This is a genomic window from Halorubrum sp. T3 (assembly GCF_000296615.1).
In the GTDB taxonomy this organism is placed as follows: Archaea; Halobacteriota; Halobacteria; order Halobacteriales; family Haloferacaceae; genus Halorubrum; species Halorubrum ruber.
On sequence record NZ_JH815329.1, the window covers coordinates 1 to 57671 of the forward strand.

A 57671-nucleotide genomic window follows, 5' to 3' on the forward strand; every position below is an offset into this window, starting at 1 on the left:
GCGGGCGACTACGACGTCGAACTCACCGTCACCGACGACGACGGCGCCACCGACACGGCGACCCAGACGGTCTCCGTCAGCGACGCGCCCGACCCGGCGAGCTTCCAGGTCTCGGCCCTGAACGTCGAGTCGTCGGTCACGCAGGGCGACGACGCCGCCGTGACCGCGACCGTCGAGAACGCGGGCGACGAGTCCGACACGCAGACCGTCACGCTCGCCGTCGACGGGGGCGAGGTCGACAGCGAGTCGGTCACGCTCGACGGCGACGCGAGCCAGCAGGTGAACTTCACCGCCGCCACCGCCGGTCTCACGGTGGGCGATCACGACGTGACCGTCTCGACCGACGACGACAGCGCGTCGACGGCGTTCGAAGTGACGGCGGACGAGCCGGAGAATCAGCCGCCGACGGCCGACGCCGGTGACGACCAGACGGTCGCCGAGGGCGACTCGGTCACGCTCGACGCGAGCGGGTCGAGCGACGCCGACGGCGACGGTCTGTCGTACGACTGGACGCAGACCGGCGGCACGGACGTCACGCTGAGCGACGCCTCCTCGGCGACGCCGTCGTTCGCGGCGCCCGACGTCGACGGCGACGAGACGCTCGCCTTCGAGGTCGAGGTCTCCGACGGCGCGGCGACCGATGCCGACGCCGTGGCCGTCACGGTCGAGGACGCAGACGACGCGGCGCCGCCGACCGACGGGGCGTCCACCGCGGTCAGCCTCTCGCCCGAGAGCGAGCTCGTCGCCGTCGGCGACGCCGCCGAGTACGACGTCGTGGTCGAGAGCGCCGACGGCGGCGTCGGCGCGTACTCGATGACGGTCACCGTCGACGACCCGAGCGTGGCGTCGATCACGGGCGCCAACCTCTCGGGCGTCGAAAACGGGGGGCTCACCGATGTCCAGATCGCCGCGGACGGCTCCTCGGTGACGGTCGAGGCGGTTCTGATCGACACCGACGACAGCGGGAACGTGAGCCTCGGTACGGTCACCGTCGAGTCCGCGACCGAGGGGTCCACGAACGTCTCGCTCGACGTCTCCGAGCTCGGCGACGAGGCCGGGAGTACGTACGAGGTGACCGGCACGTCCGGCGCCACGCTCGAGGCGTCCACTCTCGTCGTCGGCGACTCCGAGAATCCGGCGCAGGACCTGGACGGTGACGGTGACTTCGAGGACGTCAACGGCGACGGCACCGTCGACGTGCTCGACGTCCAGACGCTGTTCGCCGACCGGGACGGCGCGGCCGTCCAGAACGCCCCGCAGGCGTTCGACTTCAACGGGGACGGCGAGTTCACACTCGTCGACATCCAGCTGCTGTTCGCACAGGAGACGGAGTGAACACACCGATGACGAGCATCGACACCCCGACGGCGCCCGCGACGGCGGCCCTGCTCGGGCTGCTGCTGCTGACCGCGGCGACGGCCCCGGCCGCCGCGGCGACGGACACCTCGGTGCGACTCGCCGCGGCCGAGGAGCCGACGGCCGTCGGCGAGACGACGACGGTCGCCGTCGTGGTCGAGAGCGCCGACGGCGGTGTCGGCGCGTACGACCTGACGGTCGCCGTCGAGGGCCCGGACGTGGCGTCGGTCGTCGACGTTGCGGTCGCCGGAGGTCCCGGAGCCCGCGACGTCGAGATCGCCCCGGACGGCTCGAACGCGTCCGTCCGCGCGGCGCTGATGGACACGGACGACGCGGGCGAGGTGACGGTCGCGACCGTGACCGTCAGGGGCGAGTCGGTCGGCTCCGCCGACCTCGCCGTCTCCGTCGAGACGCTCGGCGACGAGCGGGGCCGGGCGTACGCGGTGACCGGCGACGGCGGACGACTCGGATCCCGGTGACGACGCCTCCGATGCGACGGCGGACGGCCCGGAGCCCGGCGACGGCGGAGCGGACGCGTCCGGCGACGACGGCGAGTCGGGGGCGTCCGACTCGGGAACCGGATCGAAGTCCGACTCGGACGGTAATGCTGAGAGCGGTTCCGGGTCCGGTGCCGGGACGACCGAGACGGATCCGGGGTCCGACGCGGACGCCAGCGCGGGCGGCTCGACGTCCCCGGTCCGGCCGGTAGAGCCCGGCGCCGTCTCGGCGCCCGCCGCGTCGCTGCTGCTCGCGGCCTTGGCGCTGATCGTCGGCACCATCTACCTACGACGGCGGCGTTAACGGTCCGAATCGGTCGCCGGACCGCTTTCCGTTCCTTCGCCCCGACGAAGCCGCGTTCGGTCCGGCTCGTCGCCCGATCGGACGCGGCCGGAGCCCCGTCGCTCGCCGTCTCCTATTATCGCGCGGACGTTTCAGCGGTGAGAAACGAAGTCGATGACTGGGTGGGATCGATGCGGAAATCCCGATGATAATTCGTTCAAATTATCAGAGATATAACTCATTTATCCACCTCTCCGTTACCGGTTTTTCACCACTCAATGAGCACGTCACTGTCGAGCGGCGTCCAGCGCGCCTTTCTGCGCTATCAGCACGTCTTCGTGTTCCTCGCTCCGCTCCTGTTCGTCGCAGGGGTGTACGCCTTCGCGCCGACCCCGGCCGACGCCGGGGCTGGCTACTGGACCGAGTACTGGTGGCTGTTCATCGCGTTCGCCACCGGCGCCACCGTCGTCAACACCGTCGGGATCAGCGGGTCGGCGCTGTTCGTGCCGTTCCTCATCTTCGTGTTCCCGCTCGTCGCGTATCCCTTAGAGCCGACGACGCTGATGAAGATCGGGCTCATCAGCGAGTCGTTCGGCCTGTCGAGCTCATCGCTCGCCTTCATCCAGTACGGGCTCGTCGACCGGCGGCTCTCGCTGTCGCTCGTGTTGGGGGGTATCCCCTTCGTGGTCGGCGGAGCGCTCCTCTCCTTCGTCATCCCCGAACCGCTGTTCCACGCCCTGTTGGGGATCGCGCTGCTGGCGGCCGCGTATCTGCTTTTCAAGGCTAACCTGGGTCACGACGAGCCGACCGGGGGCGGAGACGGCGAGGAGATCGCGACGGACGGCGGATCGTCCCGAGACCTCCCCGACGACGACAACAAGCTCGGGCCCGCGGGCGTCGACACCGACGAGTCCGGCACCGTCACCCGCGTCGACCGCGACGGCGACGACTACACCTACTCCCGGGGCGGCTACCTCGAACGGTTCCTCAACTACAGTGTCGGCGGCGTGTTCCAGGGGCTCGCCGGCTTCGGCATCGGCGAACTCGGGATCATCTCGATGCTCCGCACGCAGGTGCCGGTCCGCGTCGCCATCGGCACGAACCATATTGTCGTCGCGACGACGGCCGTGCTGGCCTCGGTGGTTCACGTGTTCGGCGGCGGCCTCGTCGGCGGTCACACGATGGACTTGGCGACGACGCCGTGGAACATGGTCGTCTGGACCGTCCCGGCGACGACGCTCGGCGGCCAGATCGCGCCGTACGTCTCGACGGCGCTGAACACCCAGACGATCAAGGCGGGCGTGGGCGGACTGTTCGCGGTCATCGCCGTCGCGCTGTTCGCGATGGCCGGCGGCGGGATCTGACGCCGCGACGGTCCGTCCCGGCCGACCGCCTCGCCGCCGGCGTCAGGTTCTTTCCCGTGTCGCCCGGACCGTAACTCGATGACGAATACCATGCGAGCCGCGGTCGTGCCGGAGCCCGGTGCCGAGTTCGAACTCGTCGAGCGCGAGGTCCCGGAGCCCGGCCCCGGCGAGGTCCGGGTCGCGGTCGAGGCGTGCGGGATCTGCCGCAGCGACGAGTTCGTCGTCGAGGGGTCGTACCCCGGCGTGAGCTACCCGCGCGTCCCCGGCCACGAGATCGCCGGGACGGTCGACGCGGTCGGCGACGACGTCGACGCGTGGGCGGCGGGCGAGCGCGTCGGCGCCGGCTGGCACGGCGGCCACTGTTTCACCTGTGACCCGTGTCGCCGCGGCCAGTTCCTCCAGTGCGAGAACGCCGAGATTACCGGTCTGACCTTCGACGGCGGGTACGCCGAGTACGCGACGGTCCCCGCCGAGGCGCTGGCGGCGATCCCGGACGACCTCGACGCGGTCGACGCCGCGCCGCTGCTTTGCGCCGGGATCACCACCTACAACGCCCTGCGAAACTCCGACGCCCGCGCCGGCGACCTCGTCGCGGTCGTCGGCGTCGGCGGCCTCGGCCACCTCGGGGTCCAGTACGCCCACGCGGCCGGCTACGAGACGGTCGCGGTCTCGCGCAGCCCCGACAAGGAGCCGCTCGCGAAAGAGCTCGGGGCCGACCACTTCGTGAACGCCGCCGAGGCGGACCCGGCCGAACGGCTCCGAGAGCTCGGCGGCGCGAGCGTCGTCCTCACGACCGCGCCCGCGAGCGACGCCATCGAGTCGGTCGTGGGCGGGCTGGGCGTCGACGGCTCCGTGATAATCGCCGGCATCCCCGGCGAGCCGGTGTCGGTCGACGCGCAGCAGCTCGTCGGGGCCCGCGGCGCGGTCGAGGGGTGGGGGTCGGGCCACGCCCGCGACTCGCAGGACACGCTGGAGTTCAGCGCGCTCCGTGACATCACGCCCGAGATAGAGACGTTCGCGCTCGATGACGTCGCCGCGGCGTACGACCGCATGGCCGAGAACGAGGCCCGGTTCCGGGTCGTCTTGGAGCCGTAGGCGCCGTCTCCGTGCGGTCGGTTCGGTCCCCGCGGATCGCCGGACCCGCCGCGCTTTTGTGCGAGCCGCTCGCAGCCGCGGTATGCGCGCAGCCGTATTCAACGCCCCCGGCGAGATCGACGTGGAAGAGCGACCGCGCCCCGAGATCGAGGCTCCGACGGACGCGATCGTCCGCGTGACCCACACCGCGGTCTGCGGCTCGGACCTCTGGTTCTACCGCGGCGACAGCGACCGCGACGCGGGCTCGCCCGTCGGCCACGAACCGATGGGGATCGTCGAGGAAGTCGGCGACGACGTGACCTCCGTCGATCCCGGCGACCGCGTGCTCGCGCCCTTCGCCATCTCCTGCGGCGAGTGCGAGTTCTGCCGGAAGGGGCTCCACACCTCCTGCGAGAACGGCGATTCGTGGGGCGGCGACAACGGCGGCGGGCAGGGGGAGTACGTCCGCTCGACCCACGCTGACGGTACGCTCGTCCGCGTCCCCGACCGCCACGCCGACGACGAGGACACGCTCCGCTCGCTGCTCCCGCTGACCGACGTCATGGGCACCGGCCACCACGCGGCCGTCAGCGCGGGCGTCGAAGAGGGGTCGACCGTGGCCGTCATCGGGGACGGCGCGGTCGGGCTCTGCGGCGTCCTCGCGGCCCGCCGCCTCGGTGCGGAGCGCATTATCGCCGTCGGCCACCACGAGGACCGTCTCGAACTCGCCGAAGAGTTCGGCGCCACGGAAACCGTCTCCGAACGCGGCGAGGCCGCCGTCGAGCGGATTCGAGAGCTGACCTACGGCGGCCCGAACCACGTGATGGAGTGCGTCGGCGCCGCGAGCGCGATGAACACCGCCATCGACGCCGTCCGCCCCGGCGGCACGATCGGCTACGTCGGCGTCCCGTACGGCGTCGAGGAGGAGGGGCTCGACGTGTTCGGCATGTTCGGTCAGAACGTGACGCTCGCGGGCGGAGCCGCCCCCGTCCGCGCCTACGCCGAGGAGCTGATGGCCGACGTGCTTCAGGGGACGCTCGACCCCGCGCCCATCTTCACCGAAACGGTCGGCCTCGACGAGGTCGCTGAAGGGTACCGCATGATGGACGAGCGCGAGGCGATCAAGGTGCTGGTGAAGCCCCACGGCGACGCGTAGGCGGCCGCGAAACCGGATTTCCGATCTACGTCTGCCCGACTCGGTTTTTAAGCGGTGGCGCGTGCCTGCGAGCGGCCGCCCCCGGCGGCCGCGAGACAGCACGCGCGAGGGAGTCGGTGGTCCGGAGCGAAGCGGAGGACCACCGACGAGGCTGGGGAGGCGTGAGGTGCTGTGCTGTCGCGGTCGGGTGGGACTCAAAGGGGCAGTCGCGAGGCGACCGTAGGCGACGCAAGCACCGCAAGGAGTGAGCGGAGCGAACGACTGAGGAGCGCAGCGAGCGTACGGTCGCCTCGCGGCTGGGGCTTTGGAGGTGTTGGTCGCCGATCCACAGTCGCTCATTCTCAAGTAAAAGACTGGGGCTTTGGCGGTGTTGGCCGTCGATCCACAATCACCTATTTATAAGCGAATGGCTGAGGTTCGGCCGTGTTCATCGCCGAGGTGTAGTCGCTCATTTATAAGCGAGCGGTCGTGGATTCCGCAGCCGTCGCCGGGCGGGTAGCCGCCGATGGGTATTCGGACGCACCGCATACAGAACCGCTCAAACGTTCGTTTCCGGGGGTATCGGCGTAACCTTTAGTACGCTTAAATCCTTGTTATCTGTTGTCATGTGCCACCATTACGACGAGGCGCGCACGTGGACGGAGGTCAAGGCGCGTCACCGGTCCGAGGAGGCGGACGAACTCGACGAGGCACCCGATGTCGACGCGGTCGACGAGCCGGTAGTCGACGAACCGACGGGCGAGACGGAGGAGCCCGAGCCCCCGGCGGAGCCGCGCGCCCCGGCCGACGACTGACGCGGTCGGGCACGACCCCGCCTCGAACCCCGACGTTTCTTTCGCCCGCTCCGCGCCGAAGAGCGGCGCCGCCTTGCGCTCTCGTCCCGCAGACCACACCTTTACAACCGCATTTCATCAACGCCAGTCCGTGCCTCCCTCCGCTCGAACGCTCGCGATCCTCGCCCTCCTCGTCGTCGGCCTCGGACTCAGCTTCGCCTTCCACGCGACGGCGGGCGACACGCAGATCACTTACGAGGCCACAGCCGTCGAACCCGGCGAAGACCCGGCCCCGGTCGCGGACGCGTCGCGCAACGTCACCGACCTCAACGAGCGGCTCTCGGACACCGCCGACCAGTACCGGGAGCCGGTCCGGACCGCCGCCGCGACCGGGTCCTTCGAGGGGTCGCTCTCGCCGGAGTTGGACATCGCGCTCGACGACGCCGACTCGCCGTACGTCGCGTACGACGGGAGCTACTACGAGTGGTCGCTGTCGACGCGCGGCGACACGACGAACGCGACGATCGAGATGCGTGAGACCGACCCCGAGACGGTGTTCGACGCCGTCGCGCGCCCCGCGGCCGAGGCGTCGCCCGGCGTGCGGACCGCCATCGACGAGGGGGCTGCGACGAACGCGACCATCCGGTCGGGACTGTACCGGCAGGACGGGGCGTACTACGCCGTCGCGGTCGAAAGCGAGGCGGCCGTCTTCGCGCAGGTCGCTGGCGCCGCCCTCGGCTTTGCCCTCACGCCGGTCGGGCGCGGGTACACGGCGGTCGCGCTCGGACTGCTCGCGTACCGCTACCGAGAGCCGACGCGCGACCGCCTCCTCACCCCGCGCCGGGCCGCCGTGGTCGCCGCGCTCGCGCTCCCGGTCGCGCTCGTCGGCACCGCCGTGTTCGAGAGCGGGTCGCCCTCCCGGTTCGTCACCGGGCCCGCGAGCGCGGCCGTCGTCGCCACCGGCGTCGTCGCCGGCGCGCTCGTCGCCCGGCAGCGGTGGCTCGTGCTCGCCGGCGTGACGGTTGGGGTCGGACTGCTCGCCACGGCGGCGATCGCGGGCGCGCTCGGGGTCGTCGGGCTGGTCTTCGGGCCGTTCGCGGTGCTTTTCGGCGTCGTCACCGGTCTCGTGCCGTTCGGCTACGGCTACTGGTTCGCGCGGCCCGCCCCGAACGCGTAGGCTCGGGCAGCCCGCGGTGCCGGTCTCGTGATAGATCGCGGGGGCGACTCATCTATCGCGGCTCGACTTAGTCGCGGAGCAGGTAGCGGAACGCGCGCAGGTGGTTCGACCCGCTCTCGGTGACGGAAAGGTACTGGTACTTGGAGTGTTCCTCGACCTCGACGAACCCGCGGCTCACGAGCGGCTCGACGACGTGCGTGTTGAGTCGCCGGTAGTACCCGCGGTCCGGGTTCTGAACCCCCTCGGTGTCGTAGCGCTCGACGAAGGGGAGGCTTTCCTGGCGGCCGTAGTCGATGAGGTCTCTCTTGGTGACTGGCTGGTTCCGTTCGACGTACGCGAGGACGGCGACGCGTTCGGCATTCGGCTCCTCGATCGGGTACTTCGGGAGTGTCTTCGGTGGCTTCGCGCCCGAGGCCACCGGCCGCTCCTCGCCGCCCGCGTACTCCTCCGCGTGGACGTAGTACGGGATCGCGCCGGTGACCATACAGGCGATCATCCCGCCGATCGCGGTCACCTTCGACCCCGACGCGAGGTTCACGTAGACGTTGTGATCACGGAGGCGGTTCGAGATTTCGGCGATCGTCCCGAGCGAACTGAAGAGGTTGAAGATGTCGCACTCGACGGTCTCGGTCCGGATCCCCCCGTCTTGGATTCGTTGGCGGGCCGTCTCGTGGTACGACGGTCGGTCGACACCCTCCTGATCGGCGTCGGGTTCGAGGAGGATGACCTCGTCGGCGTTCCCGTCGACGACCGGACGGACGATCCGGTCCAACTCGTATCCCAGCGGAACAATGTGAACGCGTTTCGGGACGTCGAGATCGCTCATGTATCAGCTAATTATCGGGACGATATTGACGATTATGATCACATTGTCGTTTATTTTGTCTGTGTTAACGTAATATCTATCCGATCGAGGGCGTTGTTTCCGATCGCCGACGGGGCTCCCCGCAGACGTGTGTTCTCCCCTCCACCCGACTGACACAGGTCGGCGTTCCGTCGGTCTCCCCCTTCGGCCCTCCCCCTGTCCGATCATAGCCGGTTTCATCGCTTGAGACCTCGTCGGCGAACGCAGTATTGCTCTCACGGTCACCCGACCCCCATCCGACCGCAACGACCCAATCGAGACCGCCGAGGCGGCCGGACCCTCTGAGCCGGCAGGTGCCCGGTCTCGATCGCATCGGACTCTTCGTTTTCGAACCCGCCGCCGAACCGCCCGCGCCCGCTCAGAGCGGCTCGATCAGCTCGACGACGTGTCCGTCGGGGTCCTTCACGAAGGCGACCCGCGCGCCGGCCTCCGGGTGGTCGGTCGGCGCCTCCCTGACGCCGTGGTGATCGATCTCCTCGAACGCCGCGTCCACGTCGTCGACGCCGACGGCGACGTGGTCGTAGCGGTCGCCGTCCGCGCTCGGCGCCTCGCCGGCCGTGTCCGACAGCTGGAACTCGACGCCGCCCTCGTCGGCGACGTACACGTTGCGGGTGTCGCCGTCCGCGGTCGTGAACTCCCACGACCGCTCGAACCCGAGCTCGTCGACGTACCAGTCAGCGGTCCGGTCCGCGTCCGCCACGTTCAGGCAGGTGTGGAGAATCTCCATGTGTCGGCGTCGCGCGGTAGCGGCATAAATCCCGACCGGCGACTCCCGCGCGCCCGACGACTGGCGGCTCGCCCGAGCAATGATGTCGCTGGCGCCCCTCGCGTCCGTATGGACCGCAACGCGGTGCGCCGCGCGTGGGACGCGGTCGCCGAGACGTACGCCGCTCGCCGCGACCCCGACGGCTCGGACGCGGCGCTGATCGACGACCTGTGCGACGCGCTGGCCACCGACCCCGCAACCGGCGACCGCGACCCGCTCGTCCTCGACGTGGGCTGCGGCGACGGCGCCCGCACGCTTGCGAACCTCCCGCCGAGCAGCGTCGGGCTCGACGTCTCCCGCCGCGGGCTGGAGCTCGCGGCCGACACCGTCCCGGACGCGCGACTCGTCCACGGCGAGATGTCGGCGCTCCCGTTCGCGGCCGACCGCTTCGACGCGGTCACGGCGTACCACGCGGTGTTTCACGTCGAGCGCGAGCGCCACCCCGCGGTGTACGCCGAGTTCACGCGCGTCCTCCGGCCCGGCGGTCGGCTCCTGATGACCCTGCCGAGCGGCCGCTTCGAGACGGTCCGCCGCGGCTGGATGGGCGGCGAGATGTTCTTCTCCGCGCCCGGCCGCGAGCGCACCCTCGACCAGCTCCGCGCGGCGGGGTTCGCCGACGTCGAGACGCGGACCGCCACCGACCCGCTCGGGAGCAGCACGGAGTTCGCGTTCGCGAGGCTGGCTGGCGAGGGCGAAGAGGGCCGAACGCGGCCGTGACCGACCCCGACGAGGTCCCCCACGACGTGCGGGCGAGCCTCGACCAGCTGCTCGCGGAGGCGCGGGCGGCCGCCGAGCGCGGCGACGCCGACACCGCGCGCGCCCTGCTCGACACGGCCGAGACGGTGGCGACCAAAAAGCTCCCGTCCGGCGAGCGGCGCGACCGGGTCCGGTGGGGCTGCGCGGCCGCGCTCGACGCCCTCCCGAACGGCGACCTCGCGGCCGCGTACGCGACGGCGACCGCGGACGCCGTCGCCGAGCCGAACCCCTGACTCCTTCGCCGAGCCGAACCCCTGACTTTTGTCTCCGGAGCGCCTCTCTTGGCGCATGCGCGTCGCCTCCCTCCTCCCCTCCGCCACGGAGACGCTGTTCGCGCTCGGCGTCGAGCCGGTCGGCGTCTCCCACAGCTGCGACCACCCGCCGGCGGCCCGCGACCTGCCGACGCTGACGGGGACGGTCGTCGACCACGCGGACCGCTCGGCGGCCGACATCGACGAGCAGATGCGCGAGGTCGACGGTGCCGTCTACGACCTCGACGAGGCGCGGCTCGCGGACCTGGAGCCGGACCTGCTCGTCACGCAGGCCACCTGCGACATCTGCGCGGTCGACGCGAGCGAGGTCCGCGCGGCCGCCGCGCGGCTCGACCCCGAGCCCGAGGTGCTCGCCTTGGATCCTCACTCCTTCGCGGACGCGCTCGACGATGTGGAACGGATCGGCGAGGCGGTCGGCGCGGAGGCGGCGGCGAGCGACCTCCGGGCCGATCTCCGTGAGCGCGTCGACGCGGTCCGCGAGCGCGCCGAGCGAGCGGTCGCCGCCGAAGGGCGTCCCCGGGTCGCCGTCCTCGACTGGACCGAGCCGCCGATCCGCGCGGGCCACTGGGTGCGGGACATGGTCGAGATCGCCGGCGGCGACCCCTCGTTCCAGCCGGACGGCCCCTCCGAGCCGGTGGCGTGGGCGGACGTGCGCGAGTGCGACCCCGAAGCGCTCGTCGTCGCGCCCTGTGGGTTCGACCGGGACCGCGCCGTCGACGCGGTCGACGATCTCTCCGCTCGTCCGGGGTTCGAAGACCTCTCCGCCGTCGCGGCCGACCGCGCCTACGCGGTCGACGGCAACGGGCTGTTCAACCGGCCGAGCCACCGGCTCGTCGACTCGCTGGAGGCGCTTTTCGCCTGCCTCCATCCAGACCACGCCGCGACGACGCCCGCCGCGCACGACCGGGTCGCGCGCGTCGAGCGCGCGTCGGGGACCTCAGTGCGCGCCGACGGCGGGTGACGCCGACCGCGGGCCGACGGTTCGGGTTCCGTCGACGCCCTTCGCGGTCATCGCTACCGAGGCCGCTCCTCCTCGTCGGCGAGCTGTATTCCCCGCGCAACGACGTACATCAACACGATACCGGTGCCGACGGCGAGAATAAACTGCGTTACGACGACGAGGAACCCGCCGAGTATCGAGTTTCCGGCGACCAGCAGCGTGAGCAGGAACACGAGCAGCGCCAGCCCCCCGAACAACACGATGAGTCCGGCGAGCGGGAAGACCTCTGCTCGGATCCGTCGCAGATCCAGTTCCCCCGATTCTTGGTCGACAAACGGCGGTAACGACATGTAAATGATGTCTACACGCGAGGTTATCAACTCCCGGATCGCTCACATGGACAGCGAGCCCACGGAGGCCCGCTCTCCCGTGTTTGCGCCCCGATGCGGCACGCGCCGGGCGAACCCGCGGAGCCGTCGGTCTCGGCGCGGACGGTCAGTTCTCGGCGCGGTCGCGCAGCCCCGACAGCGTCGTCGCCTCCCCGAGGTCCGCGACCGTACAGTACCACGCGCCGCGCACGCCGTTCAGGTCGTTCTCGACCGGGCGCTCCAGCGGGACGAGGTCGTCGAACTCGAAGACGACGACGACACGCTCCTCGGAGAACGGGTCGATGAGCGCCGCCCAGTCGGCCTCGTCCATCGGTCCCGATTCGCCCCGCGTCTGCTCGGTCCGAGCGGTGATGCGGGCGTAGTGTGTGACTGCGGACACCGGCGCGGTGCGGTAGAAGGCCATGTAGTCGAACTCGGCGCGGGTGCGGTCGTACGAGCGCGGCGCGGGATAAAAGCCCGCGCGGCAGCGCTCGAACGTCTCTTCCTGCGTCGCGACGACGCAGACGCGGGCGTCTCCGGGCGCGTCGTCCTCGGGGACGTCCGCCGCGAACCGATCGAGGTCCACACGCGGGATCGCCGCCGAGCGCGGATATATCCGCCGGCAGCCCGTACGACGGGGCGATGGCACGGAGCGCGACGAGCGCGCGCGGTGGTCCCCGCGAGCGCGACGAGACGGACGCGGCACGCGACGCGGCGGCGCCCGACGACCAGTCCGGCCCGCCGGCCCTCGCGGTCGAGGGGCTCACGAAGCGGTTCGGCGAGGGCGACGACGCGGTCGTCGCGGTCGACGACGTGAGCCTCACCGTCGAGCGCGGGTCGGTTGTCGGCCTGCTCGGCCCGAACGGCGCGGGCAAGACGACGCTGATCAAGTGCGCCTTAGGGATCGTGGTTCCCGACGCGGGGTCGGTCCGAGTGTTCGGAAACGACGTGCGCGACGGCCGGCGAGCCGCCTACGCCGACGTGGACGCGATGCTGGAGGGCGCGCGCAACGACTACTGGCGGCTCACGGTCCGCGAGAACCTGCGCTACTTCGCGACGATCAGCGGGGTCGACCCCGACTCGGTGGCGGCGCGCCACGACCGGCTGCTCGACCGCCTCGATCTGGCCGACAAGGCGGACACGCCGGTCCGCGACCTCTCGCGGGGGATGAAACAGAAGGTGTCGCTGGCGAGCGTGCTCGCGGGCGGCGCCGAACTCGTGTTCCTCGACGAGCCCACGCTCGGGCTCGACGTCGAGAGCGCGCGGACGCTCCGGGCGGAGCTCCGCCGGCTCGCGGCCGAGGAGGGGCTCACCATCGTCGTCAGCAGTCACGACATGACGACGATCGAGGCGGTGTGCGACCGCGTCGTGATGCTGTCGAACGGGCGGATCGTCGCCGACGACACGGTCGAGGCGCTGCTCGGCGCGGCCGCGAGCGACGCGGTTCGCGTGGCGAGCCCGGACCTCACGCCGGCGGTTGTCGACGGGCTGCGCGAGGAATTCGAGGTCGCCGGAGTCGACCGCGACGCGACCCCGCCCGCGGTGACGGTCGCGGCGGGCGGCGACCGGATCTACGACCTGACCGACGCGCTGCGGACCGCGGGGGTCACCGTCTCGGACATCCGGACGGTCGAGCCCGACCTCGAAGAGGTGTTCTTAGAACGCACCGGCACCGGGTTCGGTGCTGCCGGCCCAGAGTCCGGGGGTGAGGGTTCGTGAGTGGCGACGCGTCCGCGGGATCGGCGTCGACGGCGGAATCGACCGCCGACGGCGCGCCCGGTGACGCGACGCCCGTCGACGACGAGGGCGCGTCCGACACCCCCTCGGCCGTCGACGGCGAGCCGCGCCCGGCCACCTATTACCACCTCGCGCGGGCGGTGCTGTACCGGGAGTTCCTCATCTTCGTGCGGTACCCGGCCAACGCGATCGGGGGGATCGTCGTGTCGCTGTTCTTCTTCGCCGCGCTGTTCCTCGGCGGCCAGCTGCTCGCGGGGCAGGCGCTGGCGGACTCGATCGAGGGGATCGTCGTCGGCTACTTCCTGTGGACGCTGTCGGTGGGCGCGTACTCGTCGGTGTCGAACGACATCGGCAGCGAGGTGCAGTGGGGCACCCTCGAACGCCACATCACCACCCCGTTCGGCTTCGCGCCCGTCGCGCTGCTGAAGGGTGTCGCGAAGGTGGTTCGGACGTTCATCACCAGCGCGGTGATCCTCGCGGTGATGCTCCTCGCGACCGGCACGCGGCTCAGCCTCGCGCCGGTGACGGTGGTCGTCGTCGCCGGCCTGTCGATCGTCTCGGTGCTCGGACTCGGCTTCGCCGCGGGCGGCGTGACGGTGCTGTACAAGCGGATCGGCAACTGGCTCAACCTGCTCCAGTTCGGGTTCGTCGGGCTGATCTCGGCGCCCGTCTTCGACCTCCCGTGGACGCGCGTGCTCCCCTTAGCGCACGGCAGCGCCATGCTCCAGCGCGTGATGGTCGACGGCGTGCGGCTGTGGGAGTTCCCGCTCGCCGACCTGGCGCTGCTCGTCGCGGTCGCGGTCGGCTACCTGGTCAGCGGCTACCTCGTCTTCCAGCTGGCGACCCGGCGGGCGCGGCGGCTCGGCGTGCTCGGCGACTACTGACTCACGGGTCGCATCGCCGCGCTCGGCGGCCTCAGCGGAATTCCGACGCGGCGTGCGTCACGCGGACGCGGTCGACTCCGACTCGTCGCCGCGGGGCAGCCCGAACTCGACTTCGATCCGAACCGTCTCGTAGGGCACATACGGCCGCTTCGCGCGGCCGTCCGCCTCGAAGTGGACGATGTCGTAGTCGGCCAAAAGCGACAGGTCGTCGTGGACGACGTGGACGTCTCGGTCGAGCCGGTCCGCCAGCGCGCGGATGCTCTCGGGCGGTCGTTCCATCACCGCCTCCAGCAGCTCCATCCGGCGGTCCGTGAGCAGCTGGCGGAGCCGCGCACGGTCCTCGAAGTTGACCACGTGCGGGACTGCCTCGCCGTCCTCCCAGCGCTCGGCGCGCTCGATCGCCGCCGTCTGTGCCTGTTCCGCCGGTAGCGACGTGATACGGAGCGTCGACGGGTACTCGGCGTCGCTCGGGTCCGGTGTAAATTCGTCGTGGGTGGGGTCGGTATCAGTCGGTTCGTCGGTCATGGATCTCGTTTACCTCGGATTGGAAGTCGTCGATCAGGTCCGCGAGACCGGTGAAGTCCAGTTTCGTGACTTCTCCAGTGTGCGTGTGCCGATGGTGTCGCCCGACGTCTCGGTGGTGCGGCGCGTTGTCGTACCGGAGTAGCGTGTCGCCGTCGGCGTCCATGTCCTGGAAACTGTACTTCACGCCCTCCGGGTACTCCTCGCTTTCCGGGACCTGCCACGCGATCATCTCATACCGACTGCCGTCCGATTTCTCGGACTCTTCCCGGTACACGACCGTAGCGGGCATCTGTCTCGTATGTTGTGATACGAACTCAACAATGTTAACGCTTATTGTTGTGTTTCGACCACAACGACGATCGCGGACATCGCCGTCGCCGCAGGGTTGTAGTCAGAATCACCGCACGGTGTTCGCCGCGCTTTCTATCGGTCCTCGTCCGGCTCCGCGGCGAGCGCCTCGTCGCGGAGTTCGCGGCAGCGCTCGCCCGTGATCTCCAGTTCGGGGACTGGCGTCGGGTTCCCGTCCGCGTTGACGGCGACGAACACGAAGTACGACTCGGTGGTGAGCTCGCGCTCGCCCGTGCGGGGCGACTCCCGGTACGCGCGGATCCGCGTCCGGAGGCTCGTGCGCCCGACCGCGTACACGTACGACTCGATGACGCAGGTGTCGCCCTGCGGGACGGGCCGCTTGAAGTCGAGCCCGTTGATCTTGGCCGTGACGCAGGTCTCGCCGGCGGCGCGCATCGCCGACATCGCGCCGATCTCGTCCATCCACTTGACGACGTTCCCCCCGTGTGCGGAGGCGTAGTTGTTCGTGTGGGTGGGTTGGACGCGCTGGCGGTTCTCGATGTACGTGTCGCTGACGCTCGGCATGGTCGACCGTCGCGCGGCCGCGGGAAAAACACCGGTCCTCGGGCCGGAAAGTCCCCGCGCCGGGCGTCCCGGAGGGCCCGAGCTCACCTCGGCGGCCCCGCGGCCCAGCCGAATTATCGTTTCGTGTAATTCGGCCTTTACTCCTAAATAGGGTAGTTTTCTTCGGACGAATAACGGATGATGAACGCGATTACCGCGCGGTACGGTCGGCGGGTCGGCGCGGCCGTCCTCCTGACGCTCGCCGTGACGCTCGGCTTCGTCGCCCTCTTCGCGGGACACGTGGCGACGGTCGGGACGGCGGCGGCCGCGACGGCGGCGCTGACGTCGGTCGGCGTCGTCGTCACGCTGAACCTCGGACTGCTGGGCATCGTGCTGGTCGGCAACGTCGCGGTCGAGCTGCGGCGGCTGACGGAGACGGCCGAGGCGGTCGGGCGCGGCGAGTTCGACGCGCGCGCCACGTCCGACCGCGGCGACGAGATCGGGCGCCTGTTCGACGCCTTCGACGAGACGCGGCGGTCGCTGCGGGACGCGGTCGCCGAGTCCGAACGGGCCCAGAGCGAGGCGGAGACGGCCCGCGCGGAGGCCGAGGAGCTGTCGGACACCCTCATCGAGCGCGCCGAGGAGATCGGCGGCGCCATGGAGGACGCCGCCGAAGGCGACCTCACGCGGCGGCTCGACGCGGACGGCGAGGTCGACGCGATCCAGCGTATCACGGCGGCGTACAACGAGATGACCGGCGGGCTCGCGACGACGATCGAGGACATCCAATCGTTCGCGGGCGACGTCGAGGCGACCAGCGAGGAGATGGCCGCTGAGGCCGACGAGGTCGCGGGGCTGAACCGGGAGGTGGCCGACGAGATGCGCGAGCTGGCCGACGAGCTAGACGAGCAGACCGAGCGGTTACGGGAGACGGCCAACGACACCGACGACTTCTCGGCGACCGTCGAGGAGATCGCGTCGACGACCGACGAGGTGGCGGGCGACGCGAGCGCCGCGGCCGAACTCGGCGCGGAGGGCGAGGAGCGGGCGACCGAGGCGGTCGAGGCGATCGTCGCGATCGGCGACCTGCTCGAGGAGCTCGACGACCTCGTGGCCGGTCTCGACGACCGGATGGACGGCGTCGCGGAGACGACAGACGTGATCGCGGATATCGCCGAGCAGACCAACATCCTCGCGCTGAACGCCTCGATCGAGGCGTCGCGAGCGGGCGGCGACGGCGACGGGTTCGCGGTCGTCGCCGACGAGGTGAAGGGGCTCGCCGAGGAGACGCGCGAGTCGACGACGGAGATCGAGGCGACGATCGGCGAGGTGACCGAGGACGTCTCCGCGGTCGCGGGCGAGATGGACCGGACGATGACGGAGCTCGACGAGACGACGTCGGCGGTGCGCGCCGCGGGCGACGCGATCGAGGAGCTCACCGGCACGGTCGAGGACGTCGACGTCGCGATGGGCGACATCGCGCGGGCGACCGACGAGGGCGCCGAGGGGATCGAGTCGGTCGCGGCGCGCGTCGAGGCAGTCCACGGCTCCGCCACCGACGCCGCCGACCGCGCGCGCTCGCTCGCGGAGACCGCGGACGAGACGGCCGAGACGGTGGGCGACCTCGCGGAGACCGCGACGGCGCTATCGGAGCGCACCGCGTCGCTCACCGAGCGGCTCGCCCAGTTCGAAACGCGGGCGGACGCGGACGGTACCGGCGGAGGGGTCGCGGCCGCCGCGAGCCCGGTCGCCGGCGACGCGGAGGTGAGCGCCGATGATTGAGCCGTCGACGGTTCGGTTCGCCTCCGCGGGGATCTACGCCGTCTCAGCGGTCGTGCTGCTCGCGCTGGCGCGGCGCAAGCCGGCCGACCTCCGGCGGTACTGCTACCCGTTCGTCGCGGTCGTCGCGGTCGCGGGCGTCGGGATCGCGAGCTGGGGCGCCGGGATCGGGACGTTCGAGGTCGGCACCGGGACGCTTGAGGCCGGTCAGCTGCTCACCGACTACGTGGCGTACCCCTTCCTGTTCGGGTTCGCGGCGTTCGTCGCGGGAGTGAGCCGGCGGTACGTCGGGGGGATCGTCGCGATCACCGTCGTGATGCGGGTCGGGTACGACTTCGCGGAGGTGTTCGCGGGCCCGCTCGCGACGGCGGGCACCCTCGGAATCCTCGCCGGCTACGTGACGCTCGTCGGGCTGTTCTTCGGGCCGGTGGCGAGCGCGGCGGCGCGGCAGGCGCCCGAACGGGAGCTGTTTTATAAGAAGACGCGGAACCTCGCGCTGTTCGCGTTCGGCGTGCTGATCGCGTGGGCGATGCTCCAGATCGCCGGGCTGTTCGATCAGTTCACCGCGACGGTGACCTTAGAGTATCTCGATCTCCTGCTCCGGGTCGGGTTCGCGGGCTTCGTGTTCGCGAACGTGGAGACGCTGGCGGCGGAGGCGGGGTCTGGGGGCGACGCCGGTACCGACACGGGTCTGTCGGCGTCTCACACGGCGGCGGGAACAGGCGCCGACTGAGTCGACGGGACTCTCATTTCACGCGAATCCGCTGCTACGTCGGCCGACCAGGCTAAATAGTTCGCCGACACCAGAATTATATAGTCGCTGCCGCTACTGACGAGTATGCCTGCCGACGAGCCCGGCGAGGAGTTCGGACTCGCCGAGGGGTTCAGCGCGGACCTCGACGCTAAGCCCGCCGACGAGCGCGTGTACCGGGTCGCGCTCCAGTTGTACGAGCCGGCGGGCGTGTCGACAATCGCTGAGCGCGCCTCGTGCGCCCCGGACACCGCTCGGCGGCACCTCAAGCGGCTGGCCGACATCGGCGTCGTCGAACGCGTCTCGGAGTCGCCGCTCACGTTCGCCCGCAACGAGTCGTACTTCGAGTGGCGTCTTCGGAATCGGCTCGAAGCCCTGCCACGCGACGAGCTTCACGAGAGGCTCGCCGAGCTCACCGAGCGCGAGTCCGCGTTCCGGGAGCGCTTCGACGCCGAGTCACCGACCGACGTGGACGCGTTCGACCACGCGGAGTACGACGACGTCGAGACGGTGTGGCTCGCGTTGAGCGAGTGGCACACCGTCAGGGAACGGATCGACCGGCTGGAGGCGGTCCGCCGCGATCGCGGTTCGGACTCGTTTCGTGAGGAGAACGCCGCGTGACCGGTCTTGACCGGTCGCGATCCGTCGACGAGGCGACGCTTCGCTATCTCGCTCGGGCGTTCGGTCGACGGGACGAGGTGCGCCAGACGTCGCTGTTCCCGTCGAACAAGCTGGAAAGCCTTGTCGTCACGCTCGACGTCGAGTACTATCCCGAGTCAGTCGACGGCGTCTCGCTCGAAGTTCGCGCGTACACGAACGGTGACTTTCACGTCTCGTACCACGGGATGCGCGCCGGCGACCGGCAGCAGTGTCGATGGGACCGCCACGACCAGCCGCACAACACGCGGGACCACTTCCATCCGCTGCCGGACGCCGAGACGACAGCCGCGGTCGACCGGGGGTACGCGACGGACCTCACGCGTGTCATCGAGGGGACTGTGCTGCCGTGGGTCGACGAGCGGGTCGGCGAGCTGTGGGAGTCGGGCACGATCTAATTATGTGGGCGATAATATTATCGCGTTCATAATGCTCTCGAGCACGATATCCTCAGCACGTATATCTGTGCCAGCAAAATATATGTGTTTTTAGGACGAAGCGTAGCGTATGACAGACGAGCCACCGTCCGCTGACGGCCCCGACGAGTTCCCCACCGAGGCGGAGCTGCCGGACGAACCGGTAACCGCGGCCGACGTCGAACCGTTCGCCGTCGACGACGATGATTTCGAGGACGTCGACGAGTTCGCGGCCGCAGAGTGGAAACACGAGACCACTGCGGACGAGCGAATTCGCGCGGTGATCGACAGAACGACGACGCCGAAATCGGCGGGCGATATCGCAGAGACGGCGCTCGTCTCGGAGACAAAAGCCAGGACGGCGCTCAACAAGCTCAGCGAGGAGGGCATCGTCAGAAGTCAGCAGACGGGCTCCGGGAAGTTGTACAGTCGCGACCCGGAGTGGCACCTTCTCAAACAGATCCGGCGGCTCGCCGGGAGCGACACGCTCGTCGACCAAATCCAGCGAATAAAACGGGAACTCGCGGCGTACGAAGCCGAATACGACGCGCCCGATCCGGAGGAGCTTCTGGTTTCGGACAGGGACCTCGATCAGGACGAACTCGACGCCGTCTCTCACTGGCGGACGGCGAAACGAGAACTCAGCCACCTCAGAGCGGCGTACCGCTTCCGAGAAGCGAAGGAGCGGGCGCCGACCGTAACCGAACAGGGAGACGGACGGACGGGGACGCAGACGACCCCCACCGGCGATCAGCTCCCACTCGAGTAATGGGGCTGGGGAACGGTTCGCCGCTCGATTCGGACGCGATCGACGAGAGCGTGGAACAAGTACGCCGACAACTCGGTGACGGCGTCGTCGACGTCCGATTCCGGTATGGGAAGGGACAACCGTTCACGCGGCGGGACGGAGCGGACGTCAGAGCGGCACGAGTCACCGTTACCCCCGGTATCCACGAACGAGGCGGGTACTTCGATATTCAGTGGTGGGAGAACGGCGATTACAAGTACCACTATCGGGAGGACGGACTGGAGTTCAGATTCGGGCGGGAAGCGGCGAACGAAGCCACCCCGAAGCCGGTCCGGCATTTTCATCCGCCGCACGACCTCGATGTACATCGGCGATCCTGTATCGGCATTGAACGACCGCCCGAACTCGTCACGATCGCCGTGCTGAAGACGTGGTGGACGGGGGTCGAGAACGGTGACGAGAGCCTGGTGAACGCGCAGGACGGCTTGCCGTAGTCTCGGAACGCCTACACAGGTGGTCAGCCTTCCCGGCCTATCCGTATTGTCACCGATCACCAACCCAGTCACTGTCAATCCGGGCGGATGCTTTTTATCAGCATTCACCGATGCCCGTTCATGGGCCTGTACGACGACGTGCTGGTCGCGGATGGGGTCAGGCTGCCGAGGTTTCCAGCCGACGCCAGCCCGTCCGATATCGAGTGGCAGACGAAAGATATCGGTCGGCCAGCCATGCAAGCGTACAAGCTGACCACAGACGGACGGCTCCTGCGACGCGAGCGGGAGTTCCGTGAGAAGACGCCCGAAGAAAAACAGACAGCGGCCGCCGACCACGGCTTCGACTCGTGGGAGGCGTACGTCTCGTTTTGTGAGGACGCAACCCCAGATGAGCGCATCCAACGTGGTATCGGCCTTCGAGCGCCGGATCCCCAGACCCTCGACGAGGAACTCTGGCTCGACCACAACATGCACGGCAGCTTCGAGTTTCACGGCCGGAGCGACGATATCGAAGACGAGTTCTACTGGTCGTACGAGGCACGGTTCACGCGTGGAGCCCTCGACGCGATTGTCTTTCTCGGCGAGCGAGGCGGCGGTCACCCCGATGACTACCGGCCCGACGCGCCTGTCCGCGTCGAGTTTTCGTGACGAGCCCAGCTGAACGGTACTCGCGACCCGGAAGCTCACACGACGAGCGCGATTCCGCCCCCACCAATGATCGCGAGCGCCCCGAGCGCGAAACACACCGTCGCGAACGGCACGCGCTCGACGACGCGCATGAGCGCGTCGATTGTCAGGTAGCCGACGACGGCACTCACGCCGAGCGCGACCGCCGCGGGCACAGGCGCGATCCCGGGAAGCCCGCCCGCGCTGGCGACGGTGAGCGCGGCCGCGCCGACGCTCGCGGGAATCGACAGCAGAAAGGAGAGCCGGAACGCGGTCGGCGGGTCGTAGCTGCGGAACAGCAGCGCGCTCGCCGTCACCCCGGAGCGGGAGATACCGGGCAGGATGGCGAACCCTTGCGCGCTGCCGACGAGAATCGAATCGACGAGCGAGGGCGTCTCGCGGCCGCCCATGCTCACCGAGTCCGAGGCCCGCTGGAGGAGTCCGGTGATCACCAGCAGGACGCCGATGACGGCGATGAAGACGCCGCCAGTGAGATCGCTGACGAGATCGACGGCGAGGACGTACAGCGGGATCCCGACGAGCCCGGTAAAAAGCGACGCCACGACCACGTACGTCGCGATCGCGTGGTCTGCGTCGTACGCTCTCGTGGGTCGCCACCCGGGGAGTGTTTTGAGGATGGTCGCGATCTCCGTGCGGTAGTAGGTCGCGGCCGACAGCGTCGTCCCCAGTTGGAGGAACAAGGCGAGCTGGACGGCGACCGCGGGATCCGTGCCGGCGAGCGTGAGCACGAGCGAGAGGTTCCCCTGACTCGAGACGGGGAGCCACTCGACGACGCCTTGGACGATTCCGGCGAGTATCGCAACGAGCAACTCCGTGGTGGTCACTATCGACATCGGAGGCGGGTGGACAGGTAAAAGGCGACGATTATGGGTTCTGCTCGGCAGGTGTCTGGCCGTCAGTGTTCGCGTCCTGTTCAGGTGGGTGGGGATCGTCAGTATCGGGTGCTGTGAGATCGCGTTTGCCGTCGGTTGAGGCCGAGCCCGACTCCGACTCGTCCGGGGGCTCGGGGGGTTCGAGTGCGGCAACCAGGAGTTCAACCGGCCGCGTCTCGCGGAGCGCCGCCCAGCTCCGGCGTTCACGCGTCGCAATCACGCCCGCGACGACGAGCCCGGCCGCGAGGCCGAGCCGTGTCGTGCCGAGGGTTCCAGCCGCGATACTCACGAGTGCGAGGAGCAGGCCGACAGTGAGTACTGCGAGGCCGCCCACAACTGCCGGCGCTGCCAGTGTGTACGAAACACCTGTGCGGGCCGCCGTTGCGATCCGGGAGTCTTCGAGTGCGGGAAGGAGGCGATCGAGAATCGCATCGAGGAGACGGATGAACGGGCCGACCGTCCACGTTTCCCGCAGGTCGATGACGATCACCTCCGGGTCTGGCTCCGCGGTGAGCCAACGGTACAGGTAGGAGCTACGCACGGCTGCTGCGGTCCGCTCCCACAGGCGGCCGAGACGTGACTCGCGGGCCGCCCGCCGCATCCTACTACCGGTCGGCGTGCCCGCCTCCGTCTCGTCACTCATCTGAATTGATCTTCGGGTGGGCGCTCATGTGTGTTGCGGCTGGGGCGAACCGATAGGGTAGGTCACCGCTCCACGGAGACGACCGTCGCCTCCACGGTGACCGTGCCGAGATCGAGTGCGACGGTCGATCCCTGGCGGATCTGGTCCCCTTTGAACGCCAGCCCGCTTGGCGTCTCTCGGAGCTGGAGGTCCGCGGTGATCGTCACCTCGCGGTCCACCGGGTGGTCGACCACGTTGACGCTGCCGTTCTCGCCGGTGGTGATGATGAGCGACGGCTCTGTTTCGACACCGGTGACCCGGGCCACGGTGGTGTCGCCGGCGCGTTCGACCATCCCCGGCTCGATGGCGTCCGCGAAGTCCTCGCGAACGTCGTCCATCCGAAGCGTCACCGTCCGGGTGGTGGTCTCGCCAAGGCTGATGTCGCCGCCAACCTGCTCGATCCGGCCGTCAAACGTGTACTCGCTCGTCGGGAGCGACACCGTCTGCCCGCGCCTGACCGGCGTGCCGCCAAACCGGAGCCGGTCCTGCTGGCGGTGGCCGGTGAGTGTCGCCTCGACGAGCAGCTGTCGTTGAGTGGGTTGGTCAGTTGTGTAGGTGGTGACGTTGTTGATGCGGGCGACTGTGCGGTCGCTGAGGCGGATCTCGTCGCCGGGGGTCACATCTTCTGCGGTGCCCGCATCGACCTGACTTGAGAGCAACACGCGCTGTTGTTCGGTCGTGAGTGCGTCGCTGTCGCCCACGTCACGGATCTGGCCGTTGACCTGGTAGCGGTCGGTGGTAATGTCGAGGGTGCGACCGAGTCGCGGCGGCGCGCCGCCGTAGATGAGACTGTCTTGGTTGTTGAGTTCGCCTTCGAGGGCGACGCGGAGGATGACGCGGGTATTGGCTCCCTGTGGCGTGAGATGAACGTCCGTGATCCGGAGCGTCGACGCCCCGTCGGGGCTGTAGGTGTCGCCTTCCTCGATTGCGTCGACGATGTACGGTGAGACGGTGCCGACATCGAGCGTCGCGTACGTCGTGTCCGTTTCTGGAGCCGGTGCCGGATCGTCCGTGAGAACGAACGCGGCACCGGAGACGACCACGGCGGCAATTAGTAGGACAACGAGCGCGTCGATGACGTTGACGGCGCCGAACAGCCGTCCTTCGTCGTCGATCAGTTCCATGGAGGTCCCTCCGAGCGCGGCATTATCAACGACGACCGCCGCGCGGGTAAAAAGCGTATTCGTTCGCCATTTCGAGATTCGTTTGCCACTTCGCGACGGCCCGAACCCGCAGGCTTTTGAGGATCCTATGGGAGAACTCGGATATATGAATCGCCTGCGACTCCCGCTGGTCCCCCGCTCGCTTCGGCTGGCGGGCGTCCTCGCGGTCGCGGCAACGATCCTCTACTTTTCGGTGTTTACGCCCCCGGGAAGCGGCGCGATTCAGACCGGGCCGCTCGGCGTCTTCCCGTACAGCACGTGGCTCCACGGGCTGGCGTACGGTGGCCTCACGGTCACACTCGCGTACGCGCTTCAGGACCAGCCGTGGCGCGACCGCTCGGTGCTCGTCGTGGTGTTTTTGATCGCGGTCGGCTACGGCGCGGGCATCGAACTGTTCCAATCGACGCTGGACGCGCGCACGGCCGACTTCGGCGACCTGCTCGTGAACGCGGTCGGGGCCGCCGTCGCCGCGGTGTGTTGGCGTGTGCTGACGCGATGGGTGCGGTTCTATCGGGTGCGGGGAGTGGACGAACTCGAAGCGCCGGTGTGACGCTAGGTGCGTCGTGGCGTAGTCCGCGGTGGGTGGGCGAGACCTCCCAATATGCCTCTCTTGTGAACTACCCTACCCTACTCGCTCACGGCTGACGCCGTTCGCTCCTTGAGGGTAGGGCTTCCTGTTTCCACGACGCGCTTTACAGACACCGAATCGGTGTCCGTAGGGAGCGCAGTCTCCACAGGCGTTGATTCGGAGTATCCCACTCCTACGTCTTCGAGGCCGCGAGAAAGAATGTTCCACGCCGCGTTCGCGTCCCTGTCCGCCTCAAACCCGCAGGCGGGACAGGAGTGTTCACGGACCCACAACGGCTTCTCCGTCGAGACGCCGCAGGACGCACACTCTTTGGTCGTCCCTCTCGGGTTGACTGCCACGAAGTGCGTCCCCTCGCGCTCACACTTGTATTCGAGCAACGAAAAGAACGTCCGCCATGCTGCCGACGCGGTGTTGCGGCTGTTCGACGGCGACTCCATCATCCTCTTCACGTTCAGGTCTTCGACCGCCACGAGGTCGTACTCCCGAGCGTAGTAGTTCGAGAGTTTATGGAGAAAATCACGGCGCTTCCGTCGGAGATCGGCGTGACACTCCGCGACGCGACGCCGTTGCTTCTCGTAGTTGTTCGACCCGTGTTGCTTCCGCGAGAGTTTCCGTTGCTCACGCTCCAAGCGTTCACGCTCGTCGGAGAGATCGAGCGACTCGATCGCCGTGCCGTCGGTGTCGTGGGCGTACTTGAGAATCCCCACGTCAATTCCGACGCACTTCTCGGGATTTTCGGTGGGTTCGGGCGGTTCACGGTCGATTTGGACGCCGAACGTGGCGAACCACTCGCCCGTCGGTTCCTTCTTGACCGTGACCTGCTTGAGGTTGGCGTCGTCGGGGATGTTGCGGTGGAGTCGTATCGGAATGTCCGCGAGTTTCGAGAGTGACAGCACAGTCTGACCGCCCTTCTTGTCGAGCTTGAAGCCAGACTGACTGTACGTGAAACTGCGGAACTCTCGTGGTGGTTTCCAGTTGAGTTTCCCGACGCCGTAGCCGTTCTCCTTGAGTTTGGAGAGGCTGTTGAGGTTATCGAACAGCCGTTCTACGACGGTTTGGAGAACCTTTGAGTATACGTCTGAGAGACCGTCCCACCATTTCTTAAGATCGGGGAGTTCCGACCGTAGCGTGGTCATGGACGGCAGTTCGCCGTGTTCATCTTGGTACTCGTTAAGCCGATAGAGCGTGTGATTGTACAGTTGCCGACAAATATCGCGGTGGCGGTCCAACTCCTCTCGGTGGGCGTCGGACGGCTTGAGGCGATACTTGTAGGCGTAGTACATCAGTTCTCCCGCTGGTCTTCGACATACTGTTTCAGCACATCCAGCGACACCTGCCCCGTCGAGATAAGACAGTACGAGTCGTTCCAGAACGAGTCGCCCCACAGTTCGGTCTTCAGCTCATCCTCGTACTCGTTTCGGATACGGCGAGCAGTCGCGCCCTTGACTGTATTAATGAACTTCACGAGGTTTGTGGTGGGTTTCGCTCGGAACAGGATGTGAACGTGGTCGTCCTCTCCGTCGAGGTTCGTCAGTTCGACGCCGTAGTTGTCCGTGAACCCGCTGATGACCTCGCGAATGAATTGGGTTCGCTCCTCGGTTAGCACTCCGCGCCGATACTTCGTGGTGAGTATCAGGTGGTAGTGTAGGGAATACGTCGAGTGCGCTCCCGAATCGAGGTCGTACTCCATTGGGTTCATACTGTAATACAATACCCAAATGTAAAATAATTACGACAGCGTTGGCCTGTGGGCCTGTAACCGTATCTTCAGATGAACAGGTGATGACGGCGCTGTATCCCCACCCTACTCCGCTCCCTTCGGTCGCTCCGTTGAGGGTGGGGGCTTAGCGCCTATATCAAGCGTAGACCAGGACGCTCCGCCTTTCGGACGGTGGCTTGATATCTGCGGTATCCCAACAGCGAGGATGTCTACCCATGGATGAGTACTGCGAGGACGAAACTCGCCTTCCGGACTCGATCCGAGGATACGTCGCTGACGTGATGGACGGGACCGAGACGTTTCGCGCCGGCGTCAAAACGACGGCCGGGGGGTTCACCCAATCTGTTTGGCTGGTCGTGACATCCGACCAGCTCGTCGTCGTGACGTCCAAGTTGGTTGACGCTACCTTGCGGCGAGTTCCGCTGGCGGACATCGCGGAGACTCGGTCGAGTCTCGTCGACCTGCCGGAGGAGCGTCGTCGACAGATCGAGATAGAAACCGTTGACGACACGCTCACCTACGAGCTACACGATCCGGACGGGAAGTTCATCGAGGACCTCCAGACCGCAGTCGCCGACGTTCCCGACCCCGAACTCGCGGACCCAGCCTACCCGACCGACGTCGACGGCGCGCTCCGGAACTGCGAGCGCGTGGTCGAAGCCGCTGCGAGCGCCCGACGCGATGGATCGTTCGTCGAGGCGAGCGACCGGTACGAGACCGCGATCACCGGGTACCGAACGGTGCTCGATCGACTCCCGGCCGGCGATGACCGCCGCGACGCAATCGAAGAAACGTTGACCGAGATTCGGGATGCTCGACAACAGATTGCGGAGCTACGAGAGCGCCGCGCCACGCTTGAATCCCGCCTCGCAGCCGCCGAGAACAGCTTCCAAACGGCCGTCCGAGCACACTTAGAACGCGAACAGACCGTCGCCAAGATCCGGTACCGGCAGGCCCGCGACGGTTTCGAGGAGGCGCTTGAGCTGATCGACGCGGACGACGACACCGACGCCGATGCTGAGCCCATCGAGGCGCCGGTTCACGTCTCCCCCGACGCCGACACCCTCGCCGTCTCGGGAGCGCTCGACGAGTTCGCAGGGCTGTCGACGGCCACCACCGACGCTCTCTCCGACAACGAGATCACCGCCGTCGCGGACCTTCGGGCGCGGGCGACGGGCCCCACGACCGCCGACGCTGACGCCCCCGAGTTGACCCCGATTCGGGATCTCTTCGAGTCGACCCCCGTTGATCAGGCTGACGTCCCGATCCTCTTCGCGCTCGCTTGGCAGCAGACGGAGACGATTTCGTTTGCGGCCCGAACTGACGTTCGACGGCGTATCGAGCAGGCGGCCTCCGGGTACGACGCGACGGTCTGACACCGTCGATAGTTCCTGTTTTGATCGCTGCTGTCTCGTCCACGGACGGCGTCCGTACGGTCTTCACGCCGCCGACAAACGCTGTTTTCGGAGCTTGGCTGTCGCCGGCATCAGTATTAATACGCGGCTCGCCGGAGACGCGACACGGAGATGCCGGTCCCCTAACTCTACCCCTCCCGCTGCGCCCTCATCGGGTGTTGCTGCCTACTCCTGTGTGTCGGCGGGGTCGTCGCTGGAGCGCCCGCCTACGAAACGCCGATCGACGCGCAAGTCCCGAACGAGCGGGCGATGGCGGACTCGCTCGACGCGTATTCGCCCGGCGAGATCGACCCGATCGCGTTTACGACGCTGTCGCCGGAAGAACAAACCGCGGTAAGCGGGGCGATCGATTCGGCAGCGGGCGTCTACGCGGATCGCGGCCAGTCAGGGGACGGGTCGCAGTTCGTCTATCGTAACGACGTGACCAATCAGTACTTCGTCAGCCACGACGAGTCGGTCTATCTCGTTCAGGTCATCGTCGATATCGGCTATTTCTCGTTGCTCGGTGGTCTCTTCGTCGGTGTGATGGGTCTCCTGCTCGTCGCGAGCGGGCTGTGGGCTCGCCGCTCCGGCCCGTCGTTGCGCTCGGATTCTCTCTCAGAAACGGAGTGACTTCCTCGTCTGCCGGGGGCATCCGACACAGCTGCCACTGGCACGGTGTCTGGGCGTAATGACCGGAGCGCTATCCACGGGGAAAACCCGCCGAGCGCGCTGATCCGCCCGTGAGGAGTACGGATCGTCGTCGGCGTTTCGGGTGGGGCTACGCGTCCGGTTCGACCGTCTCTTCGCTGCTTCCGTCGGCCGCACTTTCGGCGTCGCCGGCGAGGCGACGCTCCGCTTCGTCACGGTCCTCGGGGTAGCCGACGTCGATGCGCCAGCCGTCGAGGCCGATGGCGTCGATGGTGCGGCCCGACTGGATGAGCAGATCCACCGCGTCGCTGATCTCGTACTCGTCGCGGTTCGACGGCTGAACGAGATGACAGGCGTGGAAGATAGCGGGCGAGAAGGTGTAGAAGCCGGTCATCACGAGGTTGCTCGGCGGGTCCTCCGGCTTTTCGACGACATCGGTGATCTCGCCGTACTGGTTCGTATCACAGACCCCGTAGCGGGAGGCCTCCTCCCAGGGGACCTCCTCGACGAGGAACGCGGCGTCCGCGCGCTCCTCGCGCTGGCGTCGCACCACGTCTTTGAGGTTCGCTTGGAAGATGTTGTCTCCGAGAATGAGCATGAAGTCGTCGTCGATGTGTTCCTCGACCGTGAGGAGGGCGTGGGCGAGTCCCTTCTGCTCGCGCTGGTGCGTGTACGTGATCGGGACGCCCTCGTACTCGTCCCCGTAGTGGTCGATGATCACTTCCTTCATGTAGCCAACGACGACGATGAGTTCGTCCGCGCCGAGGTCGATCAGCTGATCGAAGCAGTGGGTGATGAGGGGTTTCCCGTCGACTTCGACCATCCCCTTGGGCTTGTCTTCCGTGAGCGGGCGGAGACGCGTGCCTTCGCCGGCCGCGAGTACGACTGCCTTCATACTCCATGGGTTCAATTCAGCCAATCATAAGGATTCTGCCTTCGTAATTCGGGCGGTATCCACGGGCGATCGACGTGAGTCGCGGAGCCAACAGGTCACCACTGACACACCATCGCTTCAAGTGAAGCCGCCCGGTTGGTACCCCAGCCAAAGAGGTTCGGATTCGGGAGTGTCACACACCACCATTTCACGTGAAGCTACCCGGTAGTCCGGTCTCGTCGCGTTTGTTCACGATTTTCGGAGATCACTTCATTTTGCGTTACCGGGCGTTACTCGGACGGTATTCACTTGAAGCGATGGTGTGTCGCTCGGAGACGGGACTCGTGACGCAAGGCGTGGACGAATTCGATCTCCTCGCAAAGTCGTCAGGCAAGCGGCCGAACGGGATCCGAGCAGTCCGAACCGGTACGTTTGTACCCGGCCGTCGGGTACCACCGATAATGCGAATTCTCCGTGTCGCGCCGTGGATCTATCCCGACACGAAGGGCGGCGGGGAGTACCACGTTCACGCGATGTCGCGAGACCAGGCCGCGATGGGTCACGACGTGACCGTGCTCACGACGCGGGAGGACGAGTCGCTGCCGCGAATCGAGGAGACGCACGGGTACACCATCCTGCGCGTCTCGCCGGGCGTGACGCTGCTCGGGAACGATGTGTCGCCCGCGGTGGCGCGGTACCTCTGGCATGCGGACGGCGACGACTTCGACGTCATCCACGCGCATTCGCACTGCTACTTCGTGACGAACCTCGCGGCGCTGAAGCGGCGGCTCGGCGATATTCCGCTGGCGATCACGAACCACGGCCTGTACAGTCAGAACGCACCGGAGCGGTTGTTCTCGCTGTACCTGAAGACGCTCGGCCGGTGGACGTTCAATCAGGCGGACGTGGTGTTCTGTTACACCGACGTGGACAAACAGCGCGTCCGGGAGTTGGGCGTGAGTTCGCGGATCGAGGTCGTCTCGAACGGGATCGACACGGAGCGGTTCACGCCGGAGGGCCCCGAGAGCGACCTGATCGACGCGGAGGGCCCAGTCGTGTTGTTCGTCGGGCGGTTCGCGGAGGGGAAGCGGCCGTGGCTCGCGGTCGAGGCGTTCGCGGAGGTGCTGGCGGAGTATCCGGACGCGGAGCTGTACCTGTGTGGCGACGGGGCGTTGCGCGGAGATCTGGAGGCGCAGGTGGCCGAGTTGGGGATCGGCGAGGCGGTGACGTTCCTCGGGCACGTGCCCTACGACGAGATGCCGAAGGTGTACCGGAGCGGGGACGTGCTGGTGTTGCCGAGTCGGGCAGAGGGGGTGCCACGGACGGTGTTGGAGGCGATGGCGAGCGGGTTGGAGATTGTGATGAGCGATCTGGATCAAGTGAGCAGTGCCCTTAACACCGAGATCGAAACGGTTTCGGCTACAAACGCAGACAGCTTCTCTCAAGAAATTAAATGTCAGCTCCAAAATCGAATGATCGGCGGAGCAAACTCGACTTCTAATACAATTAACTTTCAGTGGAGAAAAACAGTTGAAAAAACCACAGAGGAGCTAAACCGTATCCAGTGGTAGAACGGCACTATTCCGGCGACACGGACTTATCCACCTTTCGACCGTACCAGTACACTGCTGATGGAATAGTCATAGATTCGGTATCAAATTCATGTGTCTTCAAAAAGAGTTTATCGAAGTATTTCACCCAGAAGGTGAGAATTCTGAAGCCGACACTGAGCGACTTTCGTAGCTTATAATTACCGAAGCTTAGGAGATATGCGAGATACTCACAAGTGACCCAGACAAGAACGCTCGTCGGACCTTTTGAGGCACCCGAGTCGATTGTCTGGACGCTCCGTTCTTTCGTCACCGTCTTTTCGAGACCAATACTGGTGAAGCGCCTGTAATCTGTCGGGAGTGCGTGATACCCTTGAAGAAAGGGTACGTCAATATATAGCAGGCCGGACGGTTTGAGTATTCGAGTTAGTTCGTCAATTGCGACATTTACGTCTTCAATGTGCTCTAAGACTGCTTGACAGACGACTGCGTCAATTGATTCGTCACGAACAGGCAGCCGATGGATATCGCTAAGTAATTCAGTAAAATTCGTTTCGCGAATATCTGTTCCGATGACATTTTTTTCTAAGAATTCCTCGGAAAAACCTGATAGGCCTTCACCGCCGTCACCGCATCCGACGATAAGAACGGTCCCATCTGGGCCTATATTTTGTTCAATATGGCGGTGTATAGGTTCAGCAGCGATGTTTAGGGTTGGTGAAGGGAGATACGAGCGGATCCGATCACGATAGGGAAATGAGAATGATCCTGCGTAGCGCATAGAGGTATTTGCTCAGCGTTGGTTAAAATGGTTTATACAACTTATTAATCAACTTGGTTAGTCGGCACTGTCTAGTTAAACACCTCTCTGGCTGGCGTTTGGCCGTCGAGCGATTGATGGTCTCTGACGGTCAAAGTAGTGTACATGTCATCACTGTTTGCGTGCGTCCGCTCGACCTCCTTTCACGTTTCTTTGAGCAGTCCTTAATTGTACATAGACACCAAAAATCAACGAACTTTTCACTTCTCAAACTGGCTCAGCTAGACAGTGCCGACAACCCCAAGTGGTTTCCTGAATTATATCATTTTACAGGCACCTATGTCTCAGAAACGACGGCTCGTATATCTCATCAACTCTCTAGATGTCGGCGGTGCTCAAATCGGGATGTGTAGGCTTCTCAACGGCATCGCGGAGTCTGATTTTGATATTACAGTCGTTTCCTTGACTGCTGGAAGTTGCGAACTTTTCAATCTAATTCCATCTGAGGTTCGAGTTGTAACACTCTACGGGAGGGATGGTTCACTTCTCAATTCCTCTTTAATTGTGCTCGAAAAATTACGAAAGGCAGATGTAATCGTCGGATCATTATTCCATTCAGTCATCTTCGCCAGGGTTCTCAGTGTGATAAATCCCAGTGCGACAGTAGCGACGTGGCAACATAGCAATCAGTTTACGTCAGTAGTGCGAGAGGAACTGTTTCGCCGAACGATCCGCTTCACTAACGTGGTACTCGCTGATTCGGAAGCAGTCGCAAAGATGCTTATCGACGAACTCGAAATCGACGAGAGTGTCGTCCACTCCGTGCCGATCGCTGGTATCAATCTAAGCGAATATACTGAGGTGACACATCGAGATACGGACGATATTCGAGTCGGGACTGTCGGTAGACTCACGAAAGCGAAAAACTACGAAATGGTTCTCGATGTCGCAGAAAATATGCTTGAATCTGGTGTCACGTTCGATATCGCGGGCGATGGGGAACAATACGAGAAACTCCAGTTGATGATCGAGGATCGAGAACTCACAAACGTAGTCCTACACGGCCAGGTCGATGATGTACCTACGTTTTTGTCGACGCTCGATATTTACCTCCAACCGTCGCTTCGAGAAGGTCTCTGTATCTCCGTCTTAGAAGCGATGGCGTCTAGGCTACCTGTCGTGGGTAGTAACGTAGGTGGGATAAAACGGAATGTCGACCACCAGACAAGTGGGTTCCTTCACGATCCTTCCGATACCAAGGCGTACGTCTCGTCGATACGAACGCTCGCCGGAAATCCTCACCTCCGTTCGAGATTTGGAGCTAACGGCAGACGTACTGTCAAACAAAATTTCACGCGGGACCATCTCGTTTCGGCATTCATCTCGGCTATCGAATAAGGTGTGGAGCCGAGTACTGCCTGTACGTGGACTGTGACAGTTACTCACTGAGGTTCGATATTGGGTAGACGATCTTGTGCGACGGCCCACGACGCGCCGAATAGAAGCCACCAGAACCGTTGGACAGGGATCGGCTGGAAACAGATGACGAGTAAGTACGTGCCGAAGATCGCGACAAACGCAAACTCGAACGGTTGTACCTGGAAGGGATACCGGAGCGATCGGAGCGCTACATCCCGGCACCAGATCAGAACAAGTGCGAGAAATGCCGCTGCACCTATGATACCCACCTCCACGAAGTAGTTCAATACGAAATTGTGTACAGAGGGCGGGTACGCGTCAATCCCCATTCCTAAGGGGAAGTGCTGTACACCTACCCGAATCGCTGTCGTATACTGGGGAATGCGGGCGTACAGCGATCCCTGGATATATATCACGTCCCAGTATCTGACGATCGCTACGAGCGCGAGGATTCCTGCGCTCACGGTGGCCGTCGCGAATGCGACTCTAACCCACTTCGCATGGCGCTGTGCGAGCCACGCGCCGAACAGCCAAACACCCCCCGCGACCATCATGATCGCTGAGAGGGTCATTCCTCTGACGATCAGAACCGCTTCGGCAGCCGCTAGAACTACCGAAACAAATCGGATCCCGAGAGGGATCGACTCTTCGAGCGCGAGTGCGATGCTACAGAGAAACGCGGTGGCCACCAGCCAGAAAAACTGATTCTGATTGTTATACCAGAGCATGATGTCCCGAAATCTTTGCGCATCTCCGGAGACGTACGTATAGATTCCAAGGAGCGTCAATACGGTCGTCACCCCCCAAATGACTAGGAATACCCGCCATCTCATCGACCGGTCTCTGAGACTGTAGCTGACGATTGGAACAACGCCCACGAAGATGAACAGGTACTGCGCAAAGCTCAACAGTCCGCTTGGTTTGTTTGGGCTCCACAGGATAGAGAGACCGACGATGCCGAGGAAGATGACAATCGCGATCCCGGACTGTCGCGATAGCGAGTACGGGAGCAGGCCAGTCCGAAGAACGAACCATGCTAGGACGAAGATCAAGACAAAGTCTACCGGGTTGAGGTTGACGCCCCCGATCGTAAAGAACCAGAACGGCGAGAGCAGAGCTCCAATTACAATACCAACGGTTTCGATTTTCCTGAGATGAGGAAGGGAGGAAGTCAAGACAGACGAAACCATATTATATCTCGTGATGGGGCATCTCCACCGTGTGATATATTACATATAACGGGTAACTTGAACTTGTCGAGGATAGACCGAGTGATGTTCTTGCTCCAGTAGATTATTAATCAATTCCTTGTATTATGTACCACGTACTCAAATAAAATAGATCCGACACGATGAAAGCCGATAGCTCTCCCCGAATTTCAGTTGTGATCGGGGCATGCAACGAGGAAGACACGATTGCGAGAACAGTACAGAGTTTACTTGGTCAGACAATAGACAACTTTGAGATTATCGTCGTTGACGATGGCTCGACTGATGATACCGCCGAAGTAGTGTCTGATTTTACTGATCAACGGATTCGTCTCATCACAATCGACCAGAACCAAGGATTGCCGGGAGCGCTTAATAGCGGGATCAACGCGGCAAAAGGCGAATATATTGCGAGGGCTGATGCTGACGAGCGATCATTGTCGTATCGGCTTCAGAAACAGTCTGAAGTCCTTGACGAACAGTCGGATGTTCAGGCGGTCGGCTGTTGGTACACGAACGTTGGAAGACACGGTAAACGAATAGTTGACGAACGAATCTCGACGGACCGGTCGTTTAGTGTCAGAGACTTACTTGAGAATGGGACTGGTGTCGCACACGGCTCGATGATGATACGGGCGGACGCGCTGTCGAAAGTGGGTGGATATCGCGAGGCGTTTCAACTGGCTCAAGATTACGATCTCTGGCTACGGATGGCCGAGGCGTTCGGGCCTGGATGGCTCCACATCGTTTCATCTGTGCTTTACGAACGGACTATTGAAGCGTCGCAGTTGAAGAAGCGACATCGACAGCGTGTCTATAGTGATGCTGCTCAAGAGTGTGCCCGTGTGCGGACGAAAGGGGAGACTGATGTACAAATACTTGAGGGCTTACCTGAGCGAGTGGAACGTGCCGCTAATCCTCAATACACACCGAGAGAATTGGAGGGAATGTACCACTACTTGCTCGCCACTAAATTACTGGCACAGAACCAACAGGGCGCAGCACAAAGGTACTTGGTGAAAGCACTGTGGTTCGCACCCAAGCGACCACGACCGTGGTATCGTTTCGTACTTTCGTGTTTACCGTCAGATCAGAGACAGACCATTCAGGACTGGGTGAAAAATCGGCTGCAACAATTCATGGGTGGGAGAGTACCTCTATGAGTGCCTCGCTGTGGAAGATAGTTACCTACTGTATCCTACAGTAGGTGGGATGCTTTTGTGGTTATCTGGAGCCAGACGAACCGAAAGCATATTCGGGGAGGTTTCAAAATCATCTCACAATGAAAGTAGCTCTCGTCCCTCAAAGACCGGATCTACTGGAGGGACAAGTATTCGAATTTGGACCAAAATATGGTGAGCGGAAGTCTGTCTTCGGAGAGTCGTACTCTCTTCTACGACAGGAATTAGATACAAAGGGACACGAGTTCGACTCGATTGATAATTTTTCTCTCGACGAAGTTGATGTTTGCCTGTTCGAGGATATGAATTACGGCTATCTGTATCGTTTGCTGACTAAAACCGAAGAGACACCTCGCCTCGTGTATATCAGACAGGCACCATCGTCTATTTCACAAGATAATCTCATATCGAACTTCACTCAGTTTGTTCCGCTGTTCGATAGTATTCTCACGTGGAACGATGGCCTTGCAGAAACATACGAACGGTTCTCGAAACATTATATCCCACAGTATATAGAACAAAAAGAAGTCGAACACCTGGACTTCGACAAAAAGAAATTACTTGTGAACATATCGAGCCGGAAGTATTCGCCGACGAAACATCCCGAAGAGCTCTACACGGCACGCGAAGACGTCATTGAGTACTACGATGATTACCATCCGACTGACTTTACACTTCATGGTTACCACTGGAACGAAAGACCGAGGTTGGTCGACACATACTATCACCAAGTAGTCAAACCAACTGACTATTCAGTGTATAAGGGAGTAGTTGAAAACAAAACCGACGCATATGGCACTCACAGATTTGCACTCTCGTTTGAGAATATGACCGGAATTGAGGGGTACATTAGCGAGAAAATGTTTGACTGTCTTCGCTCCGGAATTGTTCCCGTCTATTGGGGCGCAAACAACGTCTCCGAGTACGTTCCGGACGATGTGTTTATTGACTATCGAGAATATGGGACGCCAGCCTCGTTACACGAGCGCCTCAGATCAGTTACTGAACAGGAACATGAGAAGTACCTCGAAAGTGCTCAGGAATTCCTTCGGAAAGACGCATCGCAGTTCTCTATCGAGAACTATGCCCAAACCCTCGAAAATGAAATATTGGCTGAAGAGAGGCGGCATAGACCGCCCGACCGACAACTGTTGGATGATATTAAGGCTCTCAGCAGGGCAGAGAGACTTATTCACCAGCGTGACGAGATCGGCAGAGTACAGTACACCTTCGAGTTCCTTAGGTTGCTTAGAAAGCATCGGGAAGCTCTATTGAGATTTCCGACAACATTCTACCATGCCGTTAATAAGGTAGTATCCGGTTAGCTGAAGTTCGATTAGAGTGAATTAGAAATCTTGGACACTCCAGTAATGTGCTCTCATCTCATTTGAATTTCATTTTTGCCCCAGATCAGGCTTCTCCATTCATATGTATATTGATGAATTCAATAATTTATAATGTATGGTCGACTTATCCTTCGTGAGAGGTATTGGTTGCTATTACGACTATTGTTTTAGCAAATACACTAGGAAACATGTTTGCAAGCCTTTTAACACCGGAGATCCCACTAATCATGCGCGCTTCTAACCCACATTCATCAAACATCTCCCTCAGAGACGAAACTGTGAACGTATTATAGTGGCGGTCATCTCTGATTATGCTGGGAATATTCCCGAACAAGGAGCTGACCCGATACCTGGCGAAGCCAAAATTTGGGACAGTTATGATGGCCGTTCCGTCGTCTTTGAGAATTCTTTGTATCTCTTCTAATGCGTGGGTCGGAGAGAGAGTATGTTCGAGCACATCAGTACAAATCACTGTGTCATAAGATCCGGACTCAGTAGGGATATCCTCATCATCGATATTGAGTTGGTGGACCGTTCTATAGTGTTCCCGAGCCCGATCTACCGCAATTTTTGATATGTCGCAGCCATCAACCGTAATTGTGTGACCCTTTTTGAGAGCTTTCCCAAAGGTTCCATCTCCGCATCCCAAGTCGAAAATCACGTCATTTTGATTAAGTAAATCCTCTAGAAGTGAGAGAGTGTATTTAACACGTGGTTTCTTGAGGACAACATCCCGTTCAGGTTTCCGAGACCGCCAGCTTTCATCATGTATGTCACGCTGGTGTTCCATATTCACCAAGTTGCTACTGTAAATATATAACAAGCGCGGTCAGCTGGAGAGGGCTACCAACTGACGGTATCCCATCGATCGGGAATAATATCGAGATGATTGACCGGGTCATGAACCCAATAGTCGGGAGCGATGACAATTTTCGTCTCAGAATTATCCAGCCACGCACCCCACCAACTGAAGCTGCTGTTGGCGACGATATGGTGATCACAGGCTCGCATCAGACGGAGATCCTCGTGGGCCGTTTCTCCATCGTTACACTCGACGTAGTGTACGTTGGTATCGCTGTGATCCGGCACAAGGTCTTTCTGGTTGGTACGAATCCAGTCAATGTTGTCGGAGAAAAAAAACAGATCTGTCACGTCAGTTTCATCCTGAATCTGATTGAGGGCATTTCTGTAGTAGGACGGTGGAAGTGCCCAGCCGAGATCAACGTAGTCTCCACGACGGACGTGTACACTTACTGAGCCAGTATCGGAGATGAGGTCGTACCACCGTTGGTTTTCACCAGACACAGGATTACGAACCGTAATTTCACGCCGAAGCGTCTCGGTAAACTCTGTAAAATAGCGTTCGGATTGCCAGTAACCGTCGAGTGTGACGTTTCCAGGTAGATTAGGGACATTCGGATCGAACGTCAGTGACTGATCTTCGACGTACAATTTGAAGAGATGTGTCGCTAGTAACTGGTTTATACTTGCGACGACCTGCGGGATCCGTCTGCGTATCGTCCTGCCAAAACTGTGGCTTGTCTCATTATCTACATATTCAACTGGAAGATCGAACGCCTCAAGATGTAGCGATCGTTTCGCTACGTCGGGGCCAAGGTTCGAGTCAAGTTTAGAGAGGTTTACAAAAAGAGTAGAATTAGTTCGGAGTGAGTGTGCGCGTCCCGTCGCGTACTGGAATAGTTGGTTGCCGAGTCCACCGCGTAGGATTATCGAGACCATACAGATCCTTTCTCCAAGTGTTTGATATCCGCGGTTAGGCGTACCAGACGGTGTCGTATCGGGGGCATGAGTTCCATTCGATTTATTCTACGCTAACCTCGCACGAATATGAGTACAGTTCGGGTGCTGCTCAACACCATCTTTGACTACGTCTACGATATTGTATCCGATGTCGCGCAGTATCTGTGCCACCTCGTCGTGGTTATTGTGCGTCTCAACCAGAATCACGGAGGGCCTGGCCTTCATTTGCTTCAGAATTGTCGTCTCTGCTCCTTCACAGTCTATTTCGAAAACGTCAGCGTCTGGCAACTCTTCTGGTGACACAAATTCTGGATCTGGTTCGGCCTTGCTCTCAACGACAGAAGAATTGACTTGGCTGACGATCGCGTGGTTGAGATTGATTTTCGAGCGATTGTCGTTTGCCTCCACGACTCGTCTCAGAATTTCGAATCGGTTTGCGTCTGGCTCGAACACAGTGACAGTACCACCGGTAACCCGGCTTGCAACGACCGCGGTAACGCCAAATCCACCACCGATGACGACCACATCATCTCCTTCGGTAACATACGATTGAAGCGCTTCGACTTCCGTCTGTTCGTACATCGGATAATCTTCGGTGTGATACGGCAACTCGTAAAATGGGATGTATCTATCGATGGGGTAGATCTCGACTGGGACGGTCACGTCATTTAGAGAGAGTTCTTTCATACGACTGGAAGCGAACTGATGCCCAAATTCAACTCCCGAAGAATAGAGAGAGTAAATTCTCTTTCTCCCGAACGACAAAGAGCGCTTCAAGAGAGAAAGTAATCCCTCTTCTCTATAGATATTTATCGCATCAGTCCGCAGCGACCTGTTAGACATCACTTTTTGAAAGAAAGTTTGTCCGGATATTTAAACCCCATGCGAACTAGTTTTGGACCCGGTACATACTCATTCGAGATACCCAAGATCGGCCAACCGCTCCGAAACCGCATCCGAATCAATCTCTGCGGGATCATTTTTGAGTTCTCCTTCAGTGATTGTCTTGCGATTATCGTACGGAGTTGTCAGCCATGGAACTGTAATCAACGGAGGAATATGGGATCGAGCGGGATGCCCGTACATTCCGTACTCGGAGAATGCGTTTCCATGGTCAGACGTTACGACAGTTTTACCATCAAGTTCGTCGATAAGTTGTTCGACATGTGGTAACGCGAGCTGGAGGTTCTCGCGGTACGCTTTCCACAGGAGTTCGTCGTCAATCTCGATCGAACCGTCGTTGAGTCGCTGCCAGAGCGTGTTTTGATCGTACTGGCGCGAGATTTCACGTCCTGTTTCGCCGATAAATGGACGATGCGGTTGGACGAAGTGAATTACGAGCCGTTTGTCGGGATATTCATTTGCTGTTTCGAGTGTTCTTTCTGTAACATTGACTGGGGGAACAGTATTCAGATCTTCATCCCAATCGTCTTCCCAGAGACGAACGACTTGATGAAAACGCCGTTCATCATCTAGCTGTAAATTTGGATTTGCGGTTAAATAAACTGTGTCTGGGTACGTTTCCGTTAGTTCTCGCTGGAAGAATTCACCCGTATTCGATGCTGTCGAGTATATCTTCTGTAGGTCTCCCTCAATCGTATTTAGCTGTATACATTAGTTGGCTATCGATAGATTCGTGGCTGACAATTTAGGCTTATCTATGCCACTACTCATACCGTGAAGTGATTTGTAAGCAGGAACACCCGCGTCACCGAGGAGATGGTGTTGCTGACCAACAGTTATGACGACAATCCTGACGAAGCTGCTGCCCCGGAAGCTCAGTGGTACCAGTCATCTAAAATATATGGATGGCGAACTAGGGAGCACATGAAAAATAAAGTCCGCAGATTCAATGAGATCCGACGACGAATGGGTGTCGCGGAAGCGATGCGTGGTGTGTCAAGATATATACAAAACGAAGTACTTCAGCCAACTATCGCTTCGCTCTATCAACCGGTTTTTGAGCATAAATACGGGGACGGAATCGCTGTGATGGAACAGGACTGGGATAATCTCATTCTTTTAGACGCTTGTCGATGGGACATATTTAGAGATCACACGTCGTTCACGGGAAAGTTGAGCAGAGAAGTTTCAAAAGGGAACTATAGTTGGGAATTTATGGAGGAGAACTTCGTCGGTCAACACCACCACGACACAGTCTACGTGACTGCAAATCCCTTCGCAGAACGGCTCTCACAGGACGTATTCTATACGATAGAGTCTGTATTGCCCAAATGGAGTGAACAACACGAAACTGTCCTCCCGGAAGATGTGACTGAAACGGCGATTAATGCGCGGGAAAAATATCCGGATAAGCGGTTGTTGATTCACTACATGCAACCGCATGCGCCTTTTCTTGGAAATTTCGCTTCGAGTCTTGATGTAGATGTCGGTGGTTGGGGAGAATCTAACGACGAACTTGAAACAGATGAAACCAAACAAACCATTTGGTCGCTCTATCAAGATGGAAAAATATCGAGAGAACAACTGACAGATGGATATATACAGAATTTAAAAATCGTCGAAGAGGCTGCTCGACCATTAGTAGATATGATCGACGGAAAGACCGTCATCACCTCTGATCACGGTGAGAACCTCGGAGAAACGTTCCTATCGATGGAATACCTCAGTCACGCGAACGAGACGAAGAATTGTCGGTTTGTACCTTGGTTAGAACTACCATTCGAGGAGAGACGATCTGTGACTGAGGAAGACCCTATTGGATACCAAAGTCTTGAGGATTCGCTTGTTCATGAACGACTTGAGGACTTAGGATATATGTAGGTATTTGAAGGACGTTTTAGTACTCAGAGTTCTTTTCAAACCACTGGATCGTCTGATTCAGTCCGTCCTCGAACGATGTCGTCGCATCCCAATCGAAGCGTTCTTTCGCCCGTGACGTGTCCAGCTTCCGCCGGGGTTGACCGTCGGGCTTGGAGGTGTCCCACTCGATCTCGCCCTCAAAGCCGGTGAGATCTGCGATTTTCTCGACGAGTTCTCGAATGGAAATCTCCATACCGCTGCCGAGATTGACCGGATCGGACTCGTTGTAACGCTCAGTGGCAGTAAGGATCCCGTCTGCGGCGTCTTTCACGTATAGGAACTCCCGAGTTGGCTCACCAGTCCCCCACGCGGTAATGGCATCATCCCCACGCTCGCGGGCCTCGACGCACTTCCGAATGATTGCGGGGATCACGTGTGAGGTTTCCAGATCGAAGTCGTCTCGGGGCCCATACAGATTCACCGGCATGAGGTAGATGCTGTCGAAATTGTACTGCTTGCGGTAGGCCCGCGACTGGGTCAACAGTGCCTTCTTGGCGATCCCGTAAGGCGCGTTGGTCTCTTCGGGGTAGCCCTCGAACAGATCCTCCTCACTGAAGGGGACGGGCGTGTGCTTGGGATACGAGCAGATTGTCCCGAGGACGGTGAACTTCTCGATCCCGAACTGACGGGCCTGTTCGATCAGCTCGATTCCCATGACGGCGTTTTCGTAGAAGTATTTCCCCGGGTTCTTCCGGTTGGCACCGATCCCGCCGACTGTCGCCGCGAGATGGATCACGATGTCTGGATCGGAGTCGACCAACGCCTGCTTGATTTCTGGTCGATTCCGCAGGTCGTACTCGTCACTTCGGGGGACGAAGATCTCGACATCTTCACTTCGCCGTTCGAGCTCATCGATGAGATGGCTACCGAGGAAACCGGCACCGCCGGTTACCATCACCGACTTGCCGTCCCAGTAGGTCGCGGTTTCGCGATGCCAGTCAGTCATCTCCAGTCGACCCGCCCGAACCACTTCTCCTTGTTCGCAGCGTACCACTCAATTGTCTGCCGTGCGCCCTCGCGCCAAGACACCTCGGGTTCCCAGCCAGTTTCCTCGTGAAGCTTCTCGTAGCCGACCAGTAGCTCCTCAACGTCGCTGTCGCCGGGCCGATACCTGTCGTCCCGCTGGACGATCTCGGGGTTCTCCCAGTAGCCCTCTTCACTACCGACCTCCAGCAGCAACTCTGCCCAGTCGCGCATCGAGATGTTCTCGCCGTAGCCGTAGACGTACTCCTCGCCGGGACTACCCTCTAGTGCCACGTGCATGTGACCTCGGACGCCGTCGGAAACGTAGCACATGTCGCGCTTGGGTGTGAGATTCCCCAGTTCGACGATACCACGCTCCAGCGCCTGCGTAACGATCGTACCGGTGATGTATCGGGGGTTCTGTCGCGGCCCGTAGTTGTTGAACATCCGCGTAGTCACGCCGGGGAGACCGTAGGCGTCGTGGTAATTCATCGTGAGGAAATCGGCCGCCAGCTTCGAGGTCGCGTAGACCGATGTCGGGTTCACAGGCGATCGCTCACTGAGGAGCACTCGACCGTCGGAGTCGTATTCGTGTTTGTCTTTCATTTGACCGTCTACGTTGCCATACTCCTCGGAGGTGCCAGCAGTGTCGAATTTCGCGATATCCAGATCCAGATCGACGACTGTCTGAAGAAGATTAAGCGTTCCTACGACATTCGTGTCAATCGTCTCGTAGGGACGGTCCCATGACTCGCCGACGTGTGCTTGTGCAGCGAGGTGAAACACAATCGTGTCGGAGTACCCCGTCAGATGCTTCATCGCCTGTTCAACGGAATGCTTGTCACGGAGGTCTCCGCGGTGAACCGTAATCTTGTCACGGAGATGGCGGATATTCTGTAACTCTCCACTTGATGTGGCTCGAACGAACACATGGACATCCGCTCCAAATTCCACGAGCTCTTCTGTGAGATGAGACCCGACGAACCCATCTGCTCCGGTTATGAACACTGGACGTCCCGCGAACTGTGACTCGAGATCCATTACCTTTAAAAATACTTTGGCCACCGATTATGTATCATTCGATTAGCGATAGAATAGAGAGTTCAATTTGTATTATGGCCAGCTTGTGAGGCTCTTCGACTCATCCAAATACTCATGAATATTTTCATGGAGAGGTTCCGGGGCCGAGTCGAATATCTGTATATCCTCATGTTGATCATCGGCTTGGGGTTCTCCACTAATTACATCGACTACGTATCCGTTCGCGAGGTAGTGTTTCGTGGCCACGCTGTCGACATCTGATGTCTCATAGATGTGCTCAAACGCACCGAGTGATTCAACGATCTCCACCGATAAACCGAGTTCCTCCTTCGCGATCCGATCAACGGCTTCACACCGGGTTTCGCCTTTCTGTACTCGTCCTCCTGGTAAAAACCAATACCCCTTCGCTGGCTTGTTTGTCCGTTTACCAAAGAGGAGTCCATCCTTATATCTAACCAATAGATCTACAGAAACAATAGGACTGTTAGCGACGATTGTATTCCAGTCCTCCTCAGAGATCCAGTGTTCACTCATTGGTTACTCAATAGCTGTCACACGCTAGTTCTATTCCACTCTGAATTGAAAATTCTGATACCCAGTTGAATACTTCCGTCATTTTTATTTGATCGGCACGCGTGGTTGAATAATGATGTTTTTGAGATCAGATCATCGACACATTTTAATTTGACTGACTCGATAGCGCACCTAACTGGGACCTGGTCTCCTCTTAAAAAATATCCGGAACTCGGTAGTAATCCTCATTAATAGACAATTGTCACTGTTACATGACTGTACATACTAGTACTTATGATTCTGGTTTTCTTAGTTATCTATGTCCGAATAATGCGCACGAATATACAGATCCAATATTTATGAATATCAAATCCATAATCCGATCGAAAGTGGACGCACTCTCAATACTCACCTGCTAGACTGGATCCCGTACAGTTCCGCGTACTTCCCGCCTTCCTCAACGAGTTCATCATGCCGTCCGGTGTCCGTAACCCGCCCGTCCTCAACCGTGTAGATCCGGTCGGCGTTCTTTACCGTTGACAGTCGGTGAGCAATTGTGACGATGGCGTAGTCACGGTCCATCTCCTCGATCGACTGCTGAACTTGCTTCTCCAGATTGGAATCGAGGTCGCTTGTGGCCTCGTCGAGAATCAACATGTCGGCGTCCTCAAGCAACGCCCGTGCGAGTGCGACACGTTGTTGTTGTCCGCCCGACAGCCGAACTCCGTCGTCACCCAACAACGAATCGTATCTGTTTGGAAGTTCGTCGATGAACTCGTCGACCTTAGCAATCGAACATACTCGTTCGAGATCACTATCCGACACCTCTCGATTCCCGAGTGTCAGGTTGTACCGGAGCGTGTCGTTGAAAATGAACGGATCCTGCCTGACCATCGAGAGCCGGTCTCTCCACTCCGCAATATCCATCTCGTCGATTGGGATCCCGTTCGCTCTGATCTCACCTTTATCGACCGGATACAATCGGGCGAGAAGCGAGACAATCGTCGATTTCCCCGCGCCCGACTGTCCGACGAACCCGACGAACTCTCCCTTCTCAACGGTGAAATCGATCCCGCGGAGTACCTCTTCATCACCGCCGTACGAGAAGTGGACATTGTCGAACTCGACCTCTCGAATTTCCTCGGGAACCTTCCGGCTCGATTCAGTCGGTTCACTGTACGTTGCCAGCTCGTCGGTGAACTGGATGGTGCGGACGAGGTGCGGGAGGTTGTTCTCGACTTTGTAGTACAGCGCGTTTACCTGGCTCGCCTTCGGTCCGAGTCGGAACATCGCAAAGAGAAAGACGCCGAGTTCGCTGACCGAGAGGTTCGCGAACGTTAACGCGAGATAGATGAGTACGAACACTGACACCGCGACCACGAGGTTGTAGAAGTTGTTGATCGCGGCCTCGTTGCGCCGAAGGATGATCCGCGATTTAGTGAACTGATCGATCGCGTCCGTGAAGTCCTCGAGGAGCTCCCCGGCGAGCCCGAAGATCCGAACCTCACGAATACCTTGTGTCCCGGCCTGTGCGGCCTCCTGTCGCAGTTCATTCGCCTCAGCAACCTCCTCTCCAACGTCGTACCCTGAGTCGAGAACTCGCCGGAAGAAGACCGAGAATCCTCCGAGGATGACCCCTGTAATAATCGTCAACGTCGGCGCAATCACCAGCGCAACGGCGAAATATACGACGGCGAGAAAAAGTTGCTGAGTGAACTTGATCCCTTGACTGATCACCCGTCCCGCGTAGTTCGTCTGCGTGACGATTGCGTTCAGGATGTCGTCGGACCCCTCCTTATCGAAGTATTCAACGCGCGCATTCAGCGCGTTCCGGAACGCCCGCGTCTGGAGGTCCCGAATGTAGTAGGTCCGCAGCGCCTCCCGGAACCACGAGACCGCGAAGCTCGTCGTGTACCGTGCGACCATCACGGCCGATACGCCGACCACGACGTAGCCCAGCGTGAATGGAATTCCGAGCGTCTGATACACAGTCACGAATACCGCGAGCAGCCCTTCCGCCTCCGCGGCTGGGTCTTGGAGCTGGACGAGTTCGACGATCGGGAGAATGAAGCTCAGTCCCACACCCTCAAGCACCGCGGCGACGACCCCGAGCACGACGACTGCCGCCGTGTACTTCGGATTGTACCGCGCGACGTCGCGGAGGGCGTCGAGTTTCTCGCGTCTGGAGACCGGTTCGGGATCTGACGATGACATAGCAGTGAGTTGATCCGATTTCCGGCGGCGACTCGAATAATGTCGTCGGTCTCGCTCCGTGCGCTATGTCTGTCCCGTGTTGACGATAGTCGTTCCGAATTCGTCCGGGTCTCCTTCACCATCTTCGCGACCGCAACCTCGATGAGATGGAGTTCCCGTGCGATCTCGACGTGCGCGTCCGTGACTGGCGCCTCGCCGTGCTGCTCGGCCAGCTCCGCGCCGACGCGGAGTAGATCGAGCGCCTGCCGCGTGTTCCCACCTCCTACGCGGCCACCGCCGCCGCCTTCGCCATCGCCGACGTGTCACACGCCTCGTCGACGAAGCCACGGTCCGCACGATGCTCCAAGATCGTTCGTAGTTCCGCGGCATCGTCCAGTCGAATATTGACCGTGCCCCCTCACGTTCATCGCCACTCCCACCCCACCGTGTCGAGTGTTCTTTCTGAGAGAGGGAAGGATGCTCTGCGGTGTGACACCACTGTGTCGAGTGTTCGTGCGACGCTGGCTAGGGCCAGCCGAACGAAACTGATCGAACTCATCCGATCCGCGCTGCTACACCCTCCGGAAGCGCAATAGTGTTGGAGTCCCGAATCATGGCCTTGACGACACCGATGTCGACGTCGAACTAGTACTGATAGCGTCGGGCCCTCCGGCCGGGCAGTACGAGGGACACACCGTATACTGAGTAAAATCGAGAGATGAGACCCTCGTCAAACCATCGTCACACACGTCGCACCGAGTGACTCCTGCTGAACCAGACAACGCAGTCAGCGTGACCCGGTTCAGTTAGGACGACACCCCGACCAGACTCTAGGCTCACAGACACACCTCCTACCGAGTGGGTTCCAACCAAAGTGAACAGACCGCAAACGTCCATCGTCTCACCACCAAGGCCCGAATTGCTCGGCTTCTTTACTCTGCCAGCAGAACAACGGTTGCCAATTTCACTCGGTGCCTACTGTGTGGCAGTAGGCTGTGTAGTATTTATATTCCGTCCAAACCCGGTCCAGAAGAGGTAGAATTCATCTGTTGTGTATCTCACTCGGTACAGGGTCGGTAGCATTTCATGAGCTGAAGTATTTACCGCACCCCCTCCGCGTTCATCGCCACCCCCACCCCACCATGTCAAGTGTTCTTCCCGAGACGGAACGGGACCGCTGAGACCCCACTATATCTAGTGTTCGGACGATACTGGCTAGGGCCTCCCGAACGAAACCGATCGAACTCACTCGATCCGCGTCGCCACGCCCGTCGGGAGCACAATGGAATCGAAGTCCTGAACCACGTCGCCGACGATATCGAGGTCGACGTCGAACTCGTATTGGTAGTAGTGCCCTCCTGCCCGCCCCTCGTTTTTCATCTGGCGATCGAGGATGCCGAGCATCGCCAGATCCGCGAGATGGTCGTGCATTCGCCGACGGACGAGCGGGTCGACGTTAGAACTCTCTGCGATACGTCGATATAGTGGGTATACGTCGCGGATCCGCGCCGGGGTCTCCTGCTCGAACGCGAGCTGTAACATAGCCACGAGCGCGAGATGCCCGTGTTTCGTCAGCTCGCGCATCCCGTGTTCGACCTGACTCTGTTCGAGTTTATCGCGAGCCTGATGGACGTGCTCCTCTGTCAGTCGTTCCTCACTGTTCGTCCGTGCGATCTCACCGGATTTATACAGAATGTCCAACGCCTGCCGGGCGCTCCCAGTGTCCTGCGCCGCGATAGCGGCGCACAGCGCGATCACGGCGTCGTTCACCGCGCCGTCGTACATCGCACCGGCCACTCGCTCTTCGAGGATGGCACGCAGTTCCGGGGCGTTGTACGGCGAAAAGTGGATTTCCTCCTCACAGAGGGTGTCTTTCACCTTCGGTGAGAGGTCGTCGCGGAAGCCAAAATCGTTGCTGATGCCGATCACGCCCGGTTTCGCCTTGGAGAGGTAGCCATTTGAGCGGGCTCGCGGGATCTCATACAGGATCTCGTCGTCGCTGCCGATATGGTCGATCTCATCGAGGACGAGGAGGATCGTCCCGCCGATCTGGTCTAATTCCTCGTACAGGATGTCGAACACGCGCTGTTGGGGATACCCGGTCGTGCTGATCTGACCGTCCGCTGGTCGCAGTTGGTTCACGAGGTTAACCGCGACTTGGTAGGACGACGAGAGGTTCGTACAGTTGAGCCAGCAGACCGAGAGTTCGACGTCGTCGTACTGTTCCGTATCTCGCTGTAGCTGTTTCAACAGATAGCGGGACACCGCCGTCTTTCCGACGCCCGTTTTTCCGTACAAGAAGATATTCCGGGGTTGTGCGCCGTTGACGATCGGCTGAAGCGCGGCCGTGTACGTCGAAATCTCGTCCTCGCGAGCGGTAATCGAATCCGGTTGGTAATCCTCGCGGAGCATGTCCTCGTTGCGGAAGATCTCTGTGTCTCGCGTGAACGTCGCCATCCTTTGCCACGTTTGACGCAGTCCGCACCGATAAAACCACCGTGTCAAGTGTGTCGTGTGTACGTACAGATAATCCAAGTCTATCGGTTAGCACTTGACGTAGTGGAGTGTCACTCGGTCAGTCCTCATCGATAACAACCGAACGGAACACTCGACACGGTGGGGTGGGACACGGAAATACTCAGTTCCCACGTCGAACACTCGACGCAGTGGGGTGTGTTCTGAGACCTACCCTCAATTCTCATCGAGAACACTCGACGCGGTGGGGTGGGGGATCTGACTGGCTGCTCCAACGAGGAAAGCACTCGACACGGTGGGGTGTCGAGCGCTCAGCCCACCGACTCGCCCGCTTGCTTCCTCTTCAGAGTCGGCGGCGAGGTGGCGAAGAAGCGCGGCGACGACGGCGTCGACGATTCGCACATCATCGAGGCCCAGGACCTCGTACAGCGCGGTCGGTTACGCAACTGGATTCGAGAGCAGACCGAGCACGCCCAATTGCTGATCGAACCGCCCGCGTACCTCGAAGAACGAGGCGCGACGCCGGCCCGTTCGAAGACGATCAAGACGCGGTACGAGCGCGTGGCGGACTCACACGCCGTGAACCCGCTCACACGCTGAAAAGCATCCAGAACCACTCTCGGACCGCCACATGCTCGGGTTCCTCAAACGAACGAACCGGAATCGCGGGGAGAGCGGCGGCCGGTACGACGGGTGCGGCCTCGATCTCGACCCCGAGATCGTCCTCGACAGCAGAGACAAGATCGAAACGGAACGCGACCGGGAATCCAAGGAACCCTACCGGGGTCGTTCCCGAGACAGACGAAATGAGGTGTGTCCCTCCGCCATCGCCACCGCACGCGATCTAACTCGGAAGTTTCCGCAATACGCCGATACGGCGACTACGCCCGCAGATATGCGTCGGGACTTCCTGCTTGAACGCGAGCGCCGCCCGTCTCGAACACTCGACGCAGTGGGGTGTGATACGAGACCTGTCGTTGGTCGTCTCCGAGAACACTCGACACGGTGGGGTGTGGGGGCCGACTACTGCCCCAGTAAAAAAGCACTTGACGCGGTGGGGTGTCAGGAACCCGTCCCGCTCTCCCCGCGAACCAACTCGCTCGCCTGCTCCACGTCCTCCGGCGTGTTCACGTTCACGCGCTCGCCGAGGCGCACGGTCTCGACCTCGTACCCCGCACGCACCAACAGCCCCACGGCCTCGCTCAGCTGGTACTCGCCCTCGGCCGACGGCCTGAGCAGCGCACACGCGTGAAACACATCCTCCGGAAGCACGTAACACCCGGTCGTCACCAGCCTCGACGACGGATCGGCCGGCTTCTCGACGAGTCCCGTCACGCGCCCTGCCCCGTCCGTCTCGATCACGCCGGTCGTCGTCGCGACTTCGGGCGAGACCTCCTCGACCGCGAGCGCGGCGTCCGCCTCCCGGACAGCCGCAACCGCGGGCTCGACGCTCCCCGCGAAGACGTTGTCGCCGTTCACGAGCAGGAACGTCCCGTCGACGTGTGGTTCCGCCTGTAACACCGCATGCCCGAGTCCCAGCCGCTCGCGCTGGTGGACGTACGTAATAGGAGTCCCCTCAAAGACATCGCCGAACCGATCGACGATCTGCGCCGCCTCGTACCCGACGATCACGACCAGCGCGTCGGCCCCGGCGTCGACCGCCGTCTCAAAAACGTGTGCGAGCAAGGGGCGCCCCGCCACGCCGACGAGCCCCTTCGGTCGGTCCGCCGTCAGCTCGCCGAGTCGACTGCCGCGCCCGGCAGCGGGGATGACCGCGTCCATGTCGCGAATATCGGTCACTCGACACCTGAATCCGTCGGTCACTTCCCTGCGTCCGCGATGGACCTCTCTCAGCTCACCCCGCAGGCGCGAGCGCTGTTCGATCGAAACGACCTGTTCCCGGCAAAGCCCGGCAGCGGCAGTACGCTCGCGTCGAGAAGACCGGTGAGATCGCTGAACTCGAAGAGACGCCGCGGCCCGAGTGACCTGCTCTCGATTCCCGTCTATACACTGATTCCGCCGGTAATCCCAATCCGCAGACCCGACCTCTCTCCAACTTGGGCCGCCTACGACGACCGCACCAACGGTTCGTACCACTCGCGGTTCGCCTGGTACCACTCGATGAACTCCCCGACGCCTTCCGCGATCGTTCGCGAGGGTTCGTAGCCGATCACCTCGCCGGCCTTTTCGACGGACGCGTGCGTGTGTTCGGCGTCGGCCTCCCGTGCGGACTCGTACTCGATCTCCAGCTCGGGCGCTAACTGGTCTCGGACCGTTTCGGCCAACTCCTGAATCGAGATGTTGTCCGAGCTCCCGATGTTCAACACGTCGCCGTCGGCCGCGTCCGACTCCAATAGCGTCCGGTTCGCGTCCACGATGTCGGCCACGTACGTGAAATCCCGTGTTTGCTGACCGTCGCCGTAGATCACCGGTGGCTCTCCGTTCACGCACCGCGAGACGAAGTTCGAGATGGCCATGTTCGGCCGCATCCGCGGGCCGTACACGGTGAAGTAGCGCAGACACACCGTCGGCAACCCGTGGAGCTCCGTATACACCCGCGCCATGTGTTCCTGCGTGAGCTTTGTCACCCCATAAGGGCTCACCGGCTCGGTCGGGTGATCCTCCTCGTAGGGGAGCGACTGCGGCTTCCCGTACACCGACGAGGAACTCGCGAGAATCACCCGGTCCACGTCAGCCTCCTTCGACGCCTCCAAGAGATTCACCGTCCCATCGACGTTGATATCGGTCACCTTCCGAGGGTTATCGACGCTCTCACGAACGCCCGCCTGCGCGGCTTGATGGACGACAACATCGGCGTCAGCGACGAGTGCTTCGACTGTCTCGGGGTCCCGCACGTCGCCTTCCACGAACTGGTAGTCGACGGCACGGCCCTCGGCGACCTCGCGGTGGACATCAAGGGTGTGGCGTTTGATCCCCTCCGCGTAGAACGGCTCCAGGTTGTCGAGGACGGTCACGTCGTGGCCGTCGTCGAGAAACGCCTCGGCGAGATGGCCGCCGATGAACCCGGCCCCGCCCGTCACGAGAATACGCATACGCGCCGTTCAGCGGGCCGACACAAAACTCGCGCGGTTCCTCTGTTGGCAGCTTCGCAGGGGACCAATGGATGTTTTCGATAGTGTCACGACCACACCGCCGTCACCACGTCCTCGCCGACCTTCCAGAGCTGGCGCGCCACGATCTTCAGGTCGTACGCAAACGACTGCTCGCGGACGTACTGGAGGTCGTACCGAAGCTTCGCCCCGGGATCGACGCTGCTCGCGTCGTTGATCTGTGCGAGGCCGGTGAGGCCGGGCTTGACGAACCACCGCTTGCGCCACGTCTCGGCTTCGTCCTCGAGGAGGTGTTCCTCCTCGGTCCACACCGCCCGCGGGCCAACAACGCTCATGTCCCCGCGGAGAATCGACCACAGCTGGGGAATCTCATCGAGGTGTGTCTGCCGGAGCAGCCGGCCCACCCGCGTGATCCGGTCGTTGTCGTCGTCGTCGATCGGCGTCGCCGATTCCCCTTCCGGGGCCATCGAGCGGAACTTGAACACGGGGAACGTCTCACCGAACACCGCGGTTCGCTCCTGCCGGTACAATACCGGGCCGCCGTCCTCAAGCTTGACCGCGAGCGCGATAACCACGATTACCGGCGACAGTGCGAGCAGCCCCGCCAGCGAGAAGGCGATATCGAAGCCGCGCTTGAACATGTAGTCTTGGATGTCCCACGGCTCGATCTCGACGTCGACGAGCGTGGCGTTCGGGTCCGGCGTGTCCGTCAACACCGTGTCCGCGTGGGCCGGGTGGACCTTCGCGGCAACCCCGTGTTCGTAACACGCGTCGAGCGCGCCGAAGAACTCCGCTCGGTCGGGCTCGTCGAACGCTAGCACGACCGTGTCGACGTCCTGTTCGACGAGGATATCCTCAAGCCGCGAGAGGCCGCCGAGTCGAGCGAGCCCTGACGATTGACGACCGCCGTCCACGGCGTGTGCGACCCCGGCGGATCCGACGCCGGGATTCTCGGTGACCGATTGCTGGTCGGTCAACGCGTGGACCGTCGTCGGACAGAGATAGCCGAGTAGCGGGAGAGCCGTGCCACGCGCGACTTCGGCGATCTGTTCGGGATCGTCTCCGACGATGATCGCGCGCTCGCTGCGGGCCTCGGGGCGGCGCAGCCAGATGAACCACGCCGGTAAGACGACCAACAGCAGCGGGGAGATCAACACCAGTGTCAGCCGCGGCACCTTGTACGTGTAATCGAAGTAGCCGATGGTCGCGAGCGCAAACACCGCGACGAACACGCGCTTGTGCGCGAGCGCGACGATGTCGAGGATTCGCCGTGGGCGTGGCTTGTACAGCGGGACGAACGCGGCCGTCACGACCACGACAGTCAACGCGACCTCGATGACGAACTCCGCACCGGTGGGCGGGTCCACGGGGAGACGGGCGAGGACGGGCACGGTCGACACGATTGCCTGGACGGCGCCGTTGTTGACGAGCATCACTGCGAGCCCGACCAGCGCGGCGACGCCTCCCACGCTTGCGGCGCGGTACCGCCATCCCGTATCCATTATCAAATACAGTCACATGTACCGAGTTAAACACTATGTTTCCCGCCCCGGAACCGGCGTAGGAACCGACTACCCTCACGACACCCTCATCACGGAGGCCGACTTCCGCCCGCGACCGAAACCGCTAATCGGCGTCCCCAATAGGTGACAGCCAATGCCCGCGCCAGAGGAGACGACCGCGGCAGCGCGCGAGTTCCTCGCCGACCATCCCGAGGCCGAGGACGCCCTCGCGGCCCTCATTGAGCGCGACGCTCAGGGAGCGCCGTGGACGTTCGCCGACATCGCCCTCGACTCCGGCCAGTTCGGCGAGCTCGTCGCCCGCGACCTCGCGACATCCGTCGACGACGGCTACCGCCTCGAGAATCCGGACGCGATCCGCGCCGTGATCGAGGCGGGAGCTGCCCCAGCCGACGGCGCGGACGCGCCCGCCGAGGAGGCAGCCGCGGACGAGGGAGGATTCGCCGCAACGTCGTCCGCTGACGCCTCCGCCATGCTGTCGCGCCTCCCCACTCTAGCCGACGTCGACGCCCTCACGCTGCTCGGGCTCATCGGGACGCTCCTCGCGGTCGCCGGTGCGCGCCTCGTCGCCGCACCCGCGGTGTTCCAGCAGGGGTTCGTCGTCTCGCCGGCCAACGACACCTACTTCTTCCGGTACTGGCAGGAGCGGCTCGCAGCCCGCGCCGACGGCCTCCTCGATCTGGGGTTGTTCGCCGACATGGGCGGCGCCGCGGGCACGCGCCCGCTCGCCCACGCAACAAACTGGTGGGTGACGGTCCTGCTCGGCGGCGTTGACGCCGCGCCCGCGGTCGCCGCGTGGCTCCCGGTCGTCGCGTCCGTCTGTCTGGGGTACCTCGTCTACCGGACAGCGCGACTGCTCACCGGCGACGTCCGCGTCGCGCTCGCGGCGGTGCTGTTCTACGGGCTCGCGCCCGTCAACGTCGTATACACCTCTGTCGGCTTCCTCGACCATCAGGCCCACCAGTACCTGTGGCTCGGTCTGCTCGTCGTGACGCTGACCGCGCTCGGGGTCGACGTGACACGGCGAGCCACACAAACAGATTCGCAGACGGCCGCCCGAGCGCACGCACGCGACGCAAGAATGTGGATCTTCGCGCTCGGGCTCGCGGTCGCCGTGGCCGCGTCTGCGCACGCCTACGGCGGCTCGCCGCTCACGTTCGTCCCGGTCGCGGCCGTCGTCGGGCTCCGCGTTGCCCTCGACGTACGCCACGACATCTCGCCGGCCACCGCCAACGCGCCGCTGCTCGGCGGGCTTACGCTCGGCGCCGGTGGGGCGCTCGCCGCGCACCTCGCGCTGGGCTGGCACGAGTCGATCGCCGCGGTGACGCCCGTCCTCGTCGCGGGCGGCGCGCTCGTGGTGGTCGGGCTTGGCGAGCTGTGGCGCCGCGTCTCGCTGCCGCCGCTCGCGCTCGTTGCGGCCGAGGCGGTCGTCGCAGTCGGCGGACTCGTCGCCTACGCGCGCCTGCGTCCGGGTGACATCGACCGCATTCGGACGCGCGCGGACGACCTGTTCTTCCGCGAGGGGATCTCCGAGACGGCCTCGCTGTTCAGCCCGGACTTCGCGGTGATATTCGGCCCACTGCTCCAGCTCGGACTGGGGTTCTACTTCGCGGTCGCGGTCCTCGCGGTCGCGACGTGGGCGATCGCCCGCCGCTACGAGCCCGGGTGGCTCGTCGTGGTCTGTTTCGCGTGGTACTACACGCTGCTCGCGACGATCCAGGTGCGGTTCGCTGGCCAGCTGGCGATCATGATCGCCCCGTTCGCGGGGATCGGGCTCGTCTATCTCTTGTCGGCGATCGACATCGCGCGTCCCGTCGCCGTCGTGGGTCGACCCGCCGACTCCGACTCCCAGCCGCCTCGCGCTCGGAAAGAAGACACGGTCTCCGAGGAGGGTTCGATCACGTCGCTCGGGCTGCCGGACAGCACTCGCGTGCGCGGGTATCTCGTCGCGACGATTCTGATCGTGTTGCTGTTCAATCTGCTGCTCGTCCCGTCGCTCGTCGGGCAGACGACGCACGACCGCGCGCAGTTCGACGCCGCGCTCACGGTCGATTCGCACGCTGAGGAGGTTGACCGCGAATACCCACAGAACTTCGTGTTGAGCCAGTGGGGCGACAATCGCATGTACAACTACTTCGTGAACGGCGAGTCGCAGGGATATGGCTACGCCCGGAGCAATCACGATCAGTTCCTCGCATCGTCCGATCCGGATGACTGGTACGATCAGTTCCAAGGCCGGGTCGGGTACGTCGTCATCACTGACCGCGAGGGCGCACCGGAAAACACCACGTACGCGGCGCTTCACGAGGGGTTGGGCCTTGGCGCCAACGACACGGCCGCGACCGGCCACTATCAGCTGCTCGCGAGCGATTCGGGCGTGCGCACGTTCGCGGTCGTTCCCGGGGCGACGATTCAGGTCACTGACCCCGCGGCCGTGGGCGCGACCGGTGGAGAGGTGACTGCGACGGCGGATGTCGAGATCGACGAGGCGGGTACCAACGTCACGCACGAGTACGCGCGCAGCGCGACGGTCGCGGACGGCACCGCGACGATTCGCGTCGCGCACCCCGGCGAGTACCAGGTGGGGAATCGCACCGTCACGGTGACCGACGACGACGTCCTCGCGGGCAATCAGACGACGATTCCGTCGGCGTAGACGATCCTATCGGTACTGTACTCGCAAAACGGAGCCGAACGGACCCAGACGACTGGGCGTCCCCTACCGCCTGCGTGACTGCCCGGTCGCGTGGACCCGTGAGGCCCGGTTGGAACATGCCGATGTCGGCTTGTACCTGTTTCGGTCAGGATACGTTTGGGGGAAGTCGTTGCTTCATATCTTTCCCGAGTCTCGATTCGAGTATCTCCAGATTGAAAACGGACGCCTTAGCGCCTGAAACGCCTATGAGGTGGGTTCACACACGACGACGATCGACACAAAGTACTTATACTGACCGCTTTAACAATCGGTCGCAGCCCCTACCCCACAATGCGACACGAACGCGAGTAATCCGCGCCAAGTCCGGCCGTTCCACATCGAGTATGTTGGCTGACGACGAACGGGCGACGCAGGCGAGGTCAAAGCAGACTGTCGCGACGCAGAACACAACAACACACAATGACAAACGACAATACCACACGCAAGAAGGCTAACGCAGTCTTCTTTGCCGCGATCATGGTTGTTTCCATGGTCGCCGTTGGCTTTGCTGCCGCGCCCGCTGCGGCGACAGTCAACGATGTCGATGCAGACGCAAACTTCGACGACAACGACGATCTGTCAGGAAGCCTAGTCTTCTCTGGCCAGACCGTTGTCGTAGGAACCAATGATACAGACGGCGAAGAGGTACAGCTTCGGCGCGAGACTGACTCTGACTCGTCGACGCCAGAAACCTCGCTCTCCGTTCAGAAGAACGAGAACGGTAGTAATTACGTCGAGTTCGAGACCTCGGGCCTCGAGACTGGGGACTACTTCCTCCGAAGTGTTGACGGCAACAACTTCACTCAGGCCAACTCGGCATTCGAGATCGTCCAGCAGGGCCTCGACGCCGAATTCGACCCCGAAGAGGTTGACAACGGCGGCGACAACTCCAACAGTACGCTCTCGATCGAGTCCGACCTTCGGAACGACTACGACGTCTTCCTCTCGATCGACGGCCTCACAGAGGAGGAGGACTACGATTTCATCCTCGACAACAGCGATCTCGAGGCTAACAGCTCCTCCTTCGACCCAGATGAGGAAGCGGTCCTCATCGAAGAGGCCGAAGGCGACCACGAGATCGACTTCACCGACGTTGGCGCTGGCGAATACGATGTCGACATCTCCGTGACTGATACGGACGCGGAAGCCACCGCGCCGATTAATGTCTCCGACATCGGTGAAGGCGAGGTTGACTTCGAGAACAGCTTCGTCACCGCCGCTCAGGGTGACGTTGCCGATATCACGCTCACGTTCGAGGGCGACGCCGATACAGGCTACCTCCGCATCGGTGACGAGGAGGAAGTCGGCTACTCCGCGAACGTTAGCGTCCTGGCTGATGGTGCCGACAGCGTCACGGTTGGCTTCAACACCTACGCTGCGGGTACTGGCAACGCCAGCACCCCCAACGACGTGTTCACGATCGAGAGTGAACACGATGACGCCAGCCCGGAACTTGATGTCAAGAACCAGAGCGGTACCCTCGACAACATCCTAGCCACGGGTTCCTACCCGATGGAGCTCGACTCGACGAGCTTCGGTGAAATCAACAACGACAACGCGGACACCGTGGGCGACCTGGAAATCCAGGAGCGCTCGGTGGACGCCTTCAACATCTGGACGACCTCTGGCGAGGCCCTCGAAGATGTTGAGGACGAAGAGGATGTCCTGAACGCCGTCGAGAACGACACGCTCCAGCAGCAGAGCGAAATCGCCAGCGGCGACTACGTTGTTCACGAGCTTCAGGCGACCGGCCTCGAAGGCCTCGTCGCTAACGGCACGCAGAACGAGACGTTCGACGACCGGGAGGACATCCTCGGTGTTATCAGTGGGAACGACAGCGACGGTCTCGGCCTGACCGTCGAGCAGGCGGAAGCGCCGCCGAACTCGGACCCGAAGGAAGTCAACCTCACCACTGTCGAAGACAGTGATAACGGTATCACGGTCATCGAGGGTGACGGCACCTACTACATCGCGTTCAGCACTTCGGACGTCGAGTACGACGACGGTACCACGCCCGAAACCGGTGAGGA

General features: G+C 62.3%; 56 protein-coding genes (1 of these 56 running past the window's edge). 30 read left to right on the top strand and 26 right to left on the bottom strand.

What is annotated here, in order from left to right; all coding sequences use genetic code 11:
• From B378_RS0102140 to B378_RS0102170, 7 genes are all read left to right on the top strand, one after another.
• Positions 1-1335, top strand: a 1335-nt coding sequence (locus tag B378_RS0102140; protein WP_026046148.1) for a PKD domain-containing protein, incomplete at its 5' end; no start/stop codon positions are given.
• Positions 1336-1343: 8 nt separating this feature from the next.
• The gene (locus B378_RS15735) at positions 1344-1835 is read left to right on the top strand and encodes a hypothetical protein (RefSeq protein ID WP_017342184.1); all 492 of its coding nucleotides are present in this window, start codon (positions 1344-1346) and stop codon (positions 1833-1835) included.
• 579 nt (positions 1836-2414) lie between these two features.
• Positions 2415-3500, top strand: coding sequence for a sulfite exporter TauE/SafE family protein (locus B378_RS0102150; RefSeq protein ID WP_017342185.1), 1086 nt, complete (start codon positions 2415-2417; stop codon positions 3498-3500).
• Between the two features lie 90 nt (positions 3501-3590).
• Positions 3591-4595 (top strand): alcohol dehydrogenase, encoded by a 1005-nt coding sequence (locus tag B378_RS0102155; RefSeq protein ID WP_026046149.1) that lies wholly within the window; start codon positions 3591-3593, stop codon positions 4593-4595.
• A gap of 82 nt (positions 4596-4677) precedes the next feature.
• Positions 4678-5730: a zinc-dependent alcohol dehydrogenase family protein gene (locus B378_RS0102160; protein ID WP_017342187.1), complete on the top strand. Its 1053-nt coding sequence runs from the start codon at positions 4678-4680 to the stop codon at positions 5728-5730.
• A gap of 605 nt (positions 5731-6335) precedes the next feature.
• Positions 6336-6524, top strand: coding sequence for a hypothetical protein (locus B378_RS0102165; RefSeq protein ID WP_017342188.1), 189 nt, complete (start codon positions 6336-6338; stop codon positions 6522-6524).
• A gap of 130 nt (positions 6525-6654) precedes the next feature.
• Positions 6655-7680 carry a hypothetical protein gene (locus tag B378_RS0102170; protein ID WP_017342189.1) on the top strand — a complete coding sequence of 342 codons (1026 nt, stop codon included), beginning with the start codon at positions 6655-6657 and terminating at the stop codon, positions 7678-7680.
• 67 nt (positions 7681-7747) lie between these two features.
• On the opposite strand, the gene B378_RS0102175 is transcribed toward B378_RS0102170, so the two are convergent.
• Both B378_RS0102175 and B378_RS0102180 read right to left on the bottom strand, forming a co-directional pair.
• On the bottom strand, positions 7748-8506 hold the full coding sequence (locus B378_RS0102175) for a DUF6293 family protein (RefSeq protein WP_017342190.1): 759 nt from the start codon (positions 8504-8506) through the stop codon (positions 7748-7750).
• A gap of 397 nt (positions 8507-8903) precedes the next feature.
• Positions 8904-9272, bottom strand: coding sequence for a VOC family protein (locus tag B378_RS0102180; protein WP_017342191.1), 369 nt, complete (start codon positions 9270-9272; stop codon positions 8904-8906).
• Between the two features lie 108 nt (positions 9273-9380).
• Here B378_RS0102180 and B378_RS0102185 point away from each other — a divergent pair, with 108 nt between their 5' ends.
• Genes B378_RS0102185 through B378_RS0102195 form a run of 3 tightly spaced genes read left to right on the top strand, consistent with a single transcriptional unit; the run spans position 9381 to position 11300 of the window.
• Entirely contained in the window at positions 9381-10028 is a 648-nt protein-coding gene (locus B378_RS0102185; RefSeq protein ID WP_017342192.1) for a class I SAM-dependent methyltransferase, read from the top strand.
• Positions 10025-10300 (top strand): hypothetical protein, encoded by a 276-nt coding sequence (locus B378_RS0102190; protein ID WP_017342193.1) that lies wholly within the window; start codon positions 10025-10027, stop codon positions 10298-10300. Before B378_RS0102185 ends, B378_RS0102190 begins: the two co-directional genes overlap by 4 nt.
• 55 nt (positions 10301-10355) lie before the next feature.
• A complete protein-coding gene (locus tag B378_RS0102195) occupies positions 10356-11300 on the top strand; it encodes an ABC transporter substrate-binding protein (protein WP_017342194.1) in 945 nt (314 codons plus the stop codon).
• A gap of 53 nt (positions 11301-11353) precedes the next feature.
• On the opposite strand, the gene B378_RS0102200 is transcribed toward B378_RS0102195, so the two are convergent.
• Entirely contained in the window at positions 11354-11629 is a 276-nt protein-coding gene (locus tag B378_RS0102200; protein WP_017342195.1) for a hypothetical protein, read from the bottom strand.
• 145 nt (positions 11630-11774) lie between these two features.
• Positions 11775-12233, bottom strand: a complete 459-nt coding sequence (locus B378_RS0102205; protein ID WP_017342196.1) for a hypothetical protein — start codon at positions 12231-12233, stop codon at positions 11775-11777.
• 56 nt (positions 12234-12289) lie between these two features.
• On the opposite strand from B378_RS0102205, the gene B378_RS0102210 reads away from it, so the two are divergent.
• Positions 12290-13366, top strand: coding sequence for an ABC transporter ATP-binding protein (locus tag B378_RS0102210; protein WP_017342197.1), 1077 nt, complete (start codon positions 12290-12292; stop codon positions 13364-13366).
• On the top strand, positions 13363-14268 hold the full coding sequence (locus B378_RS0102215; protein WP_017342198.1) for an ABC transporter permease: 906 nt from the start codon (positions 13363-13365) through the stop codon (positions 14266-14268). Before B378_RS0102210 ends, B378_RS0102215 begins: the two co-directional genes overlap by 4 nt.
• 57 nt (positions 14269-14325) lie before the next feature.
• Here B378_RS0102215 and B378_RS0102220 read toward each other — a convergent pair whose 3' ends face one another.
• The 3 genes from B378_RS0102220 to B378_RS0102230 form a co-directional block, all read right to left on the bottom strand.
• On the bottom strand, positions 14326-14793 hold the full coding sequence (locus B378_RS0102220) for a sugar metabolism cluster protein (protein WP_017342199.1): 468 nt from the start codon (positions 14791-14793) through the stop codon (positions 14326-14328).
• Complete coding sequence (locus B378_RS0102225; protein ID WP_017342200.1) at positions 14774-15082, bottom strand: DUF6516 family protein; 309 nt, start codon at positions 15080-15082, stop codon at positions 14774-14776. The genes B378_RS0102220 and B378_RS0102225 overlap by 20 nt, the downstream gene beginning before the upstream one ends.
• 134 nt (positions 15083-15216) lie before the next feature.
• Complete coding sequence (locus B378_RS0102230; protein ID WP_017342201.1) at positions 15217-15666, bottom strand: acyl-CoA thioesterase; 450 nt, start codon at positions 15664-15666, stop codon at positions 15217-15219.
• Positions 15667-15843: 177 nt separating this feature from the next.
• Here B378_RS0102230 and B378_RS0102235 point away from each other — a divergent pair, with 177 nt between their 5' ends.
• The 7 genes from B378_RS0102235 (at position 15844) to B378_RS0102265 (ending at position 21138) form a co-directional block, all read left to right on the top strand.
• Positions 15844-17427 carry a methyl-accepting chemotaxis protein gene (locus B378_RS0102235; RefSeq protein ID WP_017342202.1) on the top strand — a complete coding sequence of 528 codons (1584 nt, stop codon included), beginning with the start codon at positions 15844-15846 and terminating at the stop codon, positions 17425-17427.
• On the top strand, positions 17420-18157 hold the full coding sequence (locus B378_RS0102240) for a bacteriorhodopsin (protein ID WP_017342203.1): 738 nt from the start codon (positions 17420-17422) through the stop codon (positions 18155-18157). Before B378_RS0102235 ends, B378_RS0102240 begins: the two co-directional genes overlap by 8 nt.
• A gap of 105 nt (positions 18158-18262) precedes the next feature.
• Entirely contained in the window at positions 18263-18796 is a 534-nt protein-coding gene (locus B378_RS0102245) for a helix-turn-helix transcriptional regulator (protein ID WP_017342204.1), read from the top strand.
• Positions 18793-19230, top strand: a complete 438-nt coding sequence (locus B378_RS0102250) for a hypothetical protein (RefSeq protein ID WP_017342205.1) — start codon at positions 18793-18795, stop codon at positions 19228-19230. The genes B378_RS0102245 and B378_RS0102250 overlap by 4 nt, the downstream gene beginning before the upstream one ends.
• A 109-nt stretch (positions 19231-19339) precedes the next feature.
• Positions 19340-20017, top strand: coding sequence for a winged helix-turn-helix domain-containing protein (locus B378_RS0102255; protein ID WP_017342206.1), 678 nt, complete (start codon positions 19340-19342; stop codon positions 20015-20017).
• Positions 20017-20490, top strand: a complete 474-nt coding sequence (locus B378_RS0102260) for a hypothetical protein (protein WP_017342207.1) — start codon at positions 20017-20019, stop codon at positions 20488-20490. Before B378_RS0102255 ends, B378_RS0102260 begins: the two co-directional genes overlap by 1 nt.
• A 120-nt stretch (positions 20491-20610) precedes the next feature.
• Positions 20611-21138, top strand: a complete 528-nt coding sequence (locus B378_RS0102265; protein ID WP_017342208.1) for a hypothetical protein — start codon at positions 20611-20613, stop codon at positions 21136-21138.
• Between the two features lie 35 nt (positions 21139-21173).
• Here the strand turns inward: B378_RS0102265 and B378_RS0102270 are convergent, their stop codons facing one another.
• From B378_RS0102270 to B378_RS0102280, 3 genes are all read right to left on the bottom strand, one after another.
• Positions 21174-22010, bottom strand: coding sequence for an undecaprenyl-diphosphate phosphatase (locus tag B378_RS0102270; protein WP_017342209.1), 837 nt, complete (start codon positions 22008-22010; stop codon positions 21174-21176).
• 31 nt (positions 22011-22041) lie between these two features.
• Positions 22042-22692 (bottom strand): hypothetical protein, encoded by a 651-nt coding sequence (locus B378_RS0102275; protein ID WP_017342210.1) that lies wholly within the window; start codon positions 22690-22692, stop codon positions 22042-22044.
• Between the two features lie 62 nt (positions 22693-22754).
• Entirely contained in the window at positions 22755-23855 is a 1101-nt protein-coding gene (locus tag B378_RS0102280; RefSeq protein WP_017342211.1) for a DUF4330 family protein, read from the bottom strand.
• Positions 23856-24000: 145 nt separating this feature from the next.
• Here B378_RS0102280 and B378_RS0102285 point away from each other — a divergent pair, with 145 nt between their 5' ends.
• A complete protein-coding gene (locus B378_RS0102285; RefSeq protein WP_017342212.1) occupies positions 24001-24444 on the top strand; it encodes a VanZ family protein in 444 nt (147 codons plus the stop codon).
• A gap of 77 nt (positions 24445-24521) precedes the next feature.
• Here the strand turns inward: B378_RS0102285 and B378_RS0102290 are convergent, their stop codons facing one another.
• Both B378_RS0102290 and tnpA read right to left on the bottom strand, forming a co-directional pair.
• Positions 24522-25766 (bottom strand): RNA-guided endonuclease TnpB family protein, encoded by a 1245-nt coding sequence (locus tag B378_RS0102290; RefSeq protein ID WP_017342213.1) that lies wholly within the window; start codon positions 25764-25766, stop codon positions 24522-24524.
• On the bottom strand, positions 25766-26173 hold the full coding sequence (gene tnpA / locus B378_RS0102295) for an IS200/IS605-like element ISHko3 family transposase (protein WP_017342214.1): 408 nt from the start codon (positions 26171-26173) through the stop codon (positions 25766-25768). Before tnpA ends, B378_RS0102290 begins: the two co-directional genes overlap by 1 nt.
• A 245-nt stretch (positions 26174-26418) precedes the next feature.
• Here tnpA and B378_RS0102300 point away from each other — a divergent pair, with 245 nt between their 5' ends.
• Together B378_RS0102300 and B378_RS15740 are read left to right on the top strand one after the other, a co-directional pair.
• A complete protein-coding gene (locus B378_RS0102300) occupies positions 26419-27579 on the top strand; it encodes a hypothetical protein (RefSeq protein ID WP_017342215.1) in 1161 nt (386 codons plus the stop codon).
• 288 nt (positions 27580-27867) lie between these two features.
• Positions 27868-28230, top strand: coding sequence for a hypothetical protein (locus B378_RS15740; RefSeq protein ID WP_017342216.1), 363 nt, complete (start codon positions 27868-27870; stop codon positions 28228-28230).
• 148 nt (positions 28231-28378) lie between these two features.
• On the opposite strand, the gene aglF is transcribed toward B378_RS15740, so the two are convergent.
• Positions 28379-29143 (bottom strand): UTP--glucose-1-phosphate uridylyltransferase AglF, encoded by a 765-nt coding sequence (gene aglF / locus B378_RS0102310; protein WP_017342217.1) that lies wholly within the window; start codon positions 29141-29143, stop codon positions 28379-28381.
• 440 nt (positions 29144-29583) lie between these two features.
• Between aglF and B378_RS0102315 the strand changes: the two genes are divergently transcribed.
• A complete protein-coding gene (locus B378_RS0102315) occupies positions 29584-30693 on the top strand; it encodes a glycosyltransferase (protein WP_017342218.1) in 1110 nt (369 codons plus the stop codon).
• Between the two features lie 7 nt (positions 30694-30700).
• Here B378_RS0102315 and B378_RS16220 read toward each other — a convergent pair whose 3' ends face one another.
• Positions 30701-31453: a bifunctional 2-polyprenyl-6-hydroxyphenol methylase/3-demethylubiquinol 3-O-methyltransferase UbiG gene (locus B378_RS16220; RefSeq protein WP_082224223.1), complete on the bottom strand. Its 753-nt coding sequence runs from the start codon at positions 31451-31453 to the stop codon at positions 30701-30703.
• Positions 31454-31771: 318 nt separating this feature from the next.
• Between B378_RS16220 and B378_RS16225 the strand changes: the two genes are divergently transcribed.
• Positions 31772-32830, top strand: coding sequence for a glycosyltransferase family 4 protein (locus B378_RS16225; protein ID WP_082224224.1), 1059 nt, complete (start codon positions 31772-31774; stop codon positions 32828-32830).
• 44 nt (positions 32831-32874) lie between these two features.
• On the opposite strand, the gene B378_RS0102325 is transcribed toward B378_RS16225, so the two are convergent.
• Positions 32875-34041 (bottom strand): O-antigen ligase, encoded by a 1167-nt coding sequence (locus B378_RS0102325; protein ID WP_017342220.1) that lies wholly within the window; start codon positions 34039-34041, stop codon positions 32875-32877.
• Between the two features lie 161 nt (positions 34042-34202).
• On the opposite strand from B378_RS0102325, the gene B378_RS16230 reads away from it, so the two are divergent.
• Positions 34203-35222 (top strand): glycosyltransferase family A protein, encoded by a 1020-nt coding sequence (locus tag B378_RS16230; protein ID WP_082224225.1) that lies wholly within the window; start codon positions 34203-34205, stop codon positions 35220-35222.
• Between the two features lie 119 nt (positions 35223-35341).
• Positions 35342-36565, top strand: a complete 1224-nt coding sequence (locus B378_RS16235) for a glycosyltransferase family 10 domain-containing protein (protein ID WP_082224226.1) — start codon at positions 35342-35344, stop codon at positions 36563-36565.
• 145 nt (positions 36566-36710) lie between these two features.
• Here B378_RS16235 and B378_RS16240 read toward each other — a convergent pair whose 3' ends face one another.
• The 3 genes from B378_RS16240 to B378_RS16250 all read right to left on the bottom strand — a co-directional run bounded on the left by B378_RS16240 (position 36711) and on the right by B378_RS16250 (position 39034).
• Positions 36711-37376 (bottom strand): bifunctional 2-polyprenyl-6-hydroxyphenol methylase/3-demethylubiquinol 3-O-methyltransferase UbiG, encoded by a 666-nt coding sequence (locus tag B378_RS16240; protein ID WP_082224227.1) that lies wholly within the window; start codon positions 37374-37376, stop codon positions 36711-36713.
• 53 nt (positions 37377-37429) lie between these two features.
• Positions 37430-38038 (bottom strand): alpha-1,2-fucosyltransferase, encoded by a 609-nt coding sequence (locus B378_RS16245; protein ID WP_192812428.1) that lies wholly within the window; start codon positions 38036-38038, stop codon positions 37430-37432.
• Between the two features lie 375 nt (positions 38039-38413).
• Positions 38414-39034, bottom strand: coding sequence for an FkbM family methyltransferase (locus B378_RS16250; RefSeq protein WP_192812429.1), 621 nt, complete (start codon positions 39032-39034; stop codon positions 38414-38416).
• Between the two features lie 1032 nt (positions 39035-40066).
• Here B378_RS16250 and B378_RS16685 point away from each other — a divergent pair.
• Positions 40067-41131, top strand: coding sequence for a hypothetical protein (locus tag B378_RS16685; protein ID WP_155118183.1), 1065 nt, complete (start codon positions 40067-40069; stop codon positions 41129-41131).
• 16 nt (positions 41132-41147) lie between these two features.
• On the opposite strand, the gene B378_RS0102360 is transcribed toward B378_RS16685, so the two are convergent.
• The 5 genes from B378_RS0102360 to B378_RS0102385 form a co-directional block, all read right to left on the bottom strand.
• Positions 41148-42116: a GDP-L-fucose synthase gene (locus B378_RS0102360; RefSeq protein ID WP_082224257.1), complete on the bottom strand. Its 969-nt coding sequence runs from the start codon at positions 42114-42116 to the stop codon at positions 41148-41150.
• Positions 42113-43174, bottom strand: a complete 1062-nt coding sequence (locus tag B378_RS0102365; RefSeq protein WP_017342227.1) for a GDP-mannose 4,6-dehydratase — start codon at positions 43172-43174, stop codon at positions 42113-42115. The genes B378_RS0102360 and B378_RS0102365 overlap by 4 nt, the downstream gene beginning before the upstream one ends.
• Positions 43175-43246: 72 nt before the next feature.
• Positions 43247-43708 carry an NUDIX domain-containing protein gene (locus tag B378_RS16255; RefSeq protein ID WP_082224230.1) on the bottom strand — a complete coding sequence of 154 codons (462 nt, stop codon included), beginning with the start codon at positions 43706-43708 and terminating at the stop codon, positions 43247-43249.
• Between the two features lie 387 nt (positions 43709-44095).
• A complete protein-coding gene (locus B378_RS0102375) occupies positions 44096-45901 on the bottom strand; it encodes an ABC transporter ATP-binding protein (protein WP_017342229.1) in 1806 nt (601 codons plus the stop codon).
• A gap of 1224 nt (positions 45902-47125) precedes the next feature.
• The gene (locus tag B378_RS0102385) at positions 47126-48337 is read right to left on the bottom strand and encodes an orc1/cdc6 family replication initiation protein (RefSeq protein WP_017342230.1); all 1212 of its coding nucleotides are present in this window, start codon (positions 48335-48337) and stop codon (positions 47126-47128) included.
• A gap of 318 nt (positions 48338-48655) precedes the next feature.
• Between B378_RS0102385 and B378_RS17245 the strand changes: the two genes are divergently transcribed.
• Complete coding sequence (locus B378_RS17245) at positions 48656-48955, top strand: hypothetical protein (protein ID WP_237738315.1); 300 nt, start codon at positions 48656-48658, stop codon at positions 48953-48955.
• 462 nt (positions 48956-49417) lie between these two features.
• On the opposite strand, the gene B378_RS0102395 is transcribed toward B378_RS17245, so the two are convergent.
• From B378_RS0102395 to B378_RS0102405, 3 genes are all read right to left on the bottom strand, one after another.
• Positions 49418-50137: a sugar phosphate nucleotidyltransferase gene (locus tag B378_RS0102395; RefSeq protein ID WP_017342232.1), complete on the bottom strand. Its 720-nt coding sequence runs from the start codon at positions 50135-50137 to the stop codon at positions 49418-49420.
• A 284-nt stretch (positions 50138-50421) separates the two neighbouring features.
• Positions 50422-51408 (bottom strand): NAD-dependent epimerase/dehydratase family protein, encoded by a 987-nt coding sequence (locus tag B378_RS0102400; RefSeq protein WP_017342233.1) that lies wholly within the window; start codon positions 51406-51408, stop codon positions 50422-50424.
• A gap of 86 nt (positions 51409-51494) precedes the next feature.
• Positions 51495-52928, bottom strand: coding sequence for a sugar transferase (locus B378_RS0102405; RefSeq protein ID WP_017342234.1), 1434 nt, complete (start codon positions 52926-52928; stop codon positions 51495-51497).
• A gap of 154 nt (positions 52929-53082) precedes the next feature.
• On the opposite strand from B378_RS0102405, the gene B378_RS0102410 reads away from it, so the two are divergent.
• Both B378_RS0102410 and B378_RS17445 read left to right on the top strand, forming a co-directional pair.
• Positions 53083-55602: a hypothetical protein gene (locus B378_RS0102410; RefSeq protein ID WP_017342235.1), complete on the top strand. Its 2520-nt coding sequence runs from the start codon at positions 53083-53085 to the stop codon at positions 55600-55602.
• 459 nt (positions 55603-56061) lie between these two features.
• A protein-coding gene (locus B378_RS17445; protein ID WP_082224231.1) for a BGTF surface domain-containing protein crosses the window boundary here: on the top strand, positions 56062-57671 show its 5' portion. The gene runs 1009 nt beyond the window's last position; 1610 of the gene's 2619 nt are visible here — the first part of the coding sequence; its start codon is at positions 56062-56064; its stop codon lies beyond the right edge, outside the window.

Coding starts and splice junctions, on each gene's coding strand:
- B378_RS16240 (WP_082224227.1), bottom strand. CDS start 37,376: ATGGAACACCAGCGTGACATACATGATGAAAGCTGGCGGTCTCGGAAA.
- B378_RS0102160 (WP_017342187.1), top strand. CDS start 4,678: ATGCGCGCAGCCGTATTCAACGCCCCCGGCGAGATCGACGTGGAAGAG.
- B378_RS16250 (WP_192812429.1), bottom strand. CDS start 39,034: ATGAAAGAACTCTCTCTAAATGACGTGACCGTCCCAGTCGAGATCTAC.
- B378_RS15740 (WP_017342216.1), top strand. CDS start 27,868: ATGGCGGACTCGCTCGACGCGTATTCGCCCGGCGAGATCGACCCGATC.
- B378_RS0102210 (WP_017342197.1), top strand. CDS start 12,290: ATGGCACGGAGCGCGACGAGCGCGCGCGGTGGTCCCCGCGAGCGCGAC.
- B378_RS0102185 (WP_017342192.1), top strand. CDS start 9,381: ATGGACCGCAACGCGGTGCGCCGCGCGTGGGACGCGGTCGCCGAGACG.
- B378_RS0102230 (WP_017342201.1), bottom strand. CDS start 15,666: ATGCCGAGCGTCAGCGACACGTACATCGAGAACCGCCAGCGCGTCCAA.
- B378_RS0102240 (WP_017342203.1), top strand. CDS start 17,420: ATGATTGAGCCGTCGACGGTTCGGTTCGCCTCCGCGGGGATCTACGCC.
- B378_RS0102225 (WP_017342200.1), bottom strand. CDS start 15,082: ATGCCCGCTACGGTCGTGTACCGGGAAGAGTCCGAGAAATCGGACGGC.
- B378_RS0102255 (WP_017342206.1), top strand. CDS start 19,340: ATGACAGACGAGCCACCGTCCGCTGACGGCCCCGACGAGTTCCCCACC.
- B378_RS0102300 (WP_017342215.1), top strand. CDS start 26,419: ATGGATGAGTACTGCGAGGACGAAACTCGCCTTCCGGACTCGATCCGA.
- B378_RS0102180 (WP_017342191.1), bottom strand. CDS start 9,272: ATGGAGATTCTCCACACCTGCCTGAACGTGGCGGACGCGGACCGGACC.
- B378_RS0102385 (WP_017342230.1), bottom strand. CDS start 48,337: ATGGCGACGTTCACGCGAGACACAGAGATCTTCCGCAACGAGGACATG.
- B378_RS0102150 (WP_017342185.1), top strand. CDS start 2,415: ATGAGCACGTCACTGTCGAGCGGCGTCCAGCGCGCCTTTCTGCGCTAT.
- B378_RS0102200 (WP_017342195.1), bottom strand. CDS start 11,629: ATGTCGTTACCGCCGTTTGTCGACCAAGAATCGGGGGAACTGGATCTG.
- B378_RS0102290 (WP_017342213.1), bottom strand. CDS start 25,766: ATGTACTACGCCTACAAGTATCGCCTCAAGCCGTCCGACGCCCACCGA.
- B378_RS0102165 (WP_017342188.1), top strand. CDS start 6,336: ATGTGCCACCATTACGACGAGGCGCGCACGTGGACGGAGGTCAAGGCG.
- B378_RS0102280 (WP_017342211.1), bottom strand. CDS start 23,855: ATGGAACTGATCGACGACGAAGGACGGCTGTTCGGCGCCGTCAACGTC.
- B378_RS16230 (WP_082224225.1), top strand. CDS start 34,203: ATGAAAGCCGATAGCTCTCCCCGAATTTCAGTTGTGATCGGGGCATGC.
- B378_RS0102325 (WP_017342220.1), bottom strand. CDS start 34,041: ATGGTTTCGTCTGTCTTGACTTCCTCCCTTCCTCATCTCAGGAAAATC.
- B378_RS16235 (WP_082224226.1), top strand. CDS start 35,342: ATGAAAGTAGCTCTCGTCCCTCAAAGACCGGATCTACTGGAGGGACAA.
- B378_RS0102235 (WP_017342202.1), top strand. CDS start 15,844: ATGATGAACGCGATTACCGCGCGGTACGGTCGGCGGGTCGGCGCGGCC.
- B378_RS0102410 (WP_017342235.1), top strand. CDS start 53,083: ATGCCCGCGCCAGAGGAGACGACCGCGGCAGCGCGCGAGTTCCTCGCC.
- tnpA (WP_017342214.1), bottom strand. CDS start 26,173: ATGGAGTACGACCTCGATTCGGGAGCGCACTCGACGTATTCCCTACAC.
- B378_RS0102245 (WP_017342204.1), top strand. CDS start 18,263: ATGCCTGCCGACGAGCCCGGCGAGGAGTTCGGACTCGCCGAGGGGTTC.
- B378_RS0102270 (WP_017342209.1), bottom strand. CDS start 22,010: ATGTCGATAGTGACCACCACGGAGTTGCTCGTTGCGATACTCGCCGGA.
- B378_RS0102220 (WP_017342199.1), bottom strand. CDS start 14,793: ATGACCGACGAACCGACTGATACCGACCCCACCCACGACGAATTTACA.
- B378_RS0102395 (WP_017342232.1), bottom strand. CDS start 50,137: ATGGACGCGGTCATCCCCGCTGCCGGGCGCGGCAGTCGACTCGGCGAG.
- B378_RS16685 (WP_155118183.1), top strand. CDS start 40,067: ATGGTGTTGCTGACCAACAGTTATGACGACAATCCTGACGAAGCTGCT.
- B378_RS0102360 (WP_082224257.1), bottom strand. CDS start 42,116: ATGACTGACTGGCATCGCGAAACCGCGACCTACTGGGACGGCAAGTCG.
- B378_RS0102375 (WP_017342229.1), bottom strand. CDS start 45,901: ATGTCATCGTCAGATCCCGAACCGGTCTCCAGACGCGAGAAACTCGAC.
- B378_RS0102155 (WP_026046149.1), top strand. CDS start 3,591: ATGCGAGCCGCGGTCGTGCCGGAGCCCGGTGCCGAGTTCGAACTCGTC.
- B378_RS16220 (WP_082224223.1), bottom strand. CDS start 31,453: ATGCGCTACGCAGGATCATTCTCATTTCCCTATCGTGATCGGATCCGC.
- B378_RS16225 (WP_082224224.1), top strand. CDS start 31,772: ATGTCTCAGAAACGACGGCTCGTATATCTCATCAACTCTCTAGATGTC.
- B378_RS0102175 (WP_017342190.1), bottom strand. CDS start 8,506: ATGAGCGATCTCGACGTCCCGAAACGCGTTCACATTGTTCCGCTGGGA.
- B378_RS0102195 (WP_017342194.1), top strand. CDS start 10,356: ATGCGCGTCGCCTCCCTCCTCCCCTCCGCCACGGAGACGCTGTTCGCG.
- B378_RS16255 (WP_082224230.1), bottom strand. CDS start 43,708: ATGAGTGAACACTGGATCTCTGAGGAGGACTGGAATACAATCGTCGCT.
- B378_RS15735 (WP_017342184.1), top strand. CDS start 1,344: ATGACGAGCATCGACACCCCGACGGCGCCCGCGACGGCGGCCCTGCTC.
- B378_RS0102405 (WP_017342234.1), bottom strand. CDS start 52,928: ATGGATACGGGATGGCGGTACCGCGCCGCAAGCGTGGGAGGCGTCGCC.
- B378_RS0102275 (WP_017342210.1), bottom strand. CDS start 22,692: ATGAGTGACGAGACGGAGGCGGGCACGCCGACCGGTAGTAGGATGCGG.
- aglF (WP_017342217.1), bottom strand. CDS start 29,143: ATGAAGGCAGTCGTACTCGCGGCCGGCGAAGGCACGCGTCTCCGCCCG.
- B378_RS0102315 (WP_017342218.1), top strand. CDS start 29,584: ATGCGAATTCTCCGTGTCGCGCCGTGGATCTATCCCGACACGAAGGGC.
- B378_RS0102365 (WP_017342227.1), bottom strand. CDS start 43,174: ATGGATCTCGAGTCACAGTTCGCGGGACGTCCAGTGTTCATAACCGGA.
- B378_RS0102260 (WP_017342207.1), top strand. CDS start 20,017: ATGGGGCTGGGGAACGGTTCGCCGCTCGATTCGGACGCGATCGACGAG.
- B378_RS0102265 (WP_017342208.1), top strand. CDS start 20,611: ATGGGCCTGTACGACGACGTGCTGGTCGCGGATGGGGTCAGGCTGCCG.
- B378_RS0102400 (WP_017342233.1), bottom strand. CDS start 51,408: ATGCGTATTCTCGTGACGGGCGGGGCCGGGTTCATCGGCGGCCATCTC.
- B378_RS0102285 (WP_017342212.1), top strand. CDS start 24,001: ATGAATCGCCTGCGACTCCCGCTGGTCCCCCGCTCGCTTCGGCTGGCG.